The organism is Pseudomonas sp. PB105 (assembly GCF_009764655.1).
Classification (GTDB): domain Bacteria; phylum Pseudomonadota; class Gammaproteobacteria; order Pseudomonadales; family Pseudomonadaceae; genus Aquipseudomonas; species Aquipseudomonas cyclaminis.
Window position 1 is genome coordinate 57672 of sequence record NZ_RWIO01000026.1, and the last position, 57236, is coordinate 114907.

At 61.4% G+C, this 57236-nt stretch carries 57 protein-coding genes (2 of these 57 cut by a window edge); 4 read left to right on the forward strand and 53 right to left on the reverse strand.

Features of this window, described 5'->3' with window-relative positions; translation table 11 throughout:
• Positions 1–176 carry the 3' portion of a pyrimidine/purine nucleoside phosphorylase gene (locus EJD88_RS03660; RefSeq protein WP_010208796.1) on the forward strand. Its footprint begins 109 nt before the window's first position, so the window shows 176 of its 285 coding nt (coding positions 110–285); the start codon falls outside the window, past its left edge; its stop codon occupies positions 174–176.
• Between the two features lie 65 nt (positions 177–241).
• Here the strand turns inward: EJD88_RS03660 and EJD88_RS03665 are convergent, their stop codons facing one another.
• On the reverse strand, positions 242–1048 hold the full coding sequence (locus EJD88_RS03665) for an MOSC domain-containing protein (RefSeq protein WP_099584155.1): 807 nt from the start codon (positions 1046–1048) through the stop codon (positions 242–244).
• Positions 1049–1088: 40 nt separating this feature from the next.
• Positions 1089–2024 carry a chemotaxis protein CheV gene (locus EJD88_RS03670; protein ID WP_032887940.1) on the reverse strand — a complete coding sequence of 312 codons (936 nt, stop codon included), beginning with the start codon at positions 2022–2024 and terminating at the stop codon, positions 1089–1091.
• Between the two features lie 552 nt (positions 2025–2576).
• Here EJD88_RS03670 and EJD88_RS03675 point away from each other — a divergent pair.
• The 3 genes from EJD88_RS03675 (at position 2577) to EJD88_RS03685 (ending at position 4931) form a co-directional block, all read left to right on the forward strand.
• Complete coding sequence (locus EJD88_RS03675) at positions 2577–3026, forward strand: hypothetical protein (protein ID WP_178117245.1); 450 nt, start codon at positions 2577–2579, stop codon at positions 3024–3026.
• A 355-nt stretch (positions 3027–3381) separates the two neighbouring features.
• Positions 3382–4275 (forward strand): sensor histidine kinase, encoded by an 894-nt coding sequence (locus EJD88_RS03680; RefSeq protein ID WP_158877005.1) that lies wholly within the window; start codon positions 3382–3384, stop codon positions 4273–4275.
• Positions 4272–4931: a response regulator transcription factor gene (locus EJD88_RS03685; RefSeq protein ID WP_099584152.1), complete on the forward strand. Its 660-nt coding sequence runs from the start codon at positions 4272–4274 to the stop codon at positions 4929–4931. Before EJD88_RS03680 ends, EJD88_RS03685 begins: the two co-directional genes overlap by 4 nt.
• On the opposite strand, the gene yegS is transcribed toward EJD88_RS03685, so the two are convergent.
• From yegS to EJD88_RS03935, 51 genes are all read right to left on the reverse strand, one after another.
• Positions 4890–5807 carry a lipid kinase YegS gene (yegS, locus tag EJD88_RS03690; RefSeq protein ID WP_158876866.1) on the reverse strand — a complete coding sequence of 306 codons (918 nt, stop codon included), beginning with the start codon at positions 5805–5807 and terminating at the stop codon, positions 4890–4892. The genes EJD88_RS03685 and yegS overlap by 42 nt on opposite strands.
• 92 nt (positions 5808–5899) lie before the next feature.
• The gene (locus EJD88_RS03695; protein ID WP_099584150.1) at positions 5900–6445 is read right to left on the reverse strand and encodes a hypothetical protein; all 546 of its coding nucleotides are present in this window, start codon (positions 6443–6445) and stop codon (positions 5900–5902) included.
• 33 nt (positions 6446–6478) lie between these two features.
• Complete coding sequence (locus tag EJD88_RS03700) at positions 6479–6805, reverse strand: hypothetical protein (RefSeq protein WP_099584149.1); 327 nt, start codon at positions 6803–6805, stop codon at positions 6479–6481.
• A 24-nt stretch (positions 6806–6829) separates the two neighbouring features.
• A complete protein-coding gene (locus EJD88_RS03705) occupies positions 6830–7141 on the reverse strand; it encodes a hypothetical protein (protein ID WP_099584148.1) in 312 nt (103 codons plus the stop codon).
• Positions 7142–7200: 59 nt separating this feature from the next.
• Positions 7201–7509 (reverse strand): hypothetical protein, encoded by a 309-nt coding sequence (locus EJD88_RS27135; protein ID WP_244643503.1) that lies wholly within the window; start codon positions 7507–7509, stop codon positions 7201–7203.
• 136 nt (positions 7510–7645) lie between these two features.
• Positions 7646–15430: a hemagglutinin repeat-containing protein gene (locus EJD88_RS03710; RefSeq protein WP_158876868.1), complete on the reverse strand. Its 7785-nt coding sequence runs from the start codon at positions 15428–15430 to the stop codon at positions 7646–7648.
• A gap of 24 nt (positions 15431–15454) precedes the next feature.
• Entirely contained in the window at positions 15455–15976 is a 522-nt protein-coding gene (locus tag EJD88_RS03715; RefSeq protein ID WP_099584145.1) for a toxin-activating lysine-acyltransferase, read from the reverse strand.
• An 11-nt stretch (positions 15977–15987) separates the two neighbouring features.
• Complete coding sequence (locus EJD88_RS03720) at positions 15988–17733, reverse strand: ShlB/FhaC/HecB family hemolysin secretion/activation protein (protein ID WP_244643504.1); 1746 nt, start codon at positions 17731–17733, stop codon at positions 15988–15990.
• Between the two features lie 188 nt (positions 17734–17921).
• The gene (locus EJD88_RS03725; RefSeq protein ID WP_099584144.1) at positions 17922–18314 is read right to left on the reverse strand and encodes a DUF2802 domain-containing protein; all 393 of its coding nucleotides are present in this window, start codon (positions 18312–18314) and stop codon (positions 17922–17924) included.
• Positions 18315–18797, reverse strand: a complete 483-nt coding sequence (locus tag EJD88_RS03730) for a chemotaxis protein CheW (RefSeq protein WP_099584165.1) — start codon at positions 18795–18797, stop codon at positions 18315–18317.
• An 80-nt stretch (positions 18798–18877) separates the two neighbouring features.
• Complete coding sequence (locus tag EJD88_RS03735; RefSeq protein WP_099584143.1) at positions 18878–19678, reverse strand: CheW domain-containing protein; 801 nt, start codon at positions 19676–19678, stop codon at positions 18878–18880.
• Complete coding sequence (locus EJD88_RS03740) at positions 19678–20466, reverse strand: ParA family protein (protein ID WP_090399980.1); 789 nt, start codon at positions 20464–20466, stop codon at positions 19678–19680. Before EJD88_RS03740 ends, EJD88_RS03735 begins: the two co-directional genes overlap by 1 nt.
• 50 nt (positions 20467–20516) lie before the next feature.
• Complete coding sequence (gene motD, locus EJD88_RS03745; RefSeq protein ID WP_099584142.1) at positions 20517–21404, reverse strand: flagellar motor protein MotD; 888 nt, start codon at positions 21402–21404, stop codon at positions 20517–20519.
• Positions 21405–21435: 31 nt separating this feature from the next.
• The gene (locus EJD88_RS03750; RefSeq protein WP_099584141.1) at positions 21436–22176 is read right to left on the reverse strand and encodes a flagellar motor protein; all 741 of its coding nucleotides are present in this window, start codon (positions 22174–22176) and stop codon (positions 21436–21438) included.
• Positions 22176–23315, reverse strand: a complete 1140-nt coding sequence (locus tag EJD88_RS03755) for a chemotaxis response regulator protein-glutamate methylesterase (RefSeq protein WP_158876870.1) — start codon at positions 23313–23315, stop codon at positions 22176–22178. Before EJD88_RS03755 ends, EJD88_RS03750 begins: the two co-directional genes overlap by 1 nt.
• 48 nt (positions 23316–23363) lie before the next feature.
• Positions 23364–25565 carry a chemotaxis protein CheA gene (locus EJD88_RS03760; protein WP_158876872.1) on the reverse strand — a complete coding sequence of 734 codons (2202 nt, stop codon included), beginning with the start codon at positions 25563–25565 and terminating at the stop codon, positions 23364–23366.
• Between the two features lie 11 nt (positions 25566–25576).
• On the reverse strand, positions 25577–26365 hold the full coding sequence (locus EJD88_RS03765) for a protein phosphatase CheZ (protein ID WP_099584138.1): 789 nt from the start codon (positions 26363–26365) through the stop codon (positions 25577–25579).
• Between the two features lie 18 nt (positions 26366–26383).
• Positions 26384–26758: a chemotaxis response regulator CheY gene (locus tag EJD88_RS03770; protein ID WP_160385018.1), complete on the reverse strand. Its 375-nt coding sequence runs from the start codon at positions 26756–26758 to the stop codon at positions 26384–26386.
• Positions 26759–26928: 170 nt separating this feature from the next.
• Positions 26929–27669 carry an RNA polymerase sigma factor FliA gene (fliA, locus tag EJD88_RS03775; RefSeq protein ID WP_015885174.1) on the reverse strand — a complete coding sequence of 247 codons (741 nt, stop codon included), beginning with the start codon at positions 27667–27669 and terminating at the stop codon, positions 26929–26931.
• On the reverse strand, positions 27666–28499 hold the full coding sequence (gene fleN, locus EJD88_RS03780; RefSeq protein ID WP_003192912.1) for a flagellar synthesis regulator FleN: 834 nt from the start codon (positions 28497–28499) through the stop codon (positions 27666–27668). The genes fliA and fleN overlap by 4 nt, the downstream gene beginning before the upstream one ends.
• 106 nt (positions 28500–28605) lie before the next feature.
• Complete coding sequence (flhF, locus tag EJD88_RS03785; RefSeq protein ID WP_099584137.1) at positions 28606–29922, reverse strand: flagellar biosynthesis protein FlhF; 1317 nt, start codon at positions 29920–29922, stop codon at positions 28606–28608.
• 12 nt (positions 29923–29934) lie between these two features.
• Complete coding sequence (gene flhA, locus EJD88_RS03790; RefSeq protein WP_178117141.1) at positions 29935–32049, reverse strand: flagellar biosynthesis protein FlhA; 2115 nt, start codon at positions 32047–32049, stop codon at positions 29935–29937.
• Positions 32050–32246: 197 nt separating this feature from the next.
• Complete coding sequence (locus EJD88_RS03795; protein ID WP_099584136.1) at positions 32247–32450, reverse strand: cold-shock protein; 204 nt, start codon at positions 32448–32450, stop codon at positions 32247–32249.
• Between the two features lie 44 nt (positions 32451–32494).
• Positions 32495–32695: a cold-shock protein gene (locus EJD88_RS03800; protein WP_158876876.1), complete on the reverse strand. Its 201-nt coding sequence runs from the start codon at positions 32693–32695 to the stop codon at positions 32495–32497.
• A 123-nt stretch (positions 32696–32818) separates the two neighbouring features.
• On the reverse strand, positions 32819–33955 hold the full coding sequence (flhB, locus tag EJD88_RS03805) for a flagellar biosynthesis protein FlhB (protein WP_099584134.1): 1137 nt from the start codon (positions 33953–33955) through the stop codon (positions 32819–32821).
• Between the two features lie 3 nt (positions 33956–33958).
• Positions 33959–34744: a flagellar biosynthetic protein FliR gene (fliR, locus tag EJD88_RS03810; protein ID WP_099584133.1), complete on the reverse strand. Its 786-nt coding sequence runs from the start codon at positions 34742–34744 to the stop codon at positions 33959–33961.
• A 4-nt stretch (positions 34745–34748) separates the two neighbouring features.
• Positions 34749–35018 (reverse strand): flagellar biosynthesis protein FliQ, encoded by a 270-nt coding sequence (gene fliQ / locus EJD88_RS03815; protein WP_099584132.1) that lies wholly within the window; start codon positions 35016–35018, stop codon positions 34749–34751.
• A gap of 4 nt (positions 35019–35022) precedes the next feature.
• On the reverse strand, positions 35023–35766 hold the full coding sequence (fliP, locus tag EJD88_RS03820) for a flagellar type III secretion system pore protein FliP (RefSeq protein WP_099584131.1): 744 nt from the start codon (positions 35764–35766) through the stop codon (positions 35023–35025).
• Positions 35766–36206, reverse strand: a complete 441-nt coding sequence (fliO, locus tag EJD88_RS03825) for a flagellar biosynthetic protein FliO (protein WP_158876878.1) — start codon at positions 36204–36206, stop codon at positions 35766–35768. Before fliO ends, fliP begins: the two co-directional genes overlap by 1 nt.
• A gap of 1 nt (position 36207) precedes the next feature.
• Entirely contained in the window at positions 36208–36675 is a 468-nt protein-coding gene (fliN, locus tag EJD88_RS03830) for a flagellar motor switch protein FliN (protein ID WP_099584129.1), read from the reverse strand.
• Between the two features lie 34 nt (positions 36676–36709).
• Entirely contained in the window at positions 36710–37678 is a 969-nt protein-coding gene (fliM, locus tag EJD88_RS03835) for a flagellar motor switch protein FliM (protein ID WP_010208755.1), read from the reverse strand.
• Positions 37679–37687: 9 nt separating this feature from the next.
• A complete protein-coding gene (fliL, locus tag EJD88_RS03840) occupies positions 37688–38188 on the reverse strand; it encodes a flagellar basal body-associated protein FliL (RefSeq protein WP_099584128.1) in 501 nt (166 codons plus the stop codon).
• 221 nt (positions 38189–38409) lie between these two features.
• Positions 38410–39750, reverse strand: coding sequence for a flagellar hook-length control protein FliK (locus EJD88_RS03845; RefSeq protein WP_158876880.1), 1341 nt, complete (start codon positions 39748–39750; stop codon positions 38410–38412).
• Positions 39751–39878: 128 nt separating this feature from the next.
• Positions 39879–40226 (reverse strand): Hpt domain-containing protein, encoded by a 348-nt coding sequence (locus tag EJD88_RS03850; RefSeq protein WP_158876882.1) that lies wholly within the window; start codon positions 40224–40226, stop codon positions 39879–39881.
• 30 nt (positions 40227–40256) lie between these two features.
• Entirely contained in the window at positions 40257–41975 is a 1719-nt protein-coding gene (locus tag EJD88_RS03855) for a fused response regulator/phosphatase (protein WP_099584125.1), read from the reverse strand.
• Positions 41972–42277 (reverse strand): STAS domain-containing protein, encoded by a 306-nt coding sequence (locus EJD88_RS03860; RefSeq protein ID WP_112196370.1) that lies wholly within the window; start codon positions 42275–42277, stop codon positions 41972–41974. Before EJD88_RS03860 ends, EJD88_RS03855 begins: the two co-directional genes overlap by 4 nt.
• Before the next feature lie 77 nt (positions 42278–42354).
• Complete coding sequence (fliJ, locus tag EJD88_RS03865; protein ID WP_099584123.1) at positions 42355–42804, reverse strand: flagellar export protein FliJ; 450 nt, start codon at positions 42802–42804, stop codon at positions 42355–42357.
• Positions 42805–42807: 3 nt separating this feature from the next.
• Complete coding sequence (gene fliI, locus EJD88_RS03870; protein ID WP_099584122.1) at positions 42808–44166, reverse strand: flagellar protein export ATPase FliI; 1359 nt, start codon at positions 44164–44166, stop codon at positions 42808–42810.
• Complete coding sequence (gene fliH / locus EJD88_RS03875) at positions 44156–44920, reverse strand: flagellar assembly protein FliH (RefSeq protein WP_099584121.1); 765 nt, start codon at positions 44918–44920, stop codon at positions 44156–44158. The genes fliI and fliH overlap by 11 nt, the downstream gene beginning before the upstream one ends.
• A gap of 10 nt (positions 44921–44930) precedes the next feature.
• Entirely contained in the window at positions 44931–45950 is a 1020-nt protein-coding gene (gene fliG / locus EJD88_RS03880) for a flagellar motor switch protein FliG (RefSeq protein ID WP_017735208.1), read from the reverse strand.
• Positions 45943–47727 (reverse strand): flagellar basal-body MS-ring/collar protein FliF, encoded by a 1785-nt coding sequence (fliF, locus tag EJD88_RS03885; RefSeq protein WP_099584120.1) that lies wholly within the window; start codon positions 47725–47727, stop codon positions 45943–45945. The genes fliG and fliF overlap by 8 nt, the downstream gene beginning before the upstream one ends.
• A 16-nt stretch (positions 47728–47743) precedes the next feature.
• Positions 47744–48073: a flagellar hook-basal body complex protein FliE gene (fliE, locus tag EJD88_RS03890; protein ID WP_099584119.1), complete on the reverse strand. Its 330-nt coding sequence runs from the start codon at positions 48071–48073 to the stop codon at positions 47744–47746.
• A gap of 128 nt (positions 48074–48201) precedes the next feature.
• Positions 48202–49578 carry a sigma-54 dependent transcriptional regulator gene (locus EJD88_RS03895; protein ID WP_158876884.1) on the reverse strand — a complete coding sequence of 459 codons (1377 nt, stop codon included), beginning with the start codon at positions 49576–49578 and terminating at the stop codon, positions 48202–48204.
• Positions 49579–49584: 6 nt separating this feature from the next.
• Positions 49585–50796, reverse strand: a complete 1212-nt coding sequence (locus tag EJD88_RS03900; RefSeq protein WP_158877007.1) for a PAS domain-containing sensor histidine kinase — start codon at positions 50794–50796, stop codon at positions 49585–49587.
• Between the two features lie 110 nt (positions 50797–50906).
• Positions 50907–52382, reverse strand: a complete 1476-nt coding sequence (locus EJD88_RS03905; protein ID WP_099584116.1) for a sigma-54 dependent transcriptional regulator — start codon at positions 52380–52382, stop codon at positions 50907–50909.
• A 170-nt stretch (positions 52383–52552) separates the two neighbouring features.
• Entirely contained in the window at positions 52553–52849 is a 297-nt protein-coding gene (gene fliT / locus EJD88_RS03910) for a flagellar protein FliT (RefSeq protein ID WP_099584115.1), read from the reverse strand.
• A gap of 26 nt (positions 52850–52875) precedes the next feature.
• Positions 52876–53280, reverse strand: a complete 405-nt coding sequence (gene fliS, locus EJD88_RS03915) for a flagellar export chaperone FliS (RefSeq protein ID WP_099584114.1) — start codon at positions 53278–53280, stop codon at positions 52876–52878.
• Positions 53281–53422: 142 nt separating this feature from the next.
• Positions 53423–54823, reverse strand: coding sequence for a flagellar filament capping protein FliD (fliD, locus tag EJD88_RS03920; RefSeq protein ID WP_112196374.1), 1401 nt, complete (start codon positions 54821–54823; stop codon positions 53423–53425).
• 80 nt (positions 54824–54903) lie between these two features.
• Positions 54904–55254 carry a flagellar protein FlaG gene (locus EJD88_RS03925; protein WP_099584112.1) on the reverse strand — a complete coding sequence of 117 codons (351 nt, stop codon included), beginning with the start codon at positions 55252–55254 and terminating at the stop codon, positions 54904–54906.
• Between the two features lie 74 nt (positions 55255–55328).
• Positions 55329–56753: a flagellin gene (locus EJD88_RS03930; protein ID WP_053133208.1), complete on the reverse strand. Its 1425-nt coding sequence runs from the start codon at positions 56751–56753 to the stop codon at positions 55329–55331.
• A 266-nt stretch (positions 56754–57019) separates the two neighbouring features.
• Positions 57020–57236, reverse strand: the end of a protein-coding gene (locus EJD88_RS03935; protein ID WP_099584110.1) for a ketoacyl-ACP synthase III. The gene runs 713 nt beyond the window's last position; 217 of the gene's 930 nt are visible here — the last part of the coding sequence; its start codon lies beyond the right edge, outside the window — the gene reads right to left on this strand; it ends in the stop codon at positions 57020–57022.

Genomic DNA, 57236 nt, shown 5'->3' on the forward strand with positions numbered 1-57236 from the left:
GCACCGCCCAGCGTGAAATCATGCACGTGGTTTCCGGCGCCCTGACCGTCAAACTGCCTGACGCCAGCGAGTGGGAAACCTTCGCCGCCGGCAGCCAGTTCAACGTTCCGGCCAACAGCAAGTTCCAGCTGAAGGTCGCCGTGGACACCGCTTACCTGTGCGAATACCGCGGCTAAGCCTTCGCCCGCTCAAAAAAATGCCCGTCTCCTGCGAGACGGGCATTTTTAATGGGCGCTGAAAACTATTCGAGAATGGTCACTGGCATGCCCACTTCCAGGCGGCCGTTGCCCTCATTGACCAGGTTCTGGCCGAACATCGCGCCGTCCTCCGTCTTGCGGTAGGTATCCAGTGTGGCGAAAGGCTCACGGTCGGCACTGCGCTCGCCGGTTTGCGGGTCGATGGTGGTGAGAATGCAGCGTGAGCAGCGTTTGACCGCACGAAACTCCACATCACCGATGCGCAGGCGCTTCCAGCCGTCCTCAGCGAAGGCTTCACCGCCTTCGATCACCAAGTTGGGACGAAAGCGCAGCATTTCCATGGGGCGGCCGATTTTTTGCGAGAGGTCGTCCAGCGACGCTTGCCCGATAACGAGCAACGGATAACCGTCGGCAAACGCCACCTGGTCGTCATCGCGACCGTAACCGGCCTCGGTCGTGCGGGCACGGTCCAGGGGCATCTGCACCAGCCGCGTCGGCTTGCCGATAAAGGCGCTGACCCAGGCAGCGGCTTCATCACCGGCGTCCGGCACGCGCAAGGTGTCGCGCCAGATGGTCACGCCGCGCAACTCGGCATCGCTGCCGGGCAGTGCCACGTCCAGCGGCGCATGGCCGGGCGAACTCAAGGTCAGGCCACCGCTGCGGCTCCACAGCGCCGAGAGCTGGCTCATCTTCGCCACTGCCCGCTGCGTAAGGAAACGCCCGCTGGCCTCATCCACCAGCATCCAGCGTCGATCCCCGTCCAACCCGAGTTTATCCAGGCCGATCTGCTGCAAGGTTTCGGCCTTGCCGGACTTCAAAGGGTAACGGTACAACGCACTGAGACGAAGCATGGGCCTGCATTCCTGAGGGGGCAAAGATGCAACCCTAAGGTCAAGCGGTGGCTTCGTCCAGCATCAGTCGCTGACGCACCACATCCACCAGTTTGTCGGGCTGGAATTTGGACAGGAAGTTGTCGCATCCGACCTTCTTCACCATCGAGTCGTTGAAGCTGCCCGACAGCGAGGTATGCAGCACCACGTACAGCTTGCGCAGACGCGGGTCGTTGCGGATCTCGGTGGTGAGGCGGTAGCCGTCCATCTCGGGCATTTCGGCGTCGGTGAAAATCATCAGCAGCTTGTCGGTCATCACGTGGCCGGCGTCGGCCCAGGCCTTGAGCATGTTCAGTGCCTTGAGGCCGTCGCTGGCGATGTGCATCTTCACGCCCAGTTGGCCCAGGGTGTCGCGCAATTGCGACAGGGCAACGTTGGAGTCGTCCACCAGCAACACTTCGCGGCCACGGGCTCGTTCCAGCACCGGGTCTTCGAGCTTTTCGCGGGAAACCTTGGCGTTGTAGGGCACGATCTCGGCAAGGACTTTTTCCACGTCGATGATTTCCACCAGTTGATCATCGACCTTGCTGATGGCGGTGAGGTAGTGCTGACGCCCGGCGCTGGTCGGCGGCGGCAGGATGGACTCCCAGTTCATGTTGACGATGCGGTCCACGCCGCCCACCAGGAACGCCTGCACCGAACGGTTGTATTCGGTGACGATGATGGTGCTGTTCGGGCCAGGCACCAGCGGGCGCATGCCGATGGCCTGGGACAGGTCGATCACCGGCAGGGTCTGGCCACGCAGGTTGACCACACCGCACACAAAGGGATGGCGCTGGGGCATCAGGGTCAACTTGGGCAGTTGCAGGACTTCCTGCACCTTGAACACGTTGATTGCGAACAGCTGCCGCCCGGCCAGGCGAAACATGAGGATCTCCAGGCGATTCTCACCCACCAGTTGCGTGCGTTGGTCTACCGTGTCGAGAATGCCGGCCATTAAAAGCTCCTGGTGTGCGCTGGAAAATGCGCGAAGGGATTGTGCAATTCATTACTGCTGTTATCGGCGGCGAAAGCCAGACCTTGACCCCCTTAAAATGCCACGCAAATTCATTGATGTCACACTGACATCATGCTCTACTGCACGCACGTCTCCAGACAGCGGTACTGCGGCATTGCACGACATTCAAATCGGTGCAAGGTTCCGCCATGTAAGGGATTCCCCTATACACAATCAGGCCCAACCTGATATTCGCAATATCTAATAGCCATTAATGTGACGCCATTCTCATTGCATGAATGGAGTCAGGCTTTTGTTTGTCATCGCAAGCCCTCGGCCCACGGGTCTTCTGGACGCTCACGTCGCGGCAACTGATGGTGTGCAATTGAGCCTGCTCACAAGGGCCACGCGCAGCCGTCGCCGTCATTCAAACAAACGTCCTACTGAACAATCAGAAGCAACCTACATACTCCAGTTATCTTTCAGCAGTAGTTTTACGCCATTCACCCTGTGCGACCTCTCATCACCCAACCTTATGTTGCGGAGATTTGCATGATGAACGACGGTAACGAGTGGCAATTTGCACTTCCAGAGTTCCGGTCCGAGGCTGAAAAGCTGCTGGCCAAGTCGGAGGAGTGCCTGAGTCACCTGCATTTGATTCGCAACGACAACGACGCCATCGACTGCATGAAAGTCAGCCTGACCAAGCTCGCCGAAAAGGCCGATTGCCTGGCCCTGGGGGCGATCAGCGAATTTTCGCGGCATATCCAATACCTGATCGCCAACGCCGAAAACCCTCTGCAGCTGCACGATGAGGCCCTCAATGCCTTGGAGGATTGCCTGAGACTGCTGGCCTGGCAGCTGGAGTTGATCGATGCGAAGACAGGCCTGTTGGCACTGGATGAAGCGGAACAAACCACATTGATCGCCACGGTCACACTGCAGATTCCACAAAAGGACTTCAGATATAAACCGCAGCAGCGTATTCACCACGCTTCTTGAGGGGTTATCCAGTCGGATTCAGCGCTAAGTTGTCTAAAAACGACAGATTTAATTAACGCGCTGAAATTGAATGCCCCCTGCATGGATATCAATTAGCCATTAAGGCTACAGGCCTTTTAAAACAATAAACCTCACTTCATTAACTCTGGGATTAGCGTCCCGGGGTGTTTGCGCGTCTAAATAAGCCCGCCAGACAGGCACCTGGCGACCAACGGTAAGAGTAGTGGTACTATCACCCCGCTCGAAGTGGCTGAACTTTTGCCACTTTGAAAACGATTCAATCACGTATTCCAAACAGCGTCCGGTCAGCGTCGACCGGTCTTCCCGCAGCGAACCTTCATTGGCTACATCCGCTATGCATGCCAGCCTCAAGACATTCATTGCAAGGTCCGCGTCCCGCAGCAATGCACGCCGTTTGATCCTCACCCTCTGCCTTGGCTCGCTGCTGCTGAGCCTGTGGGCTTATTCCCACTCGGCACCGTTGCCGCTGATGATCCTGCTGTTCAACCTGGCCACCGTGTTGGTGGTGGGCGTGCAACAGTGGTACTCGCGCAAATCCATCAAGTTCCAGCCCCAGGAATTGGCCGATCGCCTGCTGCAAGTGCAGGAAAACGAACGCCACCGCCTCAGCCGCGAATTGCATGACGATATCGGTCAACTGTTGACCGCCGCCAAGCTGCAAAGCGAATGGCTCAAACGCCGCCTGCCGGATGAGCTGCAAACCCAGTGCAACGTCCTGTGCAACACCTTGAACGAGACCCTGGCCAAGGTGCGCGACGTGTCCGCCATCCTCAACCCTCGCCAGCTCGCCAGCCTGGGCCTGGAAGCCAGCCTGCGCGCGCACCTGCTCAAGACCCTGGAAAACACCTCGGTGCATTGGAGCCTGGAATGCCAGCAACGGCTGACCGGCATCCCGGAAGAAATGGCCGTGGCGGCTTTTCGCATCACCCAGGAAGCGGTCACCAACATGCTGCGCCACGCCCAGGCGCGCAACCTGCTGGTACGCCTGCAACGCCTGCCCGAGGGACTGTCGCTGACCATCTGCGATGACGGTCAGGGCTTTTCGCCCGCCATCAATCCCAGCCTGGAAGGCCAGCGAGGCATGGCGGGCATGTCCGAGCGGATCGATCAGCTTGGCGGTTCATTATCCGTGAGCAGCCAGCCAGGCAACGGAACACGCATCGACGCGCTCTTCCCCTGGGCGCCCCGCGCCCTCGAACGGGCCAGCGCCCCTAAGGTTATCGAGTGAGCTGCACATTACTGCTGGTGGACGACCATGCCCTGATCCGGGCCGGCGTACGTGCACTGATCCAGGATATTCCCGGCTACACCGTAACGGGCGAAGCCAGCGATGGCGCGCAGTTGCTGGAGCAATTCAATACGCTGCTGCCGGACATCGTGCTGCTGGACCTGTCGATGAAGCACACCGGCGGCCTGGACGCCTTGCAGCAACTCAAGCGTGCGCACCCCAAGAGCAAGGTGCTGATCCTGTCGATGCACACCGACCCGGAGCTGATCATGTGCGCGCTGGAGGCCGGCGCCCACGGCTATCTGCTCAAGGACACCACCGCCAATGAGCTGGAACACGCGCTGCAAGCCCTGCGCAACAACGAGCGCTACCTGAGCCCGGCGATCGCCCACACGGTGATCAATCAGGCGCTGGTGCGCAGCCAGGGGTCAGTCACACCCGCTGGTCACAGCCATAACCTCACGGCTCGCCAACTGGAAATCCTGCGTCTGATCGTGCGCGGCAAATCCACCCGCGAGATCGCCCACGGCCTGGGCCTGAGCATCAAGACCGTGGAAGCGCACCGGTCGCAGATCATGAAGCGCCTGCAGATATTCGACGTGGCGGGGCTCGTATTATTTGCCGTGCGCGAGCAGATCATCAGCCTGGACGACTAGGGGCGAACCCACCGGTAAATGCACGCGAAGCGCCTTGGGCAGCGCTTCGAAACGCAGGTCGTCCCCTTCCAGCGGCTCGCCATCAAGGTTGATGTACAAGCCCTGCGCCACCTTGATGTTGACCCACGGCAGGCGCGCCCGCACGAACATATTGTCGAGCCCGCCGTCGCTCATCAGATTGAGCAGCGTGCCGACCACTTCCTGGGGCGCCGGCAGAATGCTGACGTCGAGCAAGCCGTCATCGGCCAATGCGCCAGGGCACAGCACATGCCCCCCGCCCGCCTGGCGACCGTTGCCGATGCCCAGCGCCAGCAGCTCGCCCTTCCAGTGGAAGTCCGGGCCTTCCAGCTCGCCATAGGCGGCCTTCAACTCGCTGAAGCGCGTCAGGCCGGTGAACAGATAAGCCGCGCCGCCGAGGACTTTCTTCAGGTCTTCGGAGGTATTGGCCGTGACCTGGCTGCCGAAGCCGCCAGTGGCCATGTTCAGGAAAATCTGCCCGCCGACACGGCCCAAGTCGATTGCCCTGGGCGGCACCTCCAGCAACGCCAGGGCCTGGGCCGGCTCCAACGGCACGCCGGCGGCTTTGGCAAAATCATTGGCGGTGCCCAGTGGCATCAGCACCAGGCTGGCGTCGCTCTTGGCCTGGGCCATGGCTTCGGCCACGTCACGCAAGGTGCCGTCGCCGCCGCCGGCAATGATATGGGTATACCCAACGTCCAGGGCCTCCTTGACCAGCCGTTGAGCGTCACCGCCCTCCCACGTCACCCGCACCGCCAACTCCCAACCCTGCTCGCGCCGGGCCAGCACCGCCGCGCGCACGTCCTCGTTGAGGGCTTGCTTGCCGTGGAGGATCAACAATGCCTTGGGGGTGGTCATGGGGGGCGTACTCCTGGGTTCAATGGTGCTTGAAGGATGTTGACCTTTGAGGAGTAGGAAAAAGTCATTCAGGCCGAAAAATAATTGGCCTGTTAGAAATTATCCATCGCGTTGCACATCGACACCTTGCCCCTGGGCGCAGGCTCCACCGCAACCCATTGCTTAGCGCCCGCCGGCAGTTCGTGCAGCTGGAACGAACAGCTTGCATAGATGGACGCCTGCACCATGTAGTCCATCCCCGGCCGAGGCACGAAGGTCATTGTGCTGGAGCATTGCCGGGAATACTGCAATTTCCCCAGGTAATGAAACGCGATCGGCGTGTTCGCCGGCACCACCAGCTCGGACGACACGGCAGCGTCCCACGAGTAAATCGGCCCTGGCATGCCCAGGCTTTCGCCGTTGTGATCGGGGAAGCCCGCCTTCGTCGACGCCATCACCCCGGCGCCCGGCACATTCCAATCCAGGCAATCACGCCCCGGTACTGCGCGCACCAGACCGTCGGTGATCAACCGCACGCGAGCGGTTTCGCCGGACGTCGGGGCGACGTAGCCGGTGGACAGCGAGCGGATATTCGCCACCTGGCCGCAGCCCGTCAGCAGCACCAGCAACACCACGGGAACCCCACGTAAAACATTCATTGGCAATCAACTCGCAAAGGAAAAAAGAGCCGCTTACGGCTGTCGGCAATTCTGGTTGACCGACAGCTGCGGCGCCGGCTCGTACTTCACCATCTGCAAGCCATCGGCGCCCTGGAAGATGAAGTACTTGATACGGCAGTCCTTGAACATCGGCGAGTAACCCTCAGCCCGAAAGCCTTCGCCCTCGACCCGCTTGGTCACGGCGTTGTTGCGGCTGACCACCGCGAGCACCTGGGCATAGCTCTGGCCCATTTTCACCCCCGGCTCGCCGGTGACCGTCATCGACGAGGCACAACCGCCCAACCCTGCCGCCACCAATGCCAGCGCGACGCCGTACAGTCCATTGCGTAGCTCGTTCATTCCCTGCTTCCTTTCAGTAATGGATTACCGGCGGCCTTCGCACACCGGTGATTCGCCGATACGGCCTTCCTTGCACAAGTCAATGTTGTCCGTACGCTTGAAACCGGCGTCTTTCATGCAATAAAACCGTTTGAGTACCTGATCAATCGGCGTCTTGTCCCCCGTCCCTGTCAGGTTGGTATAGCCGCAAGCGGTCATAGCGCTCTTGACGCCTGCTTGCGAGACGCCGCTTTTTTTCCAATTGGTGAATTCCGGCGGCGGTGGTTGAAAGCCCCTCCCCGTGCAGCCGATCAATAACACCGCGTAAACACTCAGCAGCAGGCTCTTCCTGAACATTGTGCTCTTCCTCAGGGTTTGCGCAGATCATTCATTCCCTACGACCTTTTAGTGATGGATCAGCGGCGACCTTCACACACCGGTGATTCGCCAACGCGGCCAAGCTTGCATAGGTCCAAGTTATCTTTGCGTGTGAAGCCCGCATCTTTCATGCAGTAGAAGCTCCTAAGCCTCTCATCGATTGAGCCGCCGCCCGTGCCCGCCACATTTTCGTACCCGCACGCGAGCATACTGCTCTGGACGCCCTCTACGGAGACCCCACTCTTTTGCCAATAGATAAAATCAGGCGGCGGCGGTTGGAAGCCTCTGCCCGTGCAGCCAATCAATAACATCGCGTAAACACTCAACAGCAGGCTCTTCCTGAACATCACGTTCTTCCTCATGGTTTGCGTAGATCGTTCATTCTCTGTTTCCTTTCAGGTATGGATTAACGACGACCTTCGCACGCCGGTGACCAGCAAGCCCAGACCCAGCAGCAATGCGGACTTGAACATCCTGAATGCCTTAGGGTTGAGGTTTGACTTTGACGAATTGTGATCGATTTTCCTTGAAATCCTTCCAGTAAACGGCGCATCCCGGTCCCGCGGCGCCGTAACAGTTATGGACGCTTTCACCAGCATAAAACACCTTCAACCACTCCAATACGGGGTTACTACCAGGGGGTAGTGTACCGCCGGTCCCAGGGTTAAAGCCTACGCCTGGTGTCCGTGCAACCGGGTCGAAACGATGATTCTGGTACTGCAGCGCCATCTCCTCGCGCTTTTCCTCAGAGCTGAACCTTGAGCGGTCCTGCAATATCCCCAGCAACGAATCGGCTTTTTGCACCCCATACGCAGCCCCGAAGAAATTCATCGACGTATCACCCAACACGCCAATGTTTGATGAGTCACGTGCCAAAGACTCCATGGCATTGCCCGTGGTCATGGTGCCCCGGCTATGGCCGTCGATATGCAGCCCGCTTTGACCGAACTGGACCATGTATTCCTTGGTCTGCACGGTCGCGTTGGACAGGCCCCAGAAATCGTTTTCCAGGTTTTTCTGATATGCCGCAATCATCAGCTCCGAGGTGAAGTTGTTGGCTTTCTCGAAGTGGATTAAATACTGCGGCCCGGTATCGGCAGAACTGTGCTGGTTGGCATACCTGGCCGCAGCGTCGGCATCATTGAAAATGCCGTTGTTGGCGATATGCACCTTGTTGTCCGGCCCTTTCTTGAGGTGCAGTTTCTCTTCGTCGCTCAACTCGCGATATTCAACTTTGCCTTCTTTATCAACCCGCGCCTTACCATTCTCATCCTTCAAGACCTCATACACCCGCGCCTTCTCGATAAAGATCTTGCGATACGCCTCATCCGCCAACAACGAAACCTGATGATAGAACTCACGCTTGATCTCCTGCTCAGCCTCGACCTTGCGCCCCATTTCCGCCACATCCAAGCGTCCCACGGCGACATGGGCAGCCTCGGTGTTGCGGTTGAGGTTGGCAATTGTCTGGTCGACCGTCATGCCGCCAACCACACGCTGGCGCTCGGCGTTGGTGATCACCAATGTGCCGGCGCTGATCGCGCTGCGGGTGTCGCTGGATTCGGAATCGGAGTCCGAGCCGTTGTTGAGGCTGTTGGCGAGCAGCGCCTTGGCCGTGCCCAGTTTGCCGTCGAGCATGTCCGAGCTCAGGTCGACGCCTGAGGTCTTGGCGCTGGCTTCGGACACGTTGTGGATGTCGGACACGGTCAGCGTGCCGGTGGTCAGGCTGTTTTTGCCGTCGGCAATGGCCTTGTCGGAACTGGCGATCACGCCGCCCTTGAGGTCGGTATTGCCGCGCACGTTGATGTCGAAACCACCGTCGCCGGCCCGGATGCCCGATTGCTCGATCACGCTGGCAAAGTTGGACTTCTGCTTGGCGTTGGTGGAACTGAAGCTGGCGGTCGCCGCACCGGCACAAACCGGCGGGATGCAAATGCTGATCCCGGCGCTCATGCTCTTCTGCTCGGACGCGAAGGTACTGGTGTCCTGTAGGCTCTCGACATTCAGGTTGCCGCCAATGTCGGCCTTGACCGTCTCGCCTGACACCACCGCACCTCGCAGCGTGGTGTCCTTGCCGGAAATCAGACTGGCCTGTTTGCCGGCCGTCACGTGGGTGTTGCTCCACACCAGGTCATTGCCATCGGCATTGCCACGGCTCTGGGAGGCGGACGCGTTGAAGCTCAGGCCGTTCTTCTCGCTGCCAAACGAGATGCCGATGCCCAGGCTGCCATTCACGCTTTTGTTGGTGCTGTGTTGCTCGATGGTGTTCTGCGCACCCGCCAGCAGGATATTGCCGTCGGCTTTCAACAACGCATTGTTGCCCGCCGTGATCTCACTGCCCTGCACGGTCAGGTCGTTGTTGCGCGTGCCGCCCGAGGACACGATCGTCACATCCCCTCCGGCGGCGACCGTCGAAGCGGCCGCCGTGTTGCTGGTCTGCTCGCTTTTGCTCTCGCTCTTGTTCATGCCCAGAGCAATGCTCAGGTTGATCCCACCTGCCGCCGCCGGGTCGGCCATGACCTGAGTATGGGCGTCGTTGGCGGACCACGCGGTACTCAGCGCCGCCAGGGTCTTCATGCGTTTGTCGTCGGTACGCTCGGCGGCTTTGTTCATGCGCTGGGCGGTTTGTACCGCACTCACAATCGGGTTGGTCAGGGTCAGGCTCACGCCGGTCTGCTTGAAGCGCTGCTCCTGCTGCTGCGCACTGAGGTTGCGCGCTTCGAGGATATTGACCTCGGACGCCTCGATCGACACATCACCATTGGGCGCGTTCACATTGCTGCCCACCTGACGGTACTCGCCGCCAGCGCTGATCAGCACGTTGCCGTCGGTTGCGCCAATGTTGCTCGCGGCCGCCGTGGTCTGCTGACCGCTGTCCTTGTTGGTCTGTTGCTTGGAACCAACGGTGACGGCGATCGCGCCGCCGCTGAACATGCCGCTGGTCTTCACATCCTTCATGTGTTTTTCGTCGAGCTGCTCGGTGGCCGCCAATACCTTGATGTCATTGCCCGCCGCCAGCACCGTGCCCGAGGTGGACACCACGTTGCTACCGGTGACCGTGATGTTGTTGCCGGCCTGCATCACCGCCTGCTCGCCGCTGAAGGTCGAGGCCTGGGCGGTGGTCTGGCTGACCGTGTCACGAGTCGTGGTGGTCTTGCTCGAAAACATCCCGTTGCTGCCCTTGACCTTGTGCGCTTCATCGGCGCTGTTGAAGCGCTCGCCAGCCTCGACGTTGATATCGCGCACTGCACTCACGGCCACAGCCCCCGCGTCGCTGTTGACCAGCGCCCCGCGCACCTGCACATCACGCCCGGCGCCCACGCGGATGTCGCCGTTGGCCTGCACCGAACTGCCGACTTCATTGCGCCCGGCTTCCTTGCGCCAGTTGTCGCCATCCCATTGGTTGGCCTGGGTGTAGGACTCTTTCACGGTGGTCAGGCTGATGTCGTTGCCCGCCACCAGCGACGTCTTGCCGCCGGCGCCGGTATTGCTGACTTGCGCCGCTTGCAGGTTGATATCGTTGCCGGCAGTGGCAATCAGGCTCGCCGCCGGTGCCGACACATACAGCCCCGCCACACGCGACAGGCCGGTGCGGGTGCCCTGCGCGCTCTCGCTGTCGGTGGTGACCGAACGCACATTGATGTCGTTGCCTGCGCTCAGGGCCAGCCGGCTGTTGGCGCTGATCAGGCCGCCGATGTTGTTGATGTCCTGGCTGGCGCTCAGGGCCACGTTATTGCCCTGGATGCGCCCGCCGAGGTTGTCGAGGTTCTGCACACTGATGTTCACGCCATCGCGCCCGGACAGACTGCCGGAGTTCACCAGATCACCGCGCACATCAAGGTTCAAGGTGCGCCCGGCCATCAGTGCGCCGGAGCCATCCAGATCGCCTTCGCGAACCCGCACATAGACCTGCGGCACCAGCACCTGGCGGACTTCACCGCTGGCCAGCGTCACGTCCCTGGACACCAGCCAGACGATGTCGCTGGTCAGCTGCGCCATCTGCTCGGCAGTCAGGGCGACGCCGGGGATCAGCTTCCACTGACCCGCCAGCGTCACGGCGCTGTCGATCATGCCGCGATACTGTTCCTCATCACTGGCGTAGCCGTCGAGAAAGCGCCGGCCGGTGAGTTGCGCGATTTGCTCACGGATCAGCTTCTGTTCGTAGAAACCATCACCGAGGCGCTGTTGCGTGGCAGCCGGGTCCAGGTTCAGGCGCCCAAGCATGTAGTCCGAAGACAACCACTTGCGATAGTTGGCAAAGCGCGGATCGGTCTCCACCAGGTAGCTGGCGGTGCTGTTCGGGTTGGTCTGGAACAGGCTGCTGTTAGGCAGGTCGGGGTTGAAACCGCCGGTGCGGATCTGCTCCACCGCGCCTGCCGCGTCCAATTGGGTCAGCGCCTTCACTTCGCTGATCGGGCTCACGGCGTGGGTGCGGCCAGCGCCCGCCAGCGCACCGGTGCCCGCCGTGCTGTCGGTAACGTTGGCCAGCACCAGCGCGCCGACCTGGGTGCCGCTGCCGTTGATGGCCGCGTACTCGGTGTACACCGAGGGTTTGAGCGAGATCTGCTGAATCAACGGTGCCGGCGTGTACGCAGTGACGCCGCGGCCCTGACGGTCGCGGCCTTTGCGCTGAATACGATAGAAGTTGCTCAGCGTGCCGCTGTCGGTGGTGATGCGCTCGCCATTCAACTCGGTATTGATCACGCTGCCGACGCCGCTGGCATTCAACGCCTGGCCGGCGATGATCCGACTCTTGTCGTTGAGCACCTGGTCGGCGATCAAGTTGAGGTTGCCACCGGCGAGCATCTGCGCCGGGTCGGAGCTGACAATCTGCGTCTCGGTGACGCTGCGCGTGTAGTCATAGCGGTTCCAGCGCGTACCGGAGCTTTCCGGCGTGACGAGGTGCAGCACCTCGTCGTTGTACAGCGAGATCTGGTCCGGCGTGTAACGGTTGGTCGAGCCCGACAGCAGGAACTCCTGCAGTACCTGATTGGACACCAGCACGCGCTGGGTGGCGAAGTGTTCGTTGGTGTTGTTGATCTGCCTGGCGTTGACGCTCAGATGACCCAGCGCTTCGACGGTGGCGCTCGCATTGTTCAGCACCTGTGCCTGGCCAGTGGCCTGGTCGTTGGCGTCGAGCAAGCCGCCGATCACCGTATCGCCGGCGCTGAAGATCAACCCGTGTTCACGGTTGTTGATGACCTGCGCGCCGATATCCAGGCGGTTGCGTGCCGCGATGGTCGCCGCCGTGGCGCCTTCGAGGGTGTTGTTGAGGGTGCCGGCGCTGATCGACAAATGATCACCGTAGAGGCGCCCGGTGCCGAGGTTGTTCAGGGTCGCGGCGCTGAGGCGAGTGCTCTCGCCATCGACTACGCCACGGTTGTCGAACTGGTTGACCGCGTTGACCTGCGCGCGCCGCCCACTGATCACGCCGCTGGCGCCGTTGTCGATGGCGCCGGCATCCACGCGCACCAGTGCGCCGGACTGCACCGCGCCCTGGTTGCTCAGAGTGCCGCCGATCTGCAGCGACAGGTCGCCGTTGCTCTGCACCAGGCCGCTGTTGATGAGATTCTGGGTCAGTCGAAAAGTCAGGTCGCCCAGGCTCTGCACCCTGCCGGCGCCGCTGTAGCTGGCGCTGTCGATCAGCACCGACTGGCCCGCAATCAGGGTGCCCGCGCCGTTATTGATGGCCAGGCTTTTCTGCGCCGGGTTGCGATCGGCCAGGGTCAACACGCTGCCCGCCGAGAGGATGCCCGCGTCGTTGTCCACGCTGCCGCTGCCCTTGAGGTTCAGCGTGGTGTCGGACACGATTGAGCCGACGCGGTTGGTCAGCGTATCGGTGTCCAGGTCGACGCTCTGGCCCTTGATGCCCTGGTTCGCGCCCTGGGTCGCGCTGTTGTCCACGCTTGCGGCGGTCAGCAACAGATGCCCGTCGGCGCGCAACAGGCCCGCCTGGTTGCTCAGTTGCTGGGCGTTGATGTCCAGGGTGCGCGCGCTGCCGATAAAACCCTGGTCGTTGAACATCTGACCGGCGCGCACCGTGACGTCGTGCTGGCCGAGGATGCCGCCGGTACTGCCGGAATTGCGGTTGCTCAGCTGTTGGCCGTGGGTATCCACGCTCAGGTCCGACTTGGCCTGCATGATGCCGCCGTCGTTGATCAACGCGCCGCTGTCGACGCCCAGCGTATCGCTGGCGTTGACGGTGCCTGCGCTGTTATCGAGCTGCTGGCCATGGGTATCGAGCAGCAGTTGCGCGCCGGTGATCACGCCACTCTGGTTGTTCAGGCCGAAGGCGTTGAGAGTCAGTGCCTTGGCCGCCTCCAGACGCCCGCCACGGTTGTTGAGCACGCCGGTGTCGCTGTTGACGATCAGGTCGGCCGCCACCGAACCAAGGGTGCCGCCCTGGTTCAACAGGCTGTCGGTCTTGACCGTCAGGGTTTGCGTGGCGGCGACGGTGCCGTTGGCGTTGTTCAACTGCGCGGCCTTGATCCCCAGCGCGCCGCCGGCGGTGATCTGCCCGCTGCTGTTGTCGAGGGTGCCGCCGTCAAGGGTCAGTTTTGCAGCGGTGACCAGCTTGCCGTTCTGATTGTTCAGGTGCTGGCGCGCGCTGACGGTCAGGTCGCCAAGGCCGCCCGACTGCACCAGGCCGCCGGCGTTGTTCAGGGTGTCGGCGCTGACGCCGAGGGCGCCGCCGCTGGAAAGCGTACCGCCACTGTTGTCGAGGCTGCGCGCGACGGTCATCTGCATACCGGTGCTGCCGGTCTGCACCCACTTGCCGGCGACGTTGGACAAGTCCAGCGCGGTCACGCTGATCCGTGCCGCGCCGACCTGTGCGGCATCGCTGAGCAGGCTCTGATTGGCGTCGGCCGTGAGGGTCCGGCTGGCGGTGACGCGGCTGCGACGCAGGTCGAGGTTGCCGGCGGTGCTGGTCAACTCGACGGTCTGGGCGGACGTCTGGCTGTCACTCAGGTCGACGTGCGCGGCGCTGGCCTTGAGGGTCTGCGCCGCGAGGTTCTGGCCCTTGGCGCTCAGGGTGCCGGCCGAGGTCAGCGTCAGCGAACCGCTGCTGCCGAGCTTGCCGGCGCTGTCCACGCCTGCGGCCAATGCGGAACCTGCGTGGCTGCGAATCGCCGAATTAGCGCCGGTGGCGGTCAGCGCGGCATTGCCCTGGGCGGACATGATGCCACGGTTGTCGATGTCGCCAGCGGTGTGCGCGTCCAGGTTGCCCTGGGCGTACAGCGTGCCGTCGTTGTCGATGCCCTTGGCGGCGCGGACGGTCAAGTCGGTGGCGCTGCTGATCTGGCCGTGGTTTTCGATACGGCCGTCGCTGCCGATCACTACTTCTCCGGCACTGGAACCGATCTGCCCGGCGTTGCGCACACCGACGCCTGCGCCGTTGCCGACCAGGGTGATCTTGCCGGCGTACATGCCGCCCAACTGCGCCACGTCGATGCCGACGGTGGGTGTGTCGGTCGGCGCCGCGCCGGTGGTGCCGGCCTTGATGGTCAAGTCTTTGGACCAGATACCCGCGTTCACCTCGACGGTGCGCGCGATGATTTCGGTGTAGTCGGCACGGCTGGCGTCCATGCCTTCGCCGCCGATGCTGACCTTGCCGCCCGAGACTTGGTAGCCGCTGATCAGGCCGTTCTCGAACTGTGCGCGGCCGGTGGTCAGGGTCGCACGGTCGGCGTTGATAAACCCGCAGCCCTCACAGGTGATGCCCGACGGGTTGGCAATGACCACCTGCGCCTTGGAGCCGCCCACTTCGACAAAGCCGCGCAACTGACTGGGATTGTTCGAGTTGACCTCGTTGAGAATCACCCGTGCGCTGCCGTTGACCAGGTTGCGGTTGCCTTCGATCCAGCCGCCCAACTGGGTCTGGCTGTTGGTCACGCCGTTGTTGAGGATCACCCCGCGCTTGTCCACGTCGAACTGGGTGTAGGTGTTGCGCGACACGCCCGCGCCGCTCGGCCGGGTGATGTCCACCACCGTGGTGCCGTTGCCGGCGGCACCGATGGTCGGGCGCTGGCCCGCGGGTGCGGAGCCGTCGACCACCACTTGGGCCTGCACCGGCGCCACCAGCGCGACCCAGCCCATGCCCAGCATCAGCGCAAACCGCAGTGGCGTCAGCGTGGCAACCGCCGTACCCGGACGCGCCACGGCGCCGGTAGTGCCGGGGGCCTTGCACACGCTCTTGACGTTTTCGGCCACCACCATCAGCAGGCCGCGAGCCTGGTTGAAGACAATTCGATACAGATGCTTATTCATGCAGATCCTTTGCGCGGTGGCTGATCAGAGCGCGTCACTGGGTAACGGGTGAGTGGCAAACCAGGCTTGCGCCTCCAGGTCCAGGACGGCGATCCCCTGGAAATTCATGACGCGCAGTCCGCGCTCATCGCCTCGGTGGTACAGCGAACGGAAGATCCGTCCAGGCCACAGCCGCCGTCGCAACAGGCCGCTGACCCGTCGCGTATGCCCGAACGGCGCGACCCAGTCGTTGATCCACAGGCGGTCGCCGCTGTCCCAGTCTGCGGCGGGCAGGCAGACGGCCGGCTCGCGCAGATAACGCGCCTCGGCCTCGGCACTGAGGTTGAGCCACGACAGGAAAAACACCGGGCGCCCCGCTTCGCTGATCAGGATGAACTGGCGGAGCTTGATCGCCGGCAACAACAGGGTCGACAGGCTGTGCAACGGCGCATCGCGATGCGCCGCCGAGTGCATCCACAACCACACCGCCGAACCCAGCACCTGGGCTTCGTCGATGGGGCTGTCAGGCGCCGTGGGCGCGAGCACTTCGAGGGTGTCGTCGGACATGCTGGCCTCCTTCAAAATGACCAGTTGGCGCTGAAGCCACTGGTCACGTCGGCGGTCTGGAAACCCTTGGGTTTTTCCAGGGGTTTGCCGGTATAGATGTCATAGGAAAACTGCTTGTAGCCGCCGCGCAGGCCCACCACTGCACCGGCCAGGCGGCGACCCAGCAGGTACTCGGTGGAATGCCCGCCAACCTGACCGTAATCCACGCCCACATAGAGTTCCTGGCCGGTGTTGCCCAGGCTCAGGCCGAGGTCATTGCTGAAGGTCCAGCCGCGTTCGGCAGACAGAATCTGCTCGCCATCAAACCCACGCACGGTGTAGCGCCCGCCGATCGAAAAGCGGTCCTGGGGGATCAGCGGCGTGCGGTTCCATTGCCCGCGCCAGCCGCCGATGTAACGCAGCTTCTGCTGGCCGACGCTGAACGGCACCTGCAATTGTGCGTTGGCGGAAATGATCTGCGAGCGCGACGTGCCTTCGCCGTTTTCTTCCTCGGGCGCGCGCAAGGCATCTCGTGCGCCGGTGCCACGGCGATAGCCGACGCCGAGGTCGAGGGTGTTCGCACCGATGAACTCACGGTGATTGATCCCCGCCTGCCAACCGGCCATGCGCCGGCGCTGAAATTCGATTTCGGTGTCTTCGATGTAGTTGCTGGACGTACGGCTCCAACCGCCGAAGGACACGGTGGTCTTGCGCACCGCATCGCGATAGATCACCCGCGACAGTTGCACCTCATTGGTCCGGCTGCGGCCGCTGTAGGAATACGCCTGGTTCACCCCGGCGATAGTCTGGTGGTAGTCGTACTCGCTGGACGTCAGGCTCAACTGCCAATAGTCGTAGGGCACCGAATAGTGAATGGTGTGGCCCTTGGACCCACGGTCGCCGCTTTCACCGCCGCCCAGGTCATGGTTGAAGCTGATATAGAACAGGTCGTTGAGAGTCGCCACGTTGTCCAGTGACAGCGCGACGTTGCCCTGGTACTTGCCGGTCTGCTTGCTGCCGGAGTCGTCCACCGACAGGCTGACCCGTACCGGCACGGCCTGCTTCCAGGCGATCACCACATCGCTTTCGCCCGGCTGCGCATCGGCGCCTTCAGCGGGGGTGATCTGCACGTCGGCTTCGGCAGTGGGCACGCGCTTGAAATTTTCCAGCGCCTGTTCGATGTCGCGCAGGTTCAGCACATCGCCATCGGACGCGGGCATCGCATTCCAGTAGTGGGCGCGGGCGGAGGTGCCGGCGGCAAAACGGATGTGTTTGATCCGGCCGGGCACCACCACCAGCGACAGGGTGCCCTGGTTCAAGTCCTGGGCCTGGGCCAGCACGCGGGTGGTGATAAAGCCTTTGGCGATGATCGCATTCTGGATGCGCTTCATGGTCAGGTTGATCCCGCGCGCGCCGACGCAACGGCCCTGCACGGGATCATCGGACGGGTTGGCGGCACGCAGGGCCCACTGGAAATCTTCGGCCTGGTCGCCGCTGAGGACCACGCGGTCGATCTTGAAGCACGGCGCTTCATCGCGCGGCAGGCGCAGGCTGGCATCGGTATCTTGAGGCGCTTGCAGGCGCACGTCGGGCGACGGCTCCAACTGCTCGCGTTGTGCACGCTCGCGCTGTTGCTGCTGGATCAATTGCTGGGCCGGTGCCTGCGGCTCGGCCGCCGACGCAGCCACGCTGACCAGCAAACCAACCGCAGTACAGGTGGAAATGCAGGACTGCAGCAACACTGATGGTTTTGTTCTAGGTACAGCGACGACAGACATTTCGCATCCTTGTGAGTGAAACTTCCTACATGCGCAGGCTTTGTCACCACAACGACACAAAAGTGCCCCGATAAAAGATGGCACTGTGACACATTTCGCAAAAACAGCCATTCCCGGCTGCCCCAACTTTCACACTGCACCGCTCTAACTCAAGGGTCAGAGCGGTATTGGCAGGCGTGAACCCATCCTCAGCTTTTGTGCAATTTACTCATCAATTGCGCTTCAGCCTGGGTCAAGCCGCAGGACTGGGTCAGCTCATCCACCGTCGCGCCCATGCCCACCAGCTTCGCCGCCTGGGCAAACGACAGGCTCGCCGGGTCGCGCTGTTCGATCTGCGCCAGCTTGTCCGGCAACGGCGCGAGGATGGCGCGCAGTTCATGCACCTCATCCCCCACCTTCACCGCACTTTGCTGGAAGTGATCAACCCGTCTGACCAATTCCAGGATGCGCCGGTCACGCACTGCATCGCGCTCGGCCTGCTGCATCGCCAATTCGCGCTGCTGACGCACGTAGCGCAGCAAAAACGCCAGCGTCCCGGCCCACAGCAGGGCCAGGACAATCACCAAGGCTTCAAAAAACAATCAGATGTTCTCCAGATCCGACCACTCTTCTTCGCTCATCATCTTGTCCAGTTCAACCAGAATCAGCAGTTCGTTGTTCTTGTTGCACACGCCCTGAATGAACTTGGCCGACTCCTCGTTACCCACGTTCGGCGCGGTTTCCACTTCCGATTGGCGCAGGTAAACCACTTCGGCGACGCTGTCGACCATGATCCCGACCACTTGCTTGTCGGCTTCGATGATGACGATACGCGTGTTGTCGCTGATCTCGGTCGCATCGAGACCGAAACGCTGGCGGGTGTCGATTACCGTCACCACGTTGCCGCGCAGGTTGATGATGCCCAGCACGTAGCTTGGCGCACCTGGAACCGGGGCGATCTCGGTGTAGCGCAGCACTTCCTGCACGCGCATCACGTTAATGCCGTAGGTTTCGTTGTCCAGCTTGAAGGTAACCCATTGCAGGATCGGATCGTCTGTAGTGCTCTTACTTGGATTACTGCTCATACTCATGACCCCTTCAAATGCCGTTGCGTACGGCGTGTGTGCTTCGTTGGCCGCACTCGCGCGCGGCCCTTATTGTTCAATCAACTGCGTATGTTTACGGGCATCGACTTGACGGCACCGCTGGCGATCAACTCGGCCAGTTCGGCGACGTCGAGCAACGCGCACATGTGTTCGATCACGGTGCCGGCCAGCCAAGGCCGCTGGCCCCGGTGACTGCGCCATTTGATTTCGTTCGGGTCCAGGCGCAACGAGCGGCTGACTTGATGCACGGCCAGCCCCCATTCGTAGCCCTGCACCGAGATTACATATTGCAAGCCCTGGCGGAAGTCATCGCGGTAGCGGTCGGGCATCACCCAGCGTGCGGTGTCCAGGACCTTGAGGTTACCGGCCTGGCTCGGCAGGATCCCGAGGAACCACTCCGGTTGCCCGAACAGCGGGGTCAATTCCTGGCCTTCCAGGGAATAGATTGAACCCAGGCACACCAGCGGCACCGCGAGGGTCAACCCGGCGACGTCGAACAGCAGGCACTCGAACGGCTCGGCCGCCCAGGCCGGACGATCATCGCCGCTTACGGGTGGCGGCGTAATGCTCGGTGGCATATGCACTTCCACAACCGGTTCGACCACCACCGGCGCGACAGGCATGGCCACCGGCACGGCGACCGGCACGATCACCGGCGCGGTATACGCGTCACGCGCCTGCTCTTCCAATACGGCCAACTGGAACTCATCCAGAATACTCGCCGACGGTTCTTCTACCGCAGGCTCCAGCACCAGGATCGGTTCCGGCAGTTCTTCCCCGGTCGCTTCCTGCAGCAAGGCATCCAGGTAGGATTCCAGTGCCAGTTGCGGCCGGGTCTTGAGTTGGACAGGACGATTCATCAGGCCACCTGCGCGACAAGCTGCTGGGACAGCAGGTGCTTGAGCAATGCGCGGTAGGCCAGCACCCCACGGCTCTTGCCGTCGAACTGCGACGGCGTCAGCCCGGCACGGCTGGCGTCACGCAGGCGCGTGTCCACGGGGATGTAGCCGTTCCAGATGGTCTCCGGGTAGGCGTCACGCAATACGCGCAAGGTGCCCAGCGACGCCTGGGTCCGGCGGTCGAACAAGGTCGGCACGATGCTGTACGGCAGCGCCTGCTTGCGCGAGCGGTTGATCATTGCCAGGGTGCTGACCATGCGTTCCAGGCCCTTGACCGCCAGATGCTCGGTCTGCACCGGGATCACCAGTTGCTGGCTGGCCGCCAAGGCGTTGACCATCAGCACACCGAGCAACGGCGGGCTGTCGATGATCGCGTAATCGAAGTCCTGCCACAGTTGCGCCAGGGTCTTGGCGATCACCAGGCCGAGGCCGCTCTGCCCCGGCGATTGGCGCTCAAGGGTGGCCAACGCGGTGCTGGACGGCAGCAGGGAAATGCTCTCGTTACTGGTCGGCAGCAGCAATTGGCCGGGCAAGTCGCTCGGCACATTGCCCTTGTGCAGGAACAGGTCGTAGTTGCTGTGCTCCAGCGCGTCCGGGTCGTAACCGAAATAGCTGGTCATCGAGCCATGGGGGTCGAGGTCGACCACGACCACACGCTTGCCCGCCTCGGCCAGCAAGCCGGCTAAAGCGATGGAGGTGGTGGTCTTGCCGACCCCACCTTTTTGATTGGCAACTGCCCAGACTCTCATTCGGATGATTCCTCCCGGTGGACACACGCGCGACCGAGACATTGCATAGGTTATTGAGCCGGTGACGGAGAATTGACGGCACTCTGCCGAACCGGCGGCTTTGCAGGGGCCGGTGCAGTTTGTGTGCCAGCACGCTTCAAGGCCGCGTCCGGTGTTGCATTGGCAGTGCCGGTGCCGGTCAGGCTGCGGCGCACATCCAGGTTGCGTGAAACGACCAACACCACCCGACGGTTGCGCGCACGGCCTTCGAGCGTGGCGTTATTGGCCACCGGCTGGAACTCGCCATAGCCTACCGACGCCAGGCGTCCGGGGTTCACGCCCTGCATCGCGAGCATACGTACGATGCTGGCGGCACGGGCCGAGGACAGCTCCCAGTTGGTCGGGTACTGCGCGGTGCTGATCGGCACGTTGTCGGTAAAGCCTTCGACGTGGACCGGGTTTTCAAACGGTTTGAGGATCGCCGCCACCTTGTCGATGATGGTGAACGCCTGATCGCTGGGCAACGCATCGGCGCTGGCGAACAACAGGCTGGAATTGAGCTCGATCTCCACCCACAACTCATTGCCGCGCACGGTCATCTGGTTGGAGCTGATCAGGTCGCCAAACGCGGCGCTGATGTCATCGGCAATGCTTTTCAGCGGGTCGCTGGTACCGCCCACGCCGGCAGCGGTTTCGTCGCTGTCGTTGACCAGCGGCTTGGCCGGGGTCACGCTCTTGGGCCGCTCTTCGCCAATCGGGATCGGCTTGAGCGAGCGGTCGGCATCGTTGAACACGCCGATCAACGCCTGGGAAATGACTTTGTACTTGCCTTCGTTGATCGACGAGATGGAATACATCACCACGAAGAACGCGAACAGCAAGGTGATGAAGTCCGCGTAGGACACCAGCCAGCGTTCGTGGTTGACGTGTTCTTCAGGCTCGCGACGGCGACGGCTCATTGGCAGCTCACCTCTACAGAAAGCATCCCCATCAATCCATGAAGCCCTGGAGCTTCAATTCGATGGAGCGCGGGTTCTCGCCCTCGGCAATCGACAGGATGCCTTCGAGCAACATCTCGCGGTAACGGGATTGGCGCATGGCAATCGACTTGAGCTTGCTCGCCACCGGCAACAGCACCAGGTTGGCACTGGCCACACCATAGATAGTCGCGACGAACGCCACCGCAATACCGCTGCCCAATTGGGAAGGATCGGCCAGGTTGCCCATCACGTGGATCAGGCCCATGACTGCGCCGATGATGCCGATGGTCGGCGCGTAGCCGCCCATGCTTTCAAAGACTTTGGCGGCGTTGATGTCGCGGCTTTCCTGGGTGTAGAAATCCACTTCAAGGATGCTGCGGATCGCTTCCGGCTCGGCGCCGTCGACCAGCAATTGCAGGCCTTTGCGCGAGTAGCTGTCGGGTTCGGCATCCGCCACGCCTTCCAGGCCCAGCAGGCCTTCCTTGCGTGCGGTGAGGCTCCAGTTGACCACCCGGTCGATGCCACCGGCCAAGTCGACACGTGGCGGGAAGATAATCCAGACCACGATCTGCATCGCACGCTTGAACGAACTCATCGGTGACTGCAACAACGCAGCGCCCACAGTGCCGCCGATCACGATCAGCGCCGCCGGGCCGTTGGCCAGCGCGCCGAGGTGACCACCTTCGAGGTAGTTGCCGCCGATAATGGCGACAAACGCCATGGTGATGCCGATCAGGCTCAACACATCCATCAGAGGCAGGCCTCCACCAGATGCTTGCCGATGTCGTCCAGGCTGTACACGGCGTCGGCCAGGTCAGCCTTGACGATGGCCATCGGCATGCCATAGATCACGCAGCTGGCTTCGTCCTGGGCCCAGATCGCGCTGCCGCCCTGCTTGAGCAGACGCGCGCCTTCACGGCCGTCGGCGCCCATGCCGGTAAGCACTACCGCCAGAACTTTGTCGCCGTAGGACTTGGCTGCCGAACCGAAGGTAATGTCCACGCACGGCTTGTAGTTGAGGCGCTCGTCACCCGGCAGGATTTTGATTGCGCCACGGCCGTCGACCATCATCTGCTTGCCGCCCGGGGCCAGCAACGCCAGGCCCGGACGCAGGATGTCGCCATCCTCGGCTTCCTTGACGCTGATGCGGCACAGCTTGTCCAGACGCTCGGCAAAGGCTTTGGTAAACGCCGCCGGCATGTGCTGGATCAACACGATCGGCGCCGGGAAGTTGGCCGGCAGTTGGGTCAGTACGCGCTGCAAGGCCACTGGGCCGCCGGTAGACGTACCGATGGCAACGAGTTTGTAGGCCTTGCGCTTGGGCGCTGGCGAATGGGAATGCCCAGCCGCCGGTGCCGAGGTGCGTACCGGCGGCGGCGCGGGCCGGGCAACCGGTGCAGGCGCCGGGCGACTGAACGAGGAACTGGTAGGTGCAGCCGCAGGCGCTACCGGGGCAGGCGCTGGCGCAGGCGCGCTGAACAGGCTGCGACGGTTACTGCGGGAAATGCTGTGGACTTTCTCGCACAGCATTTGCTTGACCTTCTCGGGGTTGCGCGAGATGTCTTCGAAATTCTTCGGCAGGAAGTCCACCGCACCGGCATCCAGCGCATCGAGGGTCACTCGGGCGCCTTCATGGGTCAGCGAGGAGAACATCAATACCGGGGTCGGGCAGCGTTGCATGATGTGCCGGACTGCCGTGATGCCATCCATCATCGGCATCTCGTAGTCCATGGTGATCACGTCCGGCTTCAGCGCAATGGCTTGATCAATCGCCTCTTTGCCGTTGGTGGCCGTACCGACCACCTGGATGCTTGGATCGGCGGAAAGAATTTCCGAGACGCGGCGGCGGAAGAAACCCGAATCGTCCACCACCAGGACCTTGACTGCCATAAACACTCCGTTAGGTGGGGCGGGCATTACCGCCCTGCCCCACCAGAATCAAATACGCCGTGCGGCGTAACGCTTGAGCATGCTCGGAACATCGAGAATCAGCGCGATCCGACCGTCACCGGTGATGGTCGCACCCGACATGCCCGGGGTCCCCTGCAGCATTTTGCCCAAAGGCTTGATGACCACTTCTTCCTGGCCAACCAGTTGGTCGACGACAAAGCCGATCCGCTGGGTGCCCACCGAGAGAATCACCACATGGCCTTCGCGCTGTTCTTCATGGGCAGCCGATGCAACCAGCCAGCGCTTGAGGTAGAACAGCGGCAACGCCTTGTCGCGCACGATCACCACTTCCTGGCCGTCCACCACGTTGGTGCGTGACAGGTCGAGGTGGAAGATCTCGTTGACGTTGACCAGCGGGAAGGCGAACGCCTGGTTGCCCAGCATCACCATCAGGGTCGGCATGATCGCCAAGGTCAACGGCACCTTGATCACGATCTTGGAGCCCTGGCCCTTGGTCGAGTAGATGTTGATCGAACCATTGAGCTGGCTGATCTTGGTCTTCACCACGTCCATGCCCACGCCACGGCCCGACACGTCGGAAATCTCGGTTTTGGTCGAGAAGCCTGGGGCGAAGATCAGGTTGTAGCACTCGGTGTCGGTCAGGCGGTCGGCGGCGTCCTTGTCCATCACGCCACGCTTGACCGCGATATTGCGCAAGATCGCCGGGTCCATGCCCTTGCCGTCATCGGTGATCGACAGCAGGATGTGGTCGCCTTCCTGCTCCGCCGCCAGAATCACCTTGCCGCCACGGGACTTGCCCGAGGCTTCGCGTTCTTCCGGCGTTTCGACGCCGTGGTCGACCGCGTTGCGCACCAAGTGGACCAGCGGGTCGGCCAGGGCCTCGACAAGGTTTTTGTCGAGGTCGGTTTCTTCACCCACCAGTTCCAGGTTGATCTCTTTCTTCAGTTGGCGCGCCAGGTCACGAACCAGGCGCGGGAAGCGGCCGAAGACTTTCTTGATCGGCTGCATCCGGGTCTTCATCACCGCGGTTTGCAGGTCAGCGGTCACCACGTCGAGGTTCGACACGGCCTTTTGCATGGCTTCATCACCACTGCTCAGGCCCAGGCGCACCAGACGGTTACGCACCAGCACCAGCTCGCCGACCATGTTCATGATGTCGTCCAGGCGCGCGGTATCAACCCGCACGGTGGTTTCGGCTTCACTGGCAGGTTTTTCCGGTGGCGGTGGCGCCGCAGCACGCGCAGGTGCTGGCGCCGAGGCGGCTGGCTTGGCCGCTGCCACAGGGGCAGGTGCAGGCGCGGCGGCCTTGGCGGCAACCGGTGCCGCCGTGGCCACAGCCGCCGTCGAGGCGACTTCGGTGAACTTGCCCTTGCCGTGCAAATCGTCCAGCAGCGCTTCGAATTCGTGATCGGAGATCAACCCATCGTCCGCAGGCTTGGCACTGGCGGCCGCAGCAGGCGCTGCCGCCACTTCCGGCAGGGCGTCGACCGCAAACGTGCCTTTGCCGTGCAACTGGTCCAGCAAGGCTTCGAATTCGTCATCGGTGATGTCGGTGCTGGCCGGGGCCGCAGGTGCTTCGACAGCCGCGACAGGCGCCACCGCATCGGCGGCGAACTGGCCCTTGCCGTGCAACTGGTCGAGCAGCGATTCGAACTCGGCGTCGGTGATGTCTTCGCTGGTCGGCGCCGCTGGCGGGGCAACGGCGGCCGGCGCTTCAGCCTCGGCCTTGACGGCACTGAGGGAGTTGAGCAACTGCTCGAACTCACTGTCGGTCACGTCCGCTTCAGGCTCCGCCACCGGCTCAGGCTCAGCCTCGACCACCGGCGCTGCCGTGGTGTCGGCCGGCTCTGCATAGCGCGCCAGGGCGGCCAGCAGTTCCGGGGTGGCCGCGGTGATCGGGGCACGTTCGCGAACTTCGCTGAACATGCCGTTGACCGCATCCAGTGCTTCGAGAATCACGTCCATCAACTCCGAATCAACGTGACGCTCACCCTTGCGCAGGATGTCGAACACGTTCTCGGCGATGTGGCAGCACTCCACCAGCTCATGGAGCTGGAGGAAGCCGGCGCCCCCTTTTACAGTATGAAAACCGCGAAAAATTGCATTGAGCAGGTTCGCATCATCCGGTCGGCTTTCCAGCTCGACCAGTTGTTCGGACAGTTGCTCTAAAATTTCGCCGGCCTCTACAAGGAAATCCTGAAGGATCTCTTCATCGGCGCCGAAGCTCATGTGGGTGCTCCTTAGAAGCCTAAACTGGATAACAGGTCATCTACGTCATCCTGACCTGACACAACGTCTTCACGTTTATCGGCATGAATCTGCGGACCTTCACCCTTGGCGAGATGTTTTTGTGGATCTTTTTCAGAGAGGATCGCTTCGCGGTCATGTTCGATGCCGGCAAAACGGTCTACCTGGCCAGCCATGAGCACCAATTTGAGCAGATTGCTTTCCACTTCGGTGACCAACTGGGTCACGCGCTTGATCACCTGACCGGTGAGGTCCTGGTAATCCTGGGCCAGCAGAATGTCATTGAGGTTGCTGGCGACCGTGCGGTTTTCCTGTTCGCTGCGCGACAGGAAACCGTCAACCCGACGGGCCAATTCACGAAACTCTTCAGCCCCCACTTCACGACGCATGAAGCGGCCCCAGTCAACGCTCAGCGCCTGGGCTTCAGTGGCCATGCCATTGACCAGTGGCGTGGCGTTTTCCACCAGGTCCATGGTGCGGTTGGCCGCGGCCTCGGTCAGCCTGACCACGTAGGACAGGCGTTCGGTGGCATCAGTGATCTGCGAGATTTCTTCGGCCTGGGGCATGTGCGGGTCAATCTGAAAATTGACGATCGCACTGTGCAGCTCGCGTGTGAGCTTGCCCACTTCCTGGTACAGGCCGCGGTCACGGGTCTGGTTGAGCTCATGGATCAACTGCACCGCGTCGCCGAAATGGCCTTTTTCAAGGCTGTCGACCAACTGGTGAGCATGCTTTTTCAGGGTGGACTCGAAGTCTCCCTGTGACGATTCGTTATGCTCCATAGCTCCCCCGCGATGGCATTAGCCGTGGATGCGTTCAAAGATCTTTTCGATCTTCTCTTTCAAGGCCTGTGCAGTGAATGGCTTGACCACGTAACCGTTGACCCCGGCTTGGGCGGCTTCGATGATCTGCTCACGCTTGGCTTCGGCGGTTACCATCAACACGGGAAGACTGCGCAATTTTTCGTCGGCGCGCACGTGGCGCAACAAGTCGATGCCCGTCATGCCCGGCATGTTCCAGTCCGTTACCAGAAAGTCGATGCTCCCGCTGTTGAGGATCGGAATCGCCGTAAGGCCGTCATCCGCCTCGACCGTGTTTGTGAACCCAAGGTCACGCAACAGGTTTTTTATGATCCGCCGCATCGTTGAGAAGTCATCAACGATGAGGATTTTCATGTTCTTGTCCAATTCGACCTCCAAGCAGTCTTAAACGCGCCCAGCACCTGGACGCGCCATTTCAATCAACAGGCATTACACAAAAAGGACTGCCGGGGGCACCACGGATCGAACCCGCGATGGCCTATCACCATCGCGGTATCGCTTTGCAGTGCTCCCCACACTGCCTGTCAGCGCGCTCGCCACTCTCCCAAACGCCCCCGCAAGCGGGCTGCGCATTGGCTGTGCAACTGGCTGACACGCGATTCGCTGACCCCCAGGACCTCACCGATTTCCTTGAGGTTCAGCTCTTCGTCGTAGTACAGCGCCAACACTAACCGCTCGCGCTCGGGCAAGTTGGCAATGGCGTCCGCCAATGCGCCCTGGAAGCGTTCATCCTCCAGGTCACGTGACGGCTCCATGTGCGCGCTCGCGCCGTCCTCGTGCAACCCTTCGTGTTCGCCGTCCTGCAACAGGTCGTCGAAACTGAACAGGCGGCTGCCCAAGGTATCGTTCAAAATCCCGTAGTAATCGTCGAGACTCAATTGGAGTTCGGCCGCAACTTCGTGATCTTTAGCGTCGCGGCCGGTTTTTGCTTCAATTGCACGAATTGCGTCACTGACCATGCGCGTATTGCGATGCACCGAACGCGGTGCCCAATCGCCTTTACGCACCTCATCGAGCATCGCGCCACGGATGCGGATGCCCGCATACGTCTCGAAACTCGCGCCTTTGCTGGCGTCGTATTTGGTCGACACTTCGAGCAAGCCGATCATGCCGGCCTGGATCAGGTCTTCGACCTGCACGCTGGCAGGCAGGCGTGCCAACAGGTGATAGGCGATACGCTTGACCAGCGGCGCATAGCGCTCAATCAACTCACCCTGACTGTCACGGGCAGACTTCTTGTAGGCGTTGTAGCCGTTCGCTGTCATAGCACCGGTCCTGCGCTCGTCTGATGTACCAATCGCTCGACGAAAAACTCCAGATGCCCCCGTGGGTTGGCGGGCAACGGCCAGGTATCGACCTTCTGGGCAATAGCCTTGAACGCCAGTGCGCATTTGGAACGAGGGAACGCTTCGTAGACCGCACGCTGCTTTTGCACAGCCTTGCGCACACACTCGTCGTAGGGAACTGCGCCGACGTATTGTAAGGCGACATCGAGAAAGCGATCCGTGACCTTGGTCAACTTGGCGAACAGGTTGCGCCCTTCCTGCGGGCTCTGGGCCATGTTGGCCAGGACGCGGAAGCGGTTCATGCCGTAGTCACGGTTAAGCAGTTTGATCAGGGCGTAGGCGTCGGTGATCGAGGTGGGTTCATCGCAGACCACCAGCAACACTTCCTGCGCGGCGCGCACGAAGCTGACCACGGACTCGCCGATCCCGGCGGCGGTGTCGATCACCAGCACGTCGAGGTTGTCGCCGATATCACTGAATGCCTGGATCAGGCCGGCATGTTGCGCCGGGCTCAGGTGCACCATGCTCTGGGTGCCGGAGGCGGCCGGCACGATGCGGATCCCACCGGGGCCCTGGAGCAGCACATCGCGCAGCTCGCAGCGCCCTTCGATCACATCGGCAAGGGTATGTTTGGGCGTCAGTCCCAGCAAAACGTCGACGTTCGCCAGCCCCAGGTCAGCGTCCAGCAGCATGACGCGACGGCCAAGCTCTGCCAGGGCCAGGGACAAATTCACTGACACGTTAGTTTTCCCGACGCCACCTTTGCCGCCGGTCACCGCGATCACCTGTACGGGATGCATGCTGCCCATTTTATTTCTTTACCTTGTCTTGCTTAGACGCAGGCTACATGGCTTGGCCGCGTGAATCGCTTGCAGACCATCGATGTAGGTACATTTCACGGTGTTCATCCTGACTTCAACCGACCCGTTTTGCCGGGTTGTGGTAGAGGTCGGCGAACATATCGGCCATCGCTTCCTCGCTAGGCTCTTCTTGCATTTGCACGCTGACGGCGCGGCTGACCAACTGATGACGGCGCGGCAGATGCAGATCATCCGGGATCCGCGGCCCGTCGGTCAGGTAGGCAACCGGTAGTTCATGGCTGATAGCCAGGCTCAACACTTCGCCCAGGCTGGCGGTTTCATCCAGTTTGGTCAGGATGCAACCGGCCAGGCCGCAGCGCTTGTAGCTATGGTACGCAGCGGTAAGAACCTGTTTCTGGCTGGTGGTTGCAAGCACCAGGTAATTTTTCGACTTGATGCCACGCCCGGCCAGGCTTTCCAGCTGCATGCGCAACGCCGGGTCGCTGGCTTGCAGGCCAGCGGTGTCGATCAGCACCACGCGCTTGCGCAGCAGCGGGTCGAGGGCGTTGGCCAGGGATTGGCCCGGGTCGACGTGGGTCACCGGCACATTGAGAATGCGGCCCAGCGTCTTGAGTTGCTCCTGGGCGCCGATGCGGTAGCTGTCCATGCTCACCAGCGCGATGTTGTTCGCGCCGTACTTGAGCACATAACGCGCTGCCAGCTTGGCCAGGGTGGTGGTCTTGCCCATGCCGGCAGGGCCGACCATGGCAATGATACCGCCCTCTTCCAGGGGTTCGATTTCCGGGGTAGTAATCATCCGCGCCAAGTGGGCCAGCAACATGCGCCAGGCCTGGCGTGGTTCTTCGATTTCGGTGGTCAGGGCCAGCAGGTCGCGGGACAACGGGCCGGACAAGCCGATGCGTTGCAGGCGGCGCCACAGGTTGGCCTGTTGCGGTTTGCTGCCTTGCAGTTGCGTCCAGGCCAGCGAGCCGAGCTGCACTTCGAGCAGTTCGCGCAGGCCGTTGAGTTCAAAGCGCATCGAGTCGAACACACGCTGGTCGACAGCCGCGGCCGGGGCTGGCGCGGCAGGACGCGGCGGCTCGACGAAGGTCGGCTCAACCAGCGGCTCGGCAGCGGTCAGCGGCAGGCCGGCGAACAACTGGCGGTTGGTGGTGGTATCGCTGTCGCCACGCATGCTCAGTTCAGCCTGGGCCGAGACGATGCGCGAGGCGGTCTTGCGCAGCTCGTCTTCGAGCTCCATGTTCGGCACACGGGGCGCCAGTGCCGAGGGGGTGTAATCCAGGGCAGCCGTCAGCTCGACACCACCGGCAATACGACGGTTGCCGATAATCGCGGCGTCGGCGCCCAGCTCATCACGGACCAGTTTCATGGCCTGACGCATATCGGCGGCGAAAAAACGCTTCACTTGCATAACCCACTACCCTCAGCCGTTGGGCCCTACTGTCGCGACGATAGTCACTTGCTTGTTGTCAGGAATTTCCTGATAAGCCAAAACGTGCAAATTCGGTACTGCCAGGCGTCCAAAACGCGACAACATCGCGCGGACCGGGCCTGCCACCAGCAGAATCACCGGTTGGCCCTGCATTTCCTGGCGCTGCGCGGCGTCGATCAACGAGCGCTGCAGCTTTTCAGCCATGCTTGGCTCCAGCAGAACGCCCTCTTCCTGGCCTTGTCCTGCCTTCTGAATACTATTGAGCAATATTTGTTCCAACCTTGGTTCCAAGGTGATCACAGGCAGCTCGGAGTCAAGCCCTACAATGCTTTGCACGATTGCGCGGGACAATCCGACACGCACCGCAGCCACCAGCGCGGCAGTATCTTGACTCTTGGCGGCGTTGTTGGCGATGGCCTCGGCAATGCTGCGAATGTCGCGTACCGGCACCTGTTCGGCCAGCAACGCCTGCAGCACCTTGAGCAATTGCGACAGCGACAGCACACCCGGCACCAGCTCTTCTGCCAGTTTTGGCGAGGCTTTACCCAGCAAGCCCATCAATTGCTGGACTTCCTCGTGGCCGATCAGCTCGTGGGAGTGCTTGTACAGAATCTGGTTGAGGTGGGTCGCAACCACGGTGCTGGCGTCGACCACGGTGTAGCCCAGGGATTGCGCCTGGCTGCGCTGGCTGATTTCGATCCACACCGCTTCCAGGCCAAAAGCCGGATCTTTGGCGGTAATGCCGTTGAGGCTGCCGAACACCTGGCCGGGGTTGATCGCCAACTCGCGGTCCGGGTAGATCTCGGCTTCGGCCAGGATCACGCCCATCAGGGTCAGGCGGTAGGCGCTCGGGGCCAGGTCGAGGTTGTCGCGGATGTGCACAGTGGGCATCAGGAAGCCCAGGTCCTGCGACAACTTCTTGCGCACCCCCTTGATCCGCGCGAGCAATTGGCCGCCCTGGTTGCGGTCCACCAGCGGAATCAGACGGTAGCCGACTTCCAGGCCGATCATGTCGATCGGGGTCACGTCGTCCCAGCCCAACTCCTTGGTTTCCTGGGCGCGGGCCGGGGATGGCAACAGTTCCTGCTGGCGCGCGATTTCCTGTTGGGCAATCACTTTGACCTGGTTCTGCTTCTTCCAGAACAGGTACGCGCCACCGCCGGCCAGGGCCGCCATGCTGAGGAACGAGACGTGGGGCATGCCCGGCACGATGCCCATGATCGCCATGATGCCCGCCGCCACGGCCAGGGCCTTCGGCGAGGCAAACATCTGCCGGCTGATCTGCTTGCCCATGTCTTCGGAGCCCGACGCACGGGTCACCATGATGGCCGCAGCTGTAGATAACAACAGTGATGGCAATTGCGCCACTAAACCGTCACCGATGGTCAGCAAGGCGTACACCTTGCCCGCATCGCCGAAGGTCATGCCGTGCTGGAAGATACCGACGGCGATACCGCCAATCAGGTTGATGAACAGAATCAACAGGCCGGCGATGGCGTCACCGCGCACGAATTTGCTGGCACCGTCCATGGAACCATAGAACTCGGCCTCCTGAGCCACTTCCAGGCGGCGGCTCTTGGCCTGGTTCTGGTCGATCAGGCCGGCGTTGAGGTCGGCGTCGATGGCCATCTGTTTGCCGGGCATGGCATCGAGGGTAAAGCGCGCGCTCACCTCGGAGATCCGCCCGGCGCCCTTGGTCACCACCACGAAGTTGATGATCATCAAGATCGCGAAGACCACGATACCGACCACATAGTTACCGCCGATCACCACCTCACCGAACGCCTGGATCACCTTACCGGCGGCGGCGTGGCCGTCCTGGCCGTGGAGCATTACCACGCGGGTGGACGCCACGTTCAGCGCCAGTCGCAGCAGGGTTGCCACCAGCAGGATCGTCGGGAACACCGCAAAATCCAGCGGCCGCAAGGCGTACACGCAGACCAGCAGGACCACGACGGAGAGGGCAATGTTGAAAGTGAAGAACACGTCCAGCAGGAACGGTGGCATCGGCAACATCATCATTGCCAGCATCACCAGCAACAACAACGGCACACCCAGATTGCCTCGCGAGAGGTCAGTCAGGGTCGTACGGGCCGTGCCGAGCATTTGAGAGCGATCCACCACCGGTATTCCTCGTTTCCTTGAAGCAAACTTTTGACGCCGGGAGGCGTCCTGAAGGCGGTATTGCAAGAAGCCTTCCAACTTTGCCTTTGAGGGTGTGGATCGCTACAGACGCCCGAAATATCGCGGATGCAAGAAATCCAAATGTGGGAGGCGGCAAGCCCGCTCCCACATTCGAGCCTTTAAACAGGCTTTATATTTGCGGCCTGCGGGCCTTTTTGTCCTTGTGACACCTCGAATTCTACTTTTTGGCCTTCTTCAAGGGTCTTGAACCCCTCCCCAGTGATTGCCGAATAGTGGACAAACAAGTCAGCACTCTTGTCATCGGGGGTAATAAAACCAAAGCCCTTCTCCGCGTTGAACCACTTCACCGTACCCGTCGCCATCGCCGTTCTCCGTACACTTCAATTAAGGACCTGCACCGGTTTCGTCAGATCAGTTTGATGTCGCATGCATAGATGCCATCGGGCCGATGAATCATCCGAAACGACACTTTCTGGCCCTGCGAAAGCTTGCGGCCCTCCGAGCTGAGCAGATCTACTGGCACCTCATCCCCACCACCATCCGGCGCAATAGAGCCTCTATCGGTCTGCGGGTCATAAAATTTGACTCTGCCTGTAAACAACTGCATCACCTCACTTCCTGCATCTTATTGCGCAGTGCCTGAAGGCTATAAAACAGCGAGAAGGTGATACTGGCTACTGTCAAAGTTGACAGGTAGACGGAGATTGTCGATCGGTGGTAGTCGAATAAATCAGGAATCGCGCCGCAATTCCGGAGGGATCGGCAGGTCTTTGAGCGGATCCGGGCGTTTGCCCTTCCCTGCGCGGTACTGGCGAATCTGATAGACATACGCCAGTACTTGGGCCACCGCCAGGTACAACCCGGCCGGGATTTCCTGGTCGAGGTCGGTGGAGTAGAAGATCGACCGCGCCAGTTCCGGGGATTCGAGCAACAGGATGTCGTTGGCGACGGCGATTTCGCGGATTTTCAAGGCCGTGAAGTCGCTGCCCTTGGCCAGCAGCATCGGCGCGCCGCCCTTCTCCGGGTCGTACTTGAGGGCCACGGCGTAGTGCGTCGGGTTGGTGATGACCACATCGGCGTCGGGCACCGCGCCCATCATCTTGCGCTGGGACATTTCCCGCTGCAGTTGGCGGATGCGTTGCTTGACCTCGGGCCGGCCTTCCTGGTCCTTGTGTTCGTCGCGCACTTCCTGCTTGGTCATCAGCAGTTTCTTGTGGCTTTCCCACAGCTGGATCGGCGCATCCACGGCCGCAATGATGATCAGCCCGGCGGCCATCCACAGCGCGCTCCAGCCGACCACCTGCACGCTGTGGATGATCGCCGACTCCAGCGGTTCATGGGCGATGCGCAGCAGGTCGTCGATGTCGGACGACAATACCATCAGCGCTACAAACAGAATCAGGATGAACTTGGCCAGGGCCTTGAGCAGCTCCACTAGGGCCTTGGCGGAGAACATGCGCTTGAGGCCCGCCGCCGGGTTCATGCGGCTGAATTTGGGCGCCATGCTGCCCGCGGCGAACAGCCAACCGCCGAGGGCGACCGGGCCGATCAACGCAGCCAGCAGCAAAGTGATAAGGATCGGCTGCACCGCCAGGATCGCGATCTTGCCCGAGTGCAGTAGGTATTGCCCCATGGCATCAGGATTGAGCAACACTTCGCGGGGCAAGGTGAAGTTGTGCTTCATCAACTCCAGTAGATCCAGCGCCAGGCCACCGCCGTAGATCAGCAGGGCGCCGGCACCGGCCATCATGGTGGCGACGGTATTGAGTTCTTTGGAGCGCGCAATCTCGCCCTTTTCCCTGGAGTCCTTTTTACGTTTCTCCGTGGGGTCTTCTGTTTTGTCCTGACCACTCTCGCTCTCGGCCATGGCTCAGCGCGCCCGTGCCAGATCACGTAAGAACTGCAAGGCGTCGGTCGCCAGCGGTTGATACTGATTGAGAATGTCGGCCAGGCCGACCCAGAAAATCCCCATGCCCAATACCAGGGTCAACGGGAAACCAATCGAAAAGATGTTCAACTGCGGCGCCGCACGGGTCATCACGCCAAACGCGATGTTGACCACCAACAACGCAGTGATCGCCGGCAGCACCAGCAACAGCGACGCGCCCAGCACCCAACCGAGGCGCCCGACCGTTTCCCAGAAGTGATTGACGACCAAGCCGGAACCCACCGGCAAGGTGGTGAAGCTTTCGGTCAGCACCTCGAACGCCACCAGGTGTCCGTTCATGGCCAGGAACAGCAAGGTCACCAGCATCGTCAGGAATTGCCCGATCACCGCCGCCGACACGCCGTTGGTGGGGTCGACCATGGAAGCGAAGCCCATGCCCATCTGGATCGAGATGATTTGCCCGGCAATCACAAACGCCTGGAAGAACAGTTGCAGGGAGAAGCCCAGCATGGCGCCGATCAGGACTTGTTCGGCGATCAGCATCAGGGCGCTCAGGTCCAGGGCGTTCACCGGCGGCATGGGCGGCAAGCCCGGCACCAGCACCACCGTGATCGCCACGGCGAAATACAGGCGCACACGACGCGGCACCAGGGTCGTGCCGAACACCGGCATGGCCATCAACATGGCCGTCACGCGGAACAACGGCAGGATGAACGAAGCCACCCAGGTGCTGATCTGGGTGTCGGTCAATGCCAGCAGGGAGTTCATCCGATCAGCCGATCAAGTGCGGAATACTGCCGTACAGCTGCAGGATGTATTCCATAAAGGTTTGCACCAGCCACGGGCCGGCGACGATCAGGGTGACCAGCATCACCAGCAAGCGCGGCAGGAAGCTCAGGGTCTGTTCGTTGATCTGCGTGGCGGCCTGGAACATCGCCACCAGCAGGCCCACCAACAGGCTCGGCACCACCAGCACGGCGACCATCACGGTGGTCAGCCACAGCGCTTCACGGAACAGGTCGACGGCAACTTCTGGAGTCATCGACCTATACCCCGCCGAAGCTGCCGGCCAGGGTGCCGATAATCAGCGCCCAGCCGTCCACCAGCACAAACAGCATGATCTTGAACGGCAACGAGATGATCAGCGGCGACAGCATCATCATACCCATGGCCATCAGCACGCTCGCCACCACCAGGTCGATGATCAGGAACGGGATAAAGATCATGAAGCCGATCTGGAACGCAGTCTTCAACTCAGACGTCACGAAGGCCGGCACCAGGATCGTCAGCGGCGCCTGATCCGGCGTGGCGATGTCAGTGCGCTTGGACAGGCGCATGAACAGCTCCAGGTCGCTGGAGCGGGTCTGCGACAGCATGAAATCCTTGATCGGCACTTGGGCCCGGTCAATCGCCACCTGGGCGGTAATGGTTTCCGCCAGATAGGGCTGCAGGGCTTGCTGGTTCACCTTGTCGAACACCGGCGCCATGATGAACATGGTCAGGAATAACGCCATGCCGGTGAGAATCTGGTTCGACGGCGTCTGCTGCAAGCCAAGGGCCTGACGCAGGATCGAGAACACGATGATGATCCGTGTGAAGCTGGTCATCAGCATCACAAACGCCGGGATAAAGCTCAGCGCGGTCATGATCAGCAGGATCTGCAGGCTGACCGAATATTCCTGGGCCCCGGACGCGTTGGTACCCAACGTGATCGCCGGGATCGACAACGGGTCGGCGGCCATCGCCAACGGCGCAGCCAGCAACAGCATGAGCGTCAATAAAACGCGCATTACTTCGTATCCTTCTGATCCTTGCCCAGCAATTCCATCAGGCGCTGAGCGAATTCGGGCGTGGCGGGCTTGGACTGATCCACGTTCACCGGGGTCTTGAGCACATGCAGCGGGGTGATGCGGCCAGGGGTCAGGCCTAACAGGATCTGTTCTTCACCCACTTGCACCAGCACCAGTCGATCACGCGGGCCGAGGGCGCGGGAGCCGATCATCTCGATCACCTGCGCGTTGCCCGGACCGACCTGCTGCACGCGGCGCAACAGCCAGGCCAGCACAAAGATCAGGCCCACCACCAGCAACAGACCCAGCACCAGCTGGGTCAACTGGCCACCGAGGCCGCTGCCGACCGGCGCCGCAGCGACGGCCGCCTGAGCCACCGGTTCTGCCGCCCAGGCGCTCAATGGCAGCGCGACCCAGAGTCCCACCATCAGCCGCTTCATATCAGCGCAACTTCTTGATGCGTTCGCTCGGGCTGATCACGTCCGTCAGGCGGATGCCGAACTTCTCGTTGACCACCACCACTTCACCGTGGGCAATCAGGGTGCCGTTGACCAGCACGTCCAATGGCTCACCGGCCAGGCGATCCAACTCGATCACCGAGCCCTGGTTGAGCTGCAGCAGGTTGCGGATATTGATGTCGGTGCTGCCCACTTCCATGGAAATCGACACCGGGATGTCGAGGATCACGTCCAGGTTCGGCCCATCAAGGGTCACCGGGTCGTTGTTCTTCGGCACGCTGCCGAATTCTTCCATTTGCATGCGGTTTCCTGCGGGTGCGGTGGCGGCATCGGCGGCCAGCAAGGCGTCGATGTCGTCCTGGCCCACATCGCCGGTTTCTTCCAGGGCCGCAGCCCATTCGTCAGCCAGGGCCTGGTCTTCGGCGGAAGTGTTTTCGTGTTCGGTAGCCATTGCATGTCCTCGGCGAAGCAAAAATGAGTGTTGATCAGCGACGATTGATCGGCTCGACCACTTGAAGAGCCAGGTTGCCCTTGTGGGAACCCAGCTTGACCTTGAACGACGGCACGCCGTTGGCGCGCATGATCATTTCTTCCGGCAACTCGACGGGGATGATGTCCCCCGGCTGCATGTGCAAAATATCCCGCAAGCGCAGTTGGCGACGGGCCACGGTGGCGCTCAAGGGCACGTCGACGTCCAGCAAGTCTTCGCGCAGGGCCTTGACCCAACGTTCGTCCTGGTCGTCCAGGTCGGACTGGAAACCGGCGTCGAGCATCTCGCGCACCGGCTCGATCATCGAGTACGGCATGGTCACGTGCAGGTCGCCGCCGCCGCCATCGAGTTCGATGTGGAACGTGGACACCACAATGGCCTCGCTCGGCCCGACGATGTTGGCCATGGCCGGGTTTACTTCCGAGTTGATGTACTCGAAATTGACTTCCATGATGGCCTGCCAGGCTTCCTTCAAGTCGATGAAGGCCTGCTCCAGCACCATGCGTACGACGCGCAACTCGGTAGGGGTGAATTCGCGGCCTTCGATCTTGGCGTGACGGCCGTCACCGCCAAAGAAGTTGTCCACCAGCTTGAACACCAGTTTGGCGTCGAGGATGAACAGCGCGGTGCCGCGCAACGGCTTGATCTTGACCAGGTTGAGACTGGTCGGCACGTACAGCGAGTGCACGTACTCGCCGAACTTCATCACCTGCACGCCGCCCACCGCCACGTCCGCCGAGCGGCGCAGCATGTTGAACATGCTGATCCGGGTGTAACGGGCGAAACGTTCGTTGATCATCTCCAGCGTCGGCATGCGTCCACGGACGATGCGATCCTGGCTGGTCAGGTCATAACTTTTGACGCTGCCGGGCTCGGCAGCCATTTCGGTCTGTACCAGACCATCGTCGACGCCATGCAACAGCGCGTCGATTTCATCCTGGGACAGCAGGTCTTGCACGGCCATGTCGTGATCCTACTGCAATACGAAGTTAGTGAAGAGCGCCTGCTCGACCACGACTTTGCCGAGCTCTTTCTGGGCCACTTCCTGCACGCTGGCAGTGACCTTCTGGCGCAGCATTTCCTGGCCCACCGGGGTGGCCAGGGTGTCGAAGCTCTGCCCGGAGAACAGCATCACCAGGTTGTTGCGGATCACCGGCATATGCACTTTGAGGGATTCGAGGTCGCCTTTGTCGCGCGCCAGCAAGGTGATGCTCACCTGGAGGTAGCGCTGACGACCGTTCTGATTGAAGTTGGCGACAAAGGCCGGAAGCATCGGCTCGAAGATTGCCGGTTGCTTGACGTTACTGGCGGTTTCAGCGGCGGGTGCCGGTTTGCTTGCACTGCTGTGCATGATGTACCAGGTGCCGCCCACGGAGGCGCCGATGGCCAGGAGCAGGCCCACGACTATCATCAGGATAAGCTTGAGCTTGCCTTTGCCTGCGGGTGCTTTTGCTGCGTCTTCGCTCTTCGCCATGCCAATAATCCGTCACTATTCGGGGATTCATAGATCTACGGAAAGGCAAGAGCAAGTGTTATGCCAGAGTTGTCCGGGCAAGCGGGGATGAAGGGCACCACAAAACAAATGTGGGAGGGGGCTTGCCCCCGATGAGGTGTTTCAGTTCATACATCAGTTGACTGACACACCGCTATCGGGGGCAAGCACCCTCCCACATTTTGACCCATGCCAGGCTCAGGTCAGGCGTAGTAATCGACGGCGCTGGAGCCGACCACCGTAGACGTCACGGGCGCAACCGCTTCAGCCACATCAAGGTGGCTGCCGCTGTCACCGCTGTCGCCACCGCGCCCAGCGCGACTCACGCCACCGGTCTGGGCCTGCTGTTGCTGCTGCTCCTGACCACGGGACTGGTCGGACACATTGACGTCCACCTGCCCCATGCCCTGTTGCGCAAACATCTCCCGCAGGCGGCCCGACTGGCTTTCCAGCGCCTCACGCACCACCGGATGAGCACTCATGAAATTGACCTGGGCCTGCTGGTCGGCGGTCATGTTGACCTTGATATCCAGCCGACCGAGTTCAGCCGGCTGCAACTGGATCTCCGCCGACTTGAGGTTGGCGCTGGACAGGTACATCACCCGATTGACGATCTCGTCAGTCCAGCCGCTCTGGTGCATGGCCAGTGGCGCATTCGTCGTCGGCGGCAAGGCGTTGGCCGTTCTCGGCGTGGCCGCCTGGGTCAGCGCCGCCAAGCGATTGGCGAAGTCATCGACACGGGTGTCGCTGCTGGCGTTTTTCAGGTCTTTGAGGCCGCCTTCGATCAAGCCGCTGAAGGCCTTGTCGCCGCCTTGGTCAGTGCTGTCTTTGGTGGCTTGCTCGTCGACCATCGTGGCTAGGCCGGCAGCAAAGTTCTGCGCGGCGGTTGGCTGGTCCTGGGTGGTCGTCGGCGCAGTCTTGGCCTGCGCCTGGCTGCTGGCCGACACATGCCCGCCCTGCTCCATCGCCAGGCGCAGGGTCGGCAAGGCATCCAGGGGATCGGCCTCGGGGTCGAACACCGGCTTGGCTTCTTCGCTCGCCGCAATTGGCGCTGCGCTCACGGGCTGAGCCTTAATGTCGGCTGCGTCAGCGACAGGGGCCGGGACTGCCACCGGAACGGGTACGGCCACCGGGGTGACGGCGGCAATCAACGCCGGGTCGACAACCGGATCAACGGCGGGCTGTTGCACCACCAGCGTCGGGTCAGCCGGCGCCTCCTCATCCGCGCTGGCGCTGTCGTCGGACGCGACTGGCGGCTTGGCAGGCAAGGTATTGCCGCTATCGGCAACGGCGGGCGTACTGGCGGCAGGCTTGTCGCTGCCGGTCGCCGGTTTGGCGGCGGCATCGGCAGGCTTGTCCCGCGCTGGTTTGACCGAGTTGTCGTCGGCCTTGACCGGGGCTTTCGTGCCTTGGTTGGCGAACACTTGAGCGAAGCCAGGGCCCTTGTCCCGTGGGTCCGCGGCCGTGACCAGTGCATTAGCGGCAGGCGCTTGCGGCTTGGCCGCAGGAGCAGCCTGAAGAAGCGAATTAGGGGCGACTGGCATAAGTAAAGGTCTCCACTGCATGGGGATCGGGGATGCAGTATCAGGAGATATAGCAAGAGTTGGGCCAGGTTTGCGGGATGCGCTGTGCAATGGGTGCATAGCCGGTGCCTGGCCAATGGCACGCTCGATCAAACCCCGGCAAACCGCTCCCGTTCATGCTCATACAACGGCCGAACCAACTCAAACTCCCGATCAATCTGATCCACCAAGCCCCCCAGGTCCGAAGCAGCCTCAACAGACTCAGCCTCCAGCAACTGACACAACTGCGCCAAACGCACCGCCCCAAGGTTGCCACTGCTGCCCTTGAAACTGTGCGCAATCTGCCCCAGCGCCTTGGCATCATCCCGCGCCTGGCGCAGCGCCTCGACGCGTTTGCGGGAGTCGTCCAGAAAGGTATCAAGCAGCTTGGGATAGTCGCCTTCCATCACCTCCTGCAAACCCGACAACACATCCGGGTCCATATGAATCTCTGCCACTTGCTCGCTCCCTGATCAAGAATCGGCGGATTATGCCAGAGCCCCCCAGCAAAACTCCACGCAGACACTGCGCCCACCGTCGGACCAGCGTACCTCGCTACTCAGCTGGCGCACCAGGCTCAGGCCCCGACCAGACAGACGGTCCACGTCCAGCGGCCGCGCCAGTACCCGTTCCACGTCGAAGCCCGGCCCGCTGTCTTCCAGGCGCAGGGTCATTTTGCCGCCCATCGGGGTGGGTACCACTTGCACATGTACCCGCACGTAACCGCTGTTCAACTGCGCCAGACGCTCGTTGCGCTGGCGATAATATTCGGCGAAACCCTGGGCATCGCACTTGAGCCGCGAGTCCAGCCCGAGCACGCCGTGCTCCAGGGCATTGGAATACAACTCGGCCATCACGCTGTAGAGCGCCCCGCTCTGCTCGCGCAGGCCGTGGATTTCCAGCAGCAGCTGCAGCAAATAAGGCAAAGGGTTGTAGCGTTTGAGGGTCTCGGCACGGAATTCGAAGCTGACCGACCAATCCAGCGGGCAGGATTGGCCACTGTCGGCATACAACGGGCCGGTGGCACGCAGTGACTGGCCGGCCCGCAGGGTGATTTCCACCATGCTCACGTCATCCCGCGCCTCACCGCGAAACGCCGCCAGGGCCTCTTCGATATCCTCGAACAGGCGATTGGGCTCGCGATTGGCCGCGAAGACCTGCTGCAAACGCTCGGCACCGAACAGTTGATCGTGGGCATCGGCGGTATCCAGCACGCCGTCGGACAGCAAAAACACCCGGTCGCCCAAGGCCATGGGCCACACCTCGGTGCGGTCATCAAAGGCTTGCGCCGACAGCACCCCCAACGGCAAATGCCGCGATTGCAGCGGCGTGCGCTTGCCGCTGGCGACGTCATGCACATAACCGTCGGGCATACCGCCGTTCCACACCTCCAGCGCACGCCGCTCGGTGCTCAGGCACAACAGCGTGGCGCAGCAGAACATGTCCACCGGCAGGATGCGCTTGAGCTTGGCATTCATCTCCCGCAGGATCTGAGACAGGCCATACCCCTTGGCGGTCATGCCGTAGAACACTTCCGCCAGGGGCATGGCGCCCACTGCCGCCGGCAGGCCGTGGCCGGTGAAATCGCCGAGCAGCACGTGCATGTCGCCCGACGGCGTGTAGGCCGCCAGCAGCAGGTCGCCATTGAACAGCGCATAGGGCGATTGCAGGTAGCGGATGTTCGGGGCGGCGTTGATGCAGCCGGAGTGGGCGACCTTGTCGAACACCGCCTTGGCCACCCGCTGCTCATGCAGCAGATAGTCATGGTGCCTGGCGATCAGGTCACGCTGTTGCAACACCGTGGCTTGCAGGCGGCGCAGGCGGTCCATCGCGTTGATCTTGGCCGCCAGGATCAGTTGGTTATAGGGCTTGGGCAGGAAGTCATCACCGCCGGCATCCAGGCAATCGGCCAGGGCGGCGCTATCGCGCAGGGAGGTGAGGAAAATGATGGGGACCAATTCCTCCCCCGCCAGTTGCTTGATCCACCGCGCGGCGCCGTAGCCATCCATCACCGGCATCAAGGCATCCATCAGCACCAGTTGCGGACGCTCGCGGGCAAAGAGCTCGACAGCTTCTTCGCCGTTGGTGGCGGTAAGCACCTGATGCCCCTGGCGCCGCACAATGGTCGACAGCAGCAGAAGATCGGTCGCATTGTCATCGGCGATCAAGATCGTCAGCGGCTCAACCGCAGGGGCCAGGGCGCTCAATTGATGTCGAACAGCTTGTCGAAGTTGGAGATGGCGAGGATCTTGCGCACGTCGGAGTTGCTGTTGATCACCTCGACTTGCGCATCGTCCCCACCCGCGTGATCGCGCAGCAGCAGGAGCATGCCCAGGGCCGAACTGTCCATATACGTGGTGTCTTTCAGGTCGACCACGTACGACTCAGGCACCTTGTAGAAACGCTCGTAGGACTCACGAAAGTCCTGATGACTGCCGAAATCAAACCGGCCCTTGATTGCAATCATCAACTTCTTCCCATCCAGGGATACTTCTGACTCGACTGACATACGACGGCTTCCTTGTCATTGGCGATATGCAACAAGGTGTAGCAGGTGATGGGGCTGTGGGCAACTTCTCGCCAAGATCAATACACATCTTTACGCGGCATGCGCTGGGACAACTCATCCAGCAGCTTCTGCTCGCGCTTGTCTTCGAGGGCCCGCGCCTCATCGATATAGCGCTGCACCAGCTTGCGCAAGCCTTCGACCCGCGCAAACGCTTCCTGCCAACTTTCGCGGGCTTTATCGAGGTTGTTCTGGTGCCAGGCCAGGCTCTGGCGCTGTTGGCCGACGGCGGTTTCCAGTTGATTGAGAAAGCCCTGGTAGCCCATCAGCCATTGGCCCGAAACGCCCTTGGTGCCGCGCTCGATCCATTGTTGCTGGTACTCACCGCGAAAGCGTTCCAGGTCGCCCAGCTTGCTTTCCGCGAGGCGAACCTGGCCCTGGAAATAACCCAGGCGCTGCACGGCGGTTTTTTCGGCCTTTTCGGCCATGTCCACCACCGGGGCCAGGCGCGCGGCGCGGCTGTTGGCCATGGCTTAGCCGCCTGGCGCAGGCGCGAAGATGGAGTGCAGATGGGCTTCGCTTTCGCCCATGCTGATCTTGTCGTTCAGGCCCTGGCGCAGGTAGGTCACCAACTGCGGTTGCAGGGCGATCGCCAGGTCGGTGTCGCGATCACCACCGGCCACGTAGGCGCCGACGCTGATCAGGTCGCGGCTCTGTTGATAGCGCGACCACAACTGCTTGAATTGTTGCGCACGGACCATATGCTCCGGCGTGACCACCGCCGGCATGACCCGGCTGATGGACGCTTCGATATCGATGGCCGGGTAGTGCCCTTCTTCGGCCAAACGGCGCGACAGCACAATGTGACCGTCGAGCACGCCCCGCGCCGAGTCGGCGATGGGGTCCTGCTGGTCATCACCTTCGGACAATACGGTGTAGAACGCGGTGATCGAGCCGCCACCGGCCTCGGCATTACCGGCGCGCTCCACCAGCTTGGGCAGCTTGGCAAACACTGACGGCGGGTAACCCTTGGTCGCCGGCGGTTCACCGATGGCCAGGGCGATTTCCCGCTGGGCCTGGGCGAAACGTGTGAGCGAGTCCATCAGCAACAGGACGTTCTTGCCCTTGTCGCGAAAATATTCGGCGATGCGCGTGCAGTACATCGCGGCGCGCAAACGCATCAGCGGCGCATCGTCCGCTGGAGAGGCGACGACCACGGAGCGCTTGAGGCCTTCTTCACCGAGGCTGTGCTCGATGAACTCCTTCACCTCGCGGCCCCGTTCGCCGATCAGCCCCACCACAATGATGTCGGCCTCGGTAAAGCGCGTCATCATGCCCAGCAACACCGATTTACCCACACCGGTACCGGCGAACAGGCCCAGACGCTGGCCGCGGCCGACCGTCAATAATCCGTTGATGCTGCGAATGCCCACGTCCAGCGGCACGCTGATGGGGTTGCGGTTGAGCGGGTTGATGGTGGGGCCGTCCATCGGCACCCAGTCTTCGGCTTTCATGCCGCCCTTGCCGTCCAGTGCGCGACCGGCGCCATCCAGCACGCGGCCAAGCATGCTCATGCCCATGGGCAGGCGACCCGTATCGGCCAGCGGCACCACGCGGGCGCCGGGGGCGATGCCCGCCAGGCTACCCACGGGCATCAGGAAAATCTTGCTGCCGGAAAAACCCATCACTTCCGCTTCGACCTGCACCGGGTGGTAGCTGTCGTCGTTGATCACCATGCAGCGGCTGCCCATGGCGGCGCGCAGGCCCTCGGCTTCGAGGGTCAGGCCGACCATACGCAACAAGCGCCCTTCGAGGATGGGCTGGCCGGGCAGCTCAGTGGCTTCGACGTAGCCGCTCAGGCGCTTGGCGAAGCTGGTGCGATCAAGGCGCATCGGTAGCGTCCAGGTCCACGCTGAGGTCAGGTTCGGCGGGGTTCAATACCTGCTCGTGAACTTGATCCAGCAACTTGGCCATGATCTGGCTGATGCGGGTTTCCACCGTGGCATCGATGCGGCTGTGTTCGGTCTCGACCCGGCAACCACCGGGCTGCAGCGCTGCGTCTTCGACGATGCGCCAGGTTTCTTCATGGCGCTCGCGCAGGGCTTTGACCTGCTCGAAATCCTGCGGGTTGATGTACAGCCGTACATTGCCGACACCCAGGGGCAGCAGCTTGAGGGCTTCGCGCATCACGCTTTCGATATGGCTGGAATCGAGCACCAGTTCGCGCTGGATCACCTGGCGGGCAATGTGTTCCACCAGGCCGACCATTGATTTTTCGATCTGCGAATCCTGCTCGGCGATGGGGTCGAACAACACGCCCATCAAGCGCTCCAGGCTGGCCAACTGGACGCTCAGCGCCGCTTCGGCCTCTTGGCGCACCTTGAGGGTGGTGCTGCGAAAACCGTCTTTTTCACCGGCCGCGAAGCCTTCGTTGTAAGCCTCCTGGCGGATGCTTTCCAACTCTTCCAGGGTCAGTGGCTGGACTTCTTCCAGCGGCACTTCTTCCATTTCCACCGGCAGCTCTTCAACCGGTTCCGGCTCAGGCTCCGGCACGTGCGGATCGAAACTGGGCAACGACCAGATGTCGAACCCACCGACATCCCGTGCGCGAATCAGATCGCTGGGCGCCTCATCTTTGTTCGACATCAGGGGCGCCTTAGATCATTTCTTCGCCGCCCTTCCCGCCGAGAACGATTTCTCCGGCTTCGGCCATACGGCGGGCAATGGTGAGGATTTCTTTTTGCGCGGTTTCCACGTCGCTGACGCGCACCGGGCCCTTGGCTTCCAGGTCGTCGCGCAACAGTTCCGAAGCACGCTTGGACATGTTCTTGAAGATCTTCTCCTTGACGCCTTCGTCCGAGCCTTTGAGGGCCAGCACCAGCACGTCGGAGGAGACTTCGCGCAGCAGCGCCTGGATGCCACGGTCGTCGACATCGGATAGGTTGTTGAAGACGAACATGAGGTCTTCGATCTGGCCGGACAGGGTGTCGTCGATCTCGCGGATCGAGTCCATCAACTGGCCTTCGACCGAGCTGTCGAGGAAGTTCATGATGTCCGCCGCGCGCTTGATGCCACCCAAGGTGGTCCGTGCGGCGTTGGAGTTGCCGGAGAACTGTTTCTCCAGAATGGTGTTCAATTCTTTCAGGGCCGCTGGCTGCACGGTGTTCAGCGACGACACCCGCAGGATGATGTCCAGGCGCACTTTATGGTCAAAGTGGCCGAGCACTTCACCGGCCTGGTCCGGGTCGAGGTACGCGACGACGATGGCCTGGATCTGCGGGTGCTCGAAGCGGATCACGTCGGCGACCGCACGCGGTTCCATCCACTTGAGGCTGTCCAGACCGCTGGTATTGCCGCCCAACAGGATACGGTCGATCAGGCCGTTGGCTTTGTCTTCGCCCAGGGCCGAGGTGAGCATCTTGCGGATGTAGCTGTCGGAGCCGACGCCCAGGCTGGTCTGGTCGCCGACGATCTCGACGAACTCGCTCATCACCTGTTCGACTTGCTCACGGTGCACATTGCGCATTTGCGCCATGGCCACGCCCACCCGCTGAACCTCTTTGGGGCCCATGTGGCGCAGCACTTGGGCGGCGTCGGTTTCACCGAGGGACAGCAGCAGGACTGCGGCTTTGTCGACCTTGGTGAGCTTGGCAACAGCGGCTCGATTATCACTCATCTGCGTTGATCCACTCTTTCACGACCTGGGCCACACGGCCCGGGTCTTCTGCCACCAGACTTTTGATTGCGTTCAACTGTGCGTCGTAGCCTTCGCTCGGGCTTGGCAACAGGATGCTTTGCGGGCCGCCGAGGCTGACGCGGTCGTTGGCCAGTTCGCCGTCCAGGCCGCCCATGCCACCCAACTCGACGTCACTGCCACCAAACGCCGCCAGTTGTTTGTTCTTGCCGTTGCCGGTGATGTTGTTGAGCACCGGACGCAGCACGCCGAACACCAGCACCAGGATGAACAACACACCCAGCACTTGCTTGACGATGTCCCAGAACCACGGCTGGGTGTAGAACGCCGCTTCGGCGATGACTTCACCACGCTCGGCGGAGAACGGCATGTTGATCACGCTGACGCTGTCACCACGGCTGGCGTCAAAACCGACAGCGTCCTGCACCAGGCGGGTGAAGCGCGCCAATTCGTCGGCGCTCCACGGCGCACGGGTAACGGCGCCATCCGCCGCATTGACCTTGACCTGATCATCGACCACCACCGACACCGACAGGCGATTGACGCGGCCCTGTTGTTGCTTGGTGTGGCTGATGGAACGGTCGAGTTCGAAGTTCTTGGTGGACTGGTTACGCTTGTCCGCCGGGTACGGTGCGAGCATCGGCTGGCCGGTGGCCGGGTCCATGATCTGCTGGCCGTTGGCGTCCAGCAATGGCTGGCCAGGCTGGATCGCAGCAGCGGCAGCAGCAGCGCCACCGGTGGTTTGCGGGGCCGAGGCCGGGGCCGGTGGCTGGTTGCTCAGGGCACCCGGCACGCCTTGCGGCGGGCCGTTGGCGGCGGTGCGTTGTTCGCTGGTGGACTGCTCACTGCGCAAGGCCGGCTGGTCCGGGTTGAATTGCTCGGAGGTCGACTCGACCGCGCTGAAGTCCACGTCGGCGGACACTTCAGCCTTGTAGCGGTCGTTGCCCAGCACCGGTTGCAGGATGTTGTGCACACGCTGGGTCAGCATGCTTTCCATGCGGCGGCTGTAGTCGAACTGCTTGCCGGCCTGGGTCAGCGCGGAGTTTTCCGCCATATCCGACAGCAGGTTGCCCTTCTGGTCGACCACGGTGATCTGGGATTTGCTCAGTTCAGGCACGCTGGTCGCCACCAGGTTGACGATCGCCAGCACTTGGCCTGGCTCCAGGGAACGGCCGGAGAACAGCTCGACCAATACCGAAGCACTTGGCTTGCGTTCATCACGCACAAACACCGAGCTTTTCGGAATGGCCAGGTGCACACGGGCGCCCTTGACGTTGTTGAGGCTGGAGATGGTGCGGGCCAGCTCGCCTTCGAGGCCACGACGGTAACGCGTGGCTTCCATGAACTGGCTGGTCCCGAGGCCCTGGTCCTTGTCGAGGATTTCAAAACCGATATTGCTGTCGGACGGCGTTACGCCAGCGGCGGCGAGCTTCATGCGCGCACGGGCCACGTCATCGGCCTTGACCAGCAACGCGCCGGAATTGGGCTCCACGGTGTAGGCGATGTCGGCGGCGGCGAGGGTTTCCATGATCTGCTTGGAATCCATGCCCGCCAGGCTGCCATACAACGGACGGTAATCGGGTTGTTGCGACCACAACACCACGGCAAAACCAATTGCCACGCTCGCAGCCAGGCCGACCATCAGGCCCACCTGACGCAGCATGGTCATTTCCGAGAGGTTTTCCAGGAACGACAGGCCAAACAGCGGCGGCTTGCCGTCTGCCTTGGCGGGTACGTTGTCGGAGACTGCTTCTGCCATGACTTAAATCTCGCCCTTAAACCGGCATCTGCATGATGTCTTGATAGGCCTGAACCAGCTTGTTACGCACTTGGGTCAGAGCCTGGAAGGAGACGCTGGCCTTTTGCGAGGCGACCATCACATCGGTGAGGTCCACGCCGCTTTTGCCGATCTCGAATGCGTTGGCCAACTGGCTGGAGGCTTGCTGGGTGTCACTGACTTTGTTGATGGCCTGGCCGAGCATGTCGGCGAAGCTGCTTTGGCCCAATTGCGGCGCTGGCGCGACGGATTTCGGTTGAGCCATGGCATCCATTTGCATGGAGCGCATATCCAACATCAATCGATTGAACTCAATACCCTGGCTCATGAACTTCTCTCTCCAACCCGCAAATTTTTGACACTACGCAGCGATTACTAGGGGAGGTAGCAACAAGGGTGCCAGCTCTGTATCAAGTCGTAAGAAAAGGCGACAAACCTTGTCGACCTTGTTACCGGTCAGGTGGCGAACAGATACGCTTCCACGTCCATCCCGGCGTCACGCATTTGCGCCAGCTTGTAGCGCAGGGTACGCGGGCTGATGCCCAGGCGCTCGGCGGCCTCTTTGCGGCGGCCGCGCTCGGCGCGCAGGGTGTCGATGATCATCTGGAATTCGCGGCGACGCAGGTCGTCGCCCAGGGCACCGCCGGGCTCCGCCTCAGCGATCACGGGCGCAGGCGCCAAGGTAGGCAATGGCGCCGCACCACTGCCCATGGACAGGCAGAAATCCTGGGGCTGGATCAAACCGCCCTGCTGCAGAATCAGCGCGCGCTGGATGGCGTTGTCCAGTTCCCGCACGTTGCCCGGCCAGGGATAGCTGATCAGGCAGGCTTGCGCCTCGGCCGACAGTCGCGCCTGGGCGTGCTTCATTTTTTTGACGTGGTTGTTCAGCAGGCGCTCGGCCAGCGGGACGATGTCCGCTGGGCGCTCACGCAGCGGGCGCCAGGCCAGGGGAAATACCGAAAGCCGGTAGAACAGATCTTCACGAAAGCGCCCCGCCGCCACTTCGCCGGCGAGGTCACGGTTGGTGGTGGCGACCACACGGATGTCCAGCTGGATCGGCTTGCGTGCGCCCACGCGCTCCACTTCGCGCTCTTGCAGCACCCGCAGCAGCTTGGCTTGCAGGCCCAGCGGCATTTCCGAGATTTCGTCCAGCAGGATGGTGCCGCCGTCGGCCTGTTCGAATTTGCCCGCCTGGGCCGCGATGGCGCCGGTGAACGAGCCTTTTTCATGGCCGAACAAAGTGGCTTCCAGCATGTTGTCGGGGATCGCCGCGCAGTTGATGGCGATGAACGGTTGTTTGGCGCGAGTGGATTGTTGGTGGATATAACGCGCCAGCACTTCCTTGCCGGTGCCGGACTCGCCGGAAATCAGCACCGTGGAATCACTGCGCGCCACGCGGGCCGCCAGCTCCAGCAATTGCGCACTGGCCGGCTCGAAGGCAATCGGGCCCTCGCCTTCGCTGGCGGGGATCACGCCCAGGGCGTGCCGCGCGACCAGTTCGATCAGCGCCTTGGGTTCGAAGGGCTTGACCAGGTAGTCCGCCGCGCCCTGGCGCATGGCGTCCACCGCGCGCTCCACGGCGCCATGGGCAGTCATCAGCAACACCGGCAGTTGCGGTTGGCGCGCACGCAGCAGGGCCAGCAATTGGTGGCCGTCCATGCCTGGCATGTTCACGTCACTGACCACCAGGCTGAAGGTTTCCTGCTCCACCGCCTCCAAGGCCTCCTCGGCAGAACCGACCGCCCGGTAGTCATGGCCCGCCAACAGCAGCGTGTCAGCCAATGCTTCACGCAGGGCGCGATCGTCTTCCACCAACAGAACCTTGATAGCCATTACTTTTTACTCCGCGCCTGCCGCGCATGAAAACAGCGGCAGGCTTATCAGTGCACAGGTGCCACGCCCCAGTCGGGAATGCAGTTGCAATTCTCCCTGATGGGCACGGGCCACGGCCTTGACCACGGTCAGGCCGAGGCCGGTTCCGTTGGTCTTGGTAGTGAAGAAGGGTTCGCCCAGGCGCTTGAGCACCACAGGGTCGATGCCGGCGCCGCTGTCGCTGATGCACAGGCGCAAGGTTTGCTCGCGGCTGTACAGGTGGACCTTGAGCCGCGCACCGGGGCCGCTGGCCTGGATAGCGTTTTCGATCAAGTTGAGCAGCGCGCCCACCAGGGTGTCTCGATTGCACAGCAGCTCGCCGAGGTGGCTGTCGCACTGCCAGCGCACCTGAGTGTCTTGAATATGGGTGCTCGCAGCCGCTTGCAGGGCCTGCATCAGGTGGGCGGGTGTCACGCGGTCGGTCAGCGGCAATTCGCCGCGGGCAAACACCAGCATGTCGCGCACCTGGTGCTCCAGTTCGTGCAGACGCTCCTTGAGACGGCCGGCAAACCGCTGCTGGGTGGCGACAGGCAATTGCTCATCAGTCAAATGACTGGCGTAGATCAACGCCGCCGACAGCGGCGTGCGGATCTGATGCGCCAAAGAAGCGACCATCCGCCCTAATGACGACAAGCGCTCGTGGCGCGCCAATTGGTCTTGCAAGTGACGGGTTTCGGTCAAGTCATTAAGCAACACCAATTGCCCCGGCTCCGCGTCCAGGGAACGGGTGGCGATGGACAGGCGGCGCCCGTCCTTGAGGGAGATTTCGTGACCGTCATCTTCACGCGGCGCGAAGCAACGGGTGATGACATGGCGCCACAACTCGCCTTCCAGCGGCAGGCCGAGCATGTCGCAGGCCGCAGGGTTGGCCTCGCGCACGCGGCCTTCTTCATCGATGACAATCACGCCACCGGGCAGCAGCGACAACAGGTTTTGCAGACGGTTGGCCAGGCGCTCTTTCTCGGCCAACTCCTGCATGCGCTGGGCGCTCACCACTTCCAACTCGCCTTTAAGCTCCGAGACGCGGGCTTCGAGCAGGCTGTAGGAGTCAGTCAATTGGCTCGACATCTGGTTGAACAGCGAAAAAGCCTGTTCGAGACCCTGACGGCTTTGCTGCTCCACAGAGGGCATAAGTCCCGGGATAGAGGGGCTGGAAGATTGCTGGGCGGCGTGGGGCATCATGCTCTCTCGCTGGCTGACCGTCAGTTAAACGGAACGTTGCGAGGGCTGTAGCAATACTTGTGCCGAAAAAAAACCGCTGATAAATCAGCGGTCTCTGGAATCAGGCGTCAATCATCCGCCTGTTCATCGCCTTCCCGACGACTCATGCCGTACTTGCGCATCTTCTCCACCAGGGTGGTTCGGCGGATGCGCAAGCGCTCGGCGGCGCGGGCGACGATGCCGTTGGCGTCGTCCAGGGCCTGTTGGATCAAGCCTTGTTCCAGGTTGCCGAGGTAGTCCTTGAGGTCCAGGCCTTCGGGCGGCAGCATGGCGGTTGAACCAAAGTCCGGCGTGTGGCCGTTGATGGCGACACGCTCTTCCATGTCGCTGCGCAGGCTGTCGACCATCTGCTCGTCTTCATCGTCGACGTAGCGGAATTTCTTCGGCAACTCGATCACGCCGATCACACCGTACGGGTGCATGATCGCCATGCGCTCCACCAGGTTGGCCAGCTCGCGTACGTTGCCCGGCCAGCCGTGGCGACACAGGGACATGATCGCGGCAGAGTTGAAGCGAATCGAACCGCGCTTTTCGTGCTCCATGCGCGAGATCAGTTCGTTCATCAGCAGCGGGATGTCTTCCACGCGCTCACGCAGCGGGGCCATCTCGATTGGGAAGACGTTGAGGCGGTAGTAGAGGTCTTCGCGGAAGCTGCCCACCTCAATCATGCTTTCAAGGTTCTTGTGGGTAGCGGCAATGATGCGCACGTCGACGCTCTGGGTCTTGTTGCTGCCCACGCGCTCGAAAGTGCGCTCCTGCAACACGCGCAGCAGCTTGACCTGCATCGGCAGCGGCATGTCGCCGATTTCGTCGAGGAACAGGGTGCCGCCGTTGGCCAGCTCGAAACGCCCGGCACGGCTGGTGATCGCCCCGGTAAAGGCGCCCTTCTCATGGCCGAACAGTTCGCTTTCAAGCAGCTCTGCCGGGATCGCCCCGCAGTTGACCGGCACGAATGGCCCGTCGCGGCGCTTGGAGTGGTAGTGCAGGTTGCGTGCGACCACTTCCTTGCCGGTGCCCGATTCGCCGAGGATCAGCACACTGGCGTCGGTATCGGCCACTTGCTGCATCATCTGGCGCACGTGCTGGATGGCGCGGCTGGTGCCGACGAGGCTGCGGAACAGGTTGGGTTCGCGGTGGCGACCGCGCTCGCGAGCCTGGTCGTACATCTCGCGATAGACCTGGGCACGGTGCAGGGAATCCAGCAATTTGCTGTAGCTGGGGGGCATTTCCAGGCTGGAAAGTACGCGGCGGCGTTGATCTTCCGGCAGCTCGACAGAAGAAATATCACCAATCAGCAACACGGGAAGGAACTCATCCCAGGTAGACAGTGTCTTTAACAAGCCCAAAACAGCGCCTGGAGCGTTTACCGTCCCGATCAGCACACAAATGACTTCACGGCTCGATGACAACGAGCTGACCGCCTGCTGCCAGTCATGGCTACCGCAGGGCAGATTTTCTTCGCCAAGAAAATTCAAAATCACCGCCAGGTCGCGGCGGCGGACGCTATCGTCATCGATCAGCAGAATTTTGGTTTCACGCCACATGCAATAGCAACTTCCCTAGTAAAACTTCCTGCCCCGAGATTGAGGGCAATCGAGGCGCCTGTAAGACTTCTTACCCTACTAGACGTCTGAAATCTGAAAACAGCACTAGTTAAGTCAAAAATGCGAGCACAGTCAAATATATGACGCGCCGTTCGGATTAACTGAGCCATTCAACCGAACAGATGGTAAACCTTTGACGCATTTTTAGCTTGGTTGATCTGCGACATCTCTTCAAAAATAGCCTGCCTTTCGCCCGTCGTCACCTGCAGCAATTGCTGGTAGACCGCCAACAGGCTCTCAAGCTTCTCACGCAACGCATCTTCGTCTACCGGCGCCTCACTGAGCACCTGCTCGATCACGTCGCGACAGCCCATATCCAGCTCGCCGATGGCGTCCCAGTTACGGTCCGCCAGCGCGCCCATCAGCGCCTCACGGGTTTCATCAATGCGTTGCAGTGCGTGGCTCATGACGTGTTCCTCAAGGCACCCAGGCCTTATTCTGCGGTGGCCTGTGGGGCGCCAATCGCATCCCAGCCTTCTTTAACGGTAATCATCAAACGAGCCACTTCGTCGATCATGTCGACGTCGTTATGCAGGTTGGCTTCCATCAGACGATTGGTCATGTAGGCGTACAGACTCTCCAGCTGTTGGACATAAGCCGGGTTATCACTCTTTTCAGCGTCCAGGCCGTCGCGCAGGCCGATCACGATGTCGATGGCCTTGCCGAGCATCAGGCCCTTCTGGGCGATGTCGCCACGCGCCAGCGCGCCCTTGGCCTGGGCCATACGGTCGAGCCCGCCTTCCATCAGCATTTGCACCAGGCGATGCGGGCTGGCTTCGGAGATCTGAGCATGGGAATTGACCTTCTGGTATTGGCGAAGGGCTCTCATGGGATTCATGTTTCTACCTCGTGACAGGCGACAGCGAAAAGGATTCTAGTAACCAATATGTCGACGGGTTCGCAAAAAGCTTTAGCCCCCGTCGTCCCGCGATAAAAAAAGGCCAGGCAGATTGCCTGGCCTTTTTTTGGTCAGCAGGGGATCAAGTATTGGTCTTGACGTTATTCAGCGCATTGAGCGTGGTCATGACGCTGGTGCTTTGCTGGCGCAGTTGGGCGACCAGGGTGTCCATGGCGTTGTACTTGGCCGACAGGCTGTTGGTGAGCAGGGTCATGCGCTCGTCGAGCGTGGCCTGGTCCTTGGTCAGGTCCTTCAGCGTATTCGACAAGGATGTCGAACGCGTCGCCAGGATACCGGTACTCGCCTTGGCAAAGTCATCCGTGGCGCTTTTCATCCTCGCCAACATGCCGTCCTTACCGCTGAACATGCTGTTGATGTCGGCGCCGTTGGTTTTAACCGCCGCGTCCCACTTCTTGTCATCGATCGCCAGTAGGCCCGTGCTCGAACTGGTGGTCACGCCGAACTGCGCCAGGGACTTGAACGCACCGGTGCCCGACAGCGTGTTGAACTCATTGCGGATCGTGCTCTGCAACGAACGCATGGTCGAGTCGCCGGTCAACGCTGCCGCCGTGGTGCTGCCGTCCAGGTTCGTAGTGACCTTGGTTTCGGCGTTCATGGCAGTGATCAGGGCGTTGTAGGTGTCAATGAAACCCTTGACCCCGGACTTGAGTGCGGTGTTGTTGGTGCTTACGGTAATCAGCGTGGCGTTTTTCACCGGCGGATCACTTGTGTCACCGGTTTTGACTGCCGATACAGCCACCAGCTTGATGTTCACGCCACTGAGCGCGCCCTCGATGCTGTTGGTCTTGGACACAGACGCAACCCCATCGATGCTGTAGAGCGCATCCTTGGGCTGTTCGACGACCGTGGCACCCACATCCAGCCCCGAGGTGCCAGAGAGAGTAAGGTCCGAGCCGGTCCCCATGGTGGTAGAGGTCAGGATCAATCGCGAACCGTTGGAGTCGGTTTGAATGTTGGCGCTCAGCCCCGAAGTACCAAACTGGGTATTGATCGAGTCACGCACCTGCTGCAGGGTCGCCCCCGCCGGAACATTGAGGTCGTAAGCCTTGCCCGACTGAGTAATGGTCAGTGTCGTCGACTTGTCCGTCGCGTTGACTACCGTCGAGGTGCCACCGCTGAAGTTCTTGCTCGACAGCTTGGACGCCTGGGCCAACTGGTCGACGATCAACCGGAAGCTGCCGTTCGAGGCCGTATTGCTGGCCGTCATGGTCGCGGTCTTTTCATCCGACGACGAACCGCTCAAGCCGGTGAAACTGCTGTCCTTGGACATGGTGTCCAGAGCATTGCGGAACGCATCCAGAGCGGCCTGAACCTTGCCGATCGAAGACAGCGTGGTGGTCGCCTTCGCAGACGCGGTATTGATCTGCGTTTGCTTGGGCACCTTTTCGGCGTTGACCAAGGATGTCACGATCGCTTGCGTATCGATGTTCGAACCGATACCACTTACCGTTGAACCCGCCATCATCTATCTCCTGTTCGGTGGCTGCCGTTATCTTGACTTATTACGCCTCAAGACCAGACAGCAACAAGTTTCATGCCAGCTCAGACCTTGTCGTCAAACAACAAGTTGCTTGCGCTGCTGAGGTTCTGTGCCAGCTTCAAGGCTGTTTCCGACGGAATCTGGCGAATCACTTCACCATTGTCGGTATTGATGACCTTGACCACCACGCGGTGGGTGGAGTCATCAATGGAAAAGTCCAGGCTACGCTGAGTGGCCTGAACGAAATCACGAATATCGGTTACTGCTTTTTCCAGGTCGGCGCGTGCGGGCTCTTGGCTGATCGCGGGCGTTGCCTGGACATTCTTGACACTGTTGTCAGTCACTACCTTGGCAGGTGCGCTTTGAGGTGCAACCGGCGGATAAGACTGGTTCAGCTTTACACTCATGTCCATGTCCAATCTCCTCTAAACCGAAAAAACGGAAGGGCACGTAGACGCGCCCTTCCGTTAGTTACCAAGCGCTGGGATTACTGAAGCAGCTTCAGTACAGCGGATGGCAGCTGGTTAGCCTGCGACAGGATCGCGGTGGAAGCCGACTGCAGGGTTTGTTGCTTGGTCAGTTCGGCGGTTTCGGAAGCGAAGTCGACGTCCTGAACGGTGGAACGTGCAGCGGTGGAGTTCTTCTGAATGTTCTGCAGGTTGTCTGCAGTGGTAGTCAGACGGTTCTGGGTAGCACCCAGGCCCGAACGAACGCCGTCGATAGTGCCGATGGCCTTGTCGATAACAGCCAGCGCGTTTTGAGCGTTGGTAGCGTCGGTCACGTCGGTGTTAGAGATGGTGGTCTTGGTCGACGAAACGGTAGCAGCCGAGAACAGGTCCGATACACCAGTACCAGCGTCGCTCAGGGAGTAGCCTTTAGCCGAATCCAGGGAAACCTGACCGGTCACAACGATTGCAGCAGCACCCAGAGCAGCCGGGGTGGCGAATGCGCCAGCGCCGTCTTTAGCGCCAACCAGGATGTTGGTCTGGGCGTTGGCATCAGCACCAGAGAACGACAGGTTTTCGCCGGAATCCGACTTGACCGACAGGGTTTTGTTGGATTCGTCGTAGTTAACGCTGATGCCCAGTTTGGCAGCGTTCGACTTCAGCTGGTCAGCCAGGCCGGCCAGGTCCTTCACGCCGACGAAATCAACAGCATTACCGCTACCTACAGCCAGTTTGAAGTTCGACGGAGTGGCAGCGCCTACTTCCAGTTTGACTTCAGTGCTGGCGGTAGCGGTCAGGCCACCGATCGAACCGTTCAGGCCCGCAGCGATGTCTTTAGCCGAAGCGCCTGCAGCGTAAGTTACGGTTTTGGTCTGACCGTTGCCGGTAACAGTGATGTCGCCGCCAGCCAGGCCAGTTGCGCTAGGCACGATGGCCTTGGTTTTGACCTGCTGCGAACCAATGTTGTTGGCTGCAACGTTTTCCAGGCTCAGGTTGATGGTTTCGTTAGCGTTTGCGCCAACCTGAATGGCCTTGGTACCGTACGAACCGTCCAGCAGCTTCTGGCCACCGAAAGTAGTGGTTTGCGAGATACGGGTCAGTTCCGAAGTCAGAGCCTGGTATTCGTCGTTGTTCGACTTACGGTCGTCAGCGCTGAGGGAGCCAGTAGCGGAAGACAGAGCCAGGGTACGCATTTTTTGCAGGATGTCGGTCGAAGCCTGCATCGCGCCTTCAGCGGTCTGAGCGATGGAGATACCGTCGTTCACGTTTTTTACTGCTTGGCCCAGGCCGTTGATTTGGCTGGTCAGGCGGTTAGCGATCTGCAGGCCGGCAGCGTCGTCTTTAGCGCTGTTGATACGCAGGCCGGAAGACAGGCGCTGCATGGAAGTGGCCAGGGCGCCGCCAGCTTTGTTCAGGTTGCCCTGAGTAGTGATCGAAGCAATGTTGGTGTTTACTGTTAAAGCCATGACGAAATCCTCGTTGGATGGATACTGCGGCTTCCGGCCCTGGCAACCGCCGGGTGTGGCCTGAGAACCTACGTAATAGTTATCGTCGTGGTGGGCAGTTGCTTGAGGATTTTTTTGATTTTTTTTACTGGCGCCGTGCCACCCCTTGCAATTCAAGGGTTTACGCAGACGCAAACCCCCTATTTCATTGGTGTTTCTGGCGCCAAATAAAAAACGCCGATGATCTCTCGATCATCGGCGTTTTTTTTATAGGCCCTGCTAAAGGGTCACGGGCGATACAAAATCGCCGAACCCCACGACAGGCCCACACCAAAACCGCTGATGGCCACGCGCTTCCAGGTGGCGTCCATCACATGCTTTTCCAGCAGCAGTGGAATGCTCGACGACACGGTGTTACCGGTCTCGACCATGTCCTTGATGAACTTCTCCACGGGTGCATCTTCAAAGCGGCGCGCCACGGCGTCGACAATCGCCGCACTGCCC

Excerpts from the sequence above, each read along its gene's own strand:
- EJD88_RS03665 (WP_099584155.1), bottom strand. The coding sequence starts at position 1,048 with ATGCTTCGTCTCAGTGCGTTGTACCGTTACCCTTTGAAGTCCGGCAAG.
- EJD88_RS03670 (WP_032887940.1), bottom strand. The coding sequence starts at position 2,024 with ATGGCCGGCATTCTCGACACGGTAGACCAACGCACGCAACTGGTGGGT.
- EJD88_RS03675 (WP_178117245.1), top strand. The coding sequence starts at position 2,577 with ATGATGAACGACGGTAACGAGTGGCAATTTGCACTTCCAGAGTTCCGG.
- EJD88_RS03680 (WP_158877005.1), top strand. The coding sequence starts at position 3,382 with ATGCATGCCAGCCTCAAGACATTCATTGCAAGGTCCGCGTCCCGCAGC.
- yegS (WP_158876866.1), bottom strand. The coding sequence starts at position 5,807 with ATGACCACCCCCAAGGCATTGTTGATCCTCCACGGCAAGCAAGCCCTC.
- EJD88_RS03695 (WP_099584150.1), bottom strand. The coding sequence starts at position 6,445 with ATGAATGTTTTACGTGGGGTTCCCGTGGTGTTGCTGGTGCTGCTGACG.
- EJD88_RS03700 (WP_099584149.1), bottom strand. The coding sequence starts at position 6,805 with ATGAACGAGCTACGCAATGGACTGTACGGCGTCGCGCTGGCATTGGTG.
- EJD88_RS03705 (WP_099584148.1), bottom strand. The coding sequence starts at position 7,141 with ATGTTCAGGAAGAGCCTGCTGCTGAGTGTTTACGCGGTGTTATTGATC.
- EJD88_RS27135 (WP_244643503.1), bottom strand. The coding sequence starts at position 7,509 with ATGTTCAGGAAGAGCCTGCTGTTGAGTGTTTACGCGATGTTATTGATT.
- EJD88_RS03710 (WP_158876868.1), bottom strand. The coding sequence starts at position 15,430 with ATGAATAAGCATCTGTATCGAATTGTCTTCAACCAGGCTCGCGGCCTG.
- EJD88_RS03715 (WP_099584145.1), bottom strand. The coding sequence starts at position 15,976 with ATGTCCGACGACACCCTCGAAGTGCTCGCGCCCACGGCGCCTGACAGC.
- EJD88_RS03720 (WP_244643504.1), bottom strand. The coding sequence starts at position 17,733 with ATGTCTGTCGTCGCTGTACCTAGAACAAAACCATCAGTGTTGCTGCAG.
- EJD88_RS03730 (WP_099584165.1), bottom strand. The coding sequence starts at position 18,797 with ATGAGCAGTAATCCAAGTAAGAGCACTACAGACGATCCGATCCTGCAA.
- EJD88_RS03735 (WP_099584143.1), bottom strand. The coding sequence starts at position 19,678 with ATGAATCGTCCTGTCCAACTCAAGACCCGGCCGCAACTGGCACTGGAA.
- EJD88_RS03740 (WP_090399980.1), bottom strand. The coding sequence starts at position 20,466 with ATGAGAGTCTGGGCAGTTGCCAATCAAAAAGGTGGGGTCGGCAAGACC.
- motD (WP_099584142.1), bottom strand. The coding sequence starts at position 21,404 with ATGAGCCGTCGCCGTCGCGAGCCTGAAGAACACGTCAACCACGAACGC.
- EJD88_RS03750 (WP_099584141.1), bottom strand. The coding sequence starts at position 22,176 with ATGGATGTGTTGAGCCTGATCGGCATCACCATGGCGTTTGTCGCCATT.
- EJD88_RS03755 (WP_158876870.1), bottom strand. The coding sequence starts at position 23,315 with ATGGCAGTCAAGGTCCTGGTGGTGGACGATTCGGGTTTCTTCCGCCGC.
- EJD88_RS03760 (WP_158876872.1), bottom strand. The coding sequence starts at position 25,565 with ATGAGCTTCGGCGCCGATGAAGAGATCCTTCAGGATTTCCTTGTAGAG.
- EJD88_RS03765 (WP_099584138.1), bottom strand. The coding sequence starts at position 26,365 with ATGGAGCATAACGAATCGTCACAGGGAGACTTCGAGTCCACCCTGAAA.
- EJD88_RS03770 (WP_160385018.1), bottom strand. The coding sequence starts at position 26,758 with ATGAAAATCCTCATCGTTGATGACTTCTCAACGATGCGGCGGATCATA.
- fliA (WP_015885174.1), bottom strand. The coding sequence starts at position 27,669 with ATGACAGCGAACGGCTACAACGCCTACAAGAAGTCTGCCCGTGACAGT.
- fleN (WP_003192912.1), bottom strand. The coding sequence starts at position 28,499 with ATGGGCAGCATGCATCCCGTACAGGTGATCGCGGTGACCGGCGGCAAA.
- flhF (WP_099584137.1), bottom strand. The coding sequence starts at position 29,922 with ATGCAAGTGAAGCGTTTTTTCGCCGCCGATATGCGTCAGGCCATGAAA.
- flhA (WP_178117141.1), bottom strand. The coding sequence starts at position 32,049 with ATGCTCGGCACGGCCCGTACGACCCTGACTGACCTCTCGCGAGGCAAT.
- EJD88_RS03795 (WP_099584136.1), bottom strand. The coding sequence starts at position 32,450 with ATGGCGACGGGTACGGTGAAGTGGTTCAACGCGGAGAAGGGCTTTGGT.
- EJD88_RS03800 (WP_158876876.1), bottom strand. The coding sequence starts at position 32,695 with ATGCAGTTGTTTACAGGCAGAGTCAAATTTTATGACCCGCAGACCGAT.
- flhB (WP_099584134.1), bottom strand. The coding sequence starts at position 33,955 with ATGGCCGAGAGCGAGAGTGGTCAGGACAAAACAGAAGACCCCACGGAG.
- fliR (WP_099584133.1), bottom strand. The coding sequence starts at position 34,744 with ATGAACTCCCTGCTGGCATTGACCGACACCCAGATCAGCACCTGGGTG.
- fliQ (WP_099584132.1), bottom strand. The coding sequence starts at position 35,018 with ATGACTCCAGAAGTTGCCGTCGACCTGTTCCGTGAAGCGCTGTGGCTG.
- fliP (WP_099584131.1), bottom strand. The coding sequence starts at position 35,766 with ATGCGCGTTTTATTGACGCTCATGCTGTTGCTGGCTGCGCCGTTGGCG.
- fliO (WP_158876878.1), bottom strand. The coding sequence starts at position 36,206 with ATGAAGCGGCTGATGGTGGGACTCTGGGTCGCGCTGCCATTGAGCGCC.
- fliN (WP_099584129.1), bottom strand. The coding sequence starts at position 36,675 with ATGGCTACCGAACACGAAAACACTTCCGCCGAAGACCAGGCCCTGGCT.
- fliM (WP_010208755.1), bottom strand. The coding sequence starts at position 37,678 with ATGGCCGTGCAAGACCTGCTGTCCCAGGATGAAATCGACGCGCTGTTG.
- fliL (WP_099584128.1), bottom strand. The coding sequence starts at position 38,188 with ATGGCGAAGAGCGAAGACGCAGCAAAAGCACCCGCAGGCAAAGGCAAG.
- EJD88_RS03845 (WP_158876880.1), bottom strand. The coding sequence starts at position 39,750 with ATGCCAGTCGCCCCTAATTCGCTTCTTCAGGCTGCTCCTGCGGCCAAG.
- EJD88_RS03860 (WP_112196370.1), bottom strand. The coding sequence starts at position 42,277 with ATGTCAGTCGAGTCAGAAGTATCCCTGGATGGGAAGAAGTTGATGATT.
- fliJ (WP_099584123.1), bottom strand. The coding sequence starts at position 42,804 with ATGGCCAACAGCCGCGCCGCGCGCCTGGCCCCGGTGGTGGACATGGCC.
- fliI (WP_099584122.1), bottom strand. The coding sequence starts at position 44,166 with ATGCGCCTTGATCGCACCAGCTTCGCCAAGCGCCTGAGCGGCTACGTC.
- fliH (WP_099584121.1), bottom strand. The coding sequence starts at position 44,920 with ATGTCGAACAAAGATGAGGCGCCCAGCGATCTGATTCGCGCACGGGAT.
- fliG (WP_017735208.1), bottom strand. The coding sequence starts at position 45,950 with ATGAGTGATAATCGAGCCGCTGTTGCCAAGCTCACCAAGGTCGACAAA.
- fliF (WP_099584120.1), bottom strand. The coding sequence starts at position 47,727 with ATGGCAGAAGCAGTCTCCGACAACGTACCCGCCAAGGCAGACGGCAAG.
- fliE (WP_099584119.1), bottom strand. The coding sequence starts at position 48,073 with ATGAGCCAGGGTATTGAGTTCAATCGATTGATGTTGGATATGCGCTCC.
- EJD88_RS03895 (WP_158876884.1), bottom strand. The coding sequence starts at position 49,578 with ATGGCTATCAAGGTTCTGTTGGTGGAAGACGATCGCGCCCTGCGTGAA.
- EJD88_RS03900 (WP_158877007.1), bottom strand. The coding sequence starts at position 50,796 with ATGCCCCACGCCGCCCAGCAATCTTCCAGCCCCTCTATCCCGGGACTT.
- EJD88_RS03905 (WP_099584116.1), bottom strand. The coding sequence starts at position 52,382 with ATGTGGCGTGAAACCAAAATTCTGCTGATCGATGACGATAGCGTCCGC.
- fliT (WP_099584115.1), bottom strand. The coding sequence starts at position 52,849 with ATGAGCCACGCACTGCAACGCATTGATGAAACCCGTGAGGCGCTGATG.
- fliS (WP_099584114.1), bottom strand. The coding sequence starts at position 53,280 with ATGAATCCCATGAGAGCCCTTCGCCAATACCAGAAGGTCAATTCCCAT.
- fliD (WP_112196374.1), bottom strand. The coding sequence starts at position 54,823 with ATGGCGGGTTCAACGGTAAGTGGTATCGGTTCGAACATCGATACGCAA.
- EJD88_RS03925 (WP_099584112.1), bottom strand. The coding sequence starts at position 55,254 with ATGGACATGAGTGTAAAGCTGAACCAGTCTTATCCGCCGGTTGCACCT.
- EJD88_RS03930 (WP_053133208.1), bottom strand. The coding sequence starts at position 56,753 with ATGGCTTTAACAGTAAACACCAACATTGCTTCGATCACTACTCAGGGC.